Raw genomic sequence first — 54,628 nt, 5'->3', positions numbered from 1 at the left:
CCGTTATGCCCATGGAAAGTTTCGAGAATGTGCCTGTCGCTGGCGACAAGCCCGGCGATCGCCCGATCGCGTTCGTCATCCCTATGAGCGGGATCATAGGCCATCTTGGCCCGTTCGCCGAGATAAAGAGCCCTCCAGACGGGATCGCCGCTCTGCATCCACCTTTGCAGATAATGGGCCAGCGTCGCGTGTTCCTGTTCGGCCAATTCCTTTTCGGAGATATCGCCCGATTCAATCCGCTTGGCGAAACGCGGAACCAGGCGTGCCGTCGCGTTTAATGCAATCTGGAGATGTTCGGTCTCGGGATGTTTTCTCTTCATGGCGGTCAGTCGAGGAAGAAAGGAGAACGCATCCGTTCGAGCGATTCTGTTGCTGAGCATTTCTTGCTTCCGCTCTTATCGTGTCCACTTTGAGAGATAATTCGGACAAAGCCGAAAGACCATTAACCATTTATTTACGATCTTGACTGGCATGTGCTGTCTGTCGGGGCCCCGGTTCTGGCGGTCTGGTCGCAGGCGTGAGATCCTCGTCCGCGCGCCCTTTCCAGCGAGCGACGGGATCGCTATCTGTGTCGCATGAAGTGGACCCTGCCCAATATCCTGACGGTGCTGCGGCTCATCGCGGCACCCGGGGTCGCGATCATGTTCCTCTATTTCAACCGGCCATGGGCGGACTGGTTCGCGCTCCTGCTTTTCCTCGGTGCGGCGATCACGGACTGGTTCGACGGCTACCTCGCGCGGACTTGGAAGCAGGAAAGCCGGTTCGGCGCGATGCTCGACCCGATCGCCGACAAGGCCATGGTGATCGTGGCGCTTCTCGTGATCGTCGGGTATTCGTCGATGTCGCCCTGGCTCGTGCTTCCCGCGACCTTCATCGTGTTTCGTGAGGTCTTCGTCTCCGGTTTGCGGGAGTTCCTCGGCAGCGATGCCCGGCGTCTTGCGGTGACGAAGCTCGCCAAGTGGAAGACGACGGCGCAGATGATCGCCATCGCGGTCCTCTTTTCCCGTGATATCTTCCTCTATCACATCGTCGAGCGGAGCATCGAGACGGACACGGCGTCCTTCGAAAAGATGCTCGCCGCACGGATCCCCGAAGAAGGCGCACTGCCCTGGCTTGCCTGGCTCTACGATCTCGCGGGCGATCTGGGCCTGGTCCTGCTCTGGGTGGCCGCTGCGCTGACGCTCGCGACCGGTTGGGACTACCTGCGCAAGGCGCTTCCTTACCTGCGGGACCCTGCATGACCGTCGATCTGCTTTACTTCGCCTGGGTCCGGGAGCGGATCGGCCTGCCCCGGGAGAGGGTCGACACCGACGCCGCGACCGTCGGAGAACTCATCACCGAGCTCGCCGCGCGGGAGGAGCGTTACGCGCTGGCCTTTTCCGATCTCTCCGCGCTTCGCGTGGCCGTCGATCAGGAGCTGAGCAGCCTCGATGCGCCGCTGACCGGGGTCCGCGAAATCGCCGTCTTTCCGCCGATGACGGGGGGCTGAGTGGATATCCGCGTTCAGCCGGCGACCTTCGATCCGGGTGCGGAGGCGAATGCGTTCACCGCGGCGAGCCGCGGATCAGGGGCCGTGGTCACCTTCACCGGCATCGTGCGTGACACCGAGGCCGGAACGCTGCGTCATCTGGAGATCGAGCATTATCCCGGCATGACGGCCAGCTCGATCAAGGCGATCGCCGGGGAAGCCGTGGCGCGCTGGTCGCTCGACGCGGTGCTCGTCATCCATCGCCATGGCGCGCTCGCCCCGGGAGAGGCGATCATGATGGTCGCGACTGCAGCGCGCCATCGCGCCGGCGCGTTCGCCGCGGCGGATTTCCTGATGGACTATCTCAAATCCCGCGCCCCTTTCTGGAAGAAGGAGGTCCGCACCGACGGTGCGGATTGGGTGGACGCCAAGGCCGAGGACGAAGCGGCGCTCTCGCGCTGGTAGGGCTACGCGGCGCGATTGGCGCTGCGGTCCGTCAGGACGGCATGCAGCGTCACGGGATCGTCGTTGGCTCTGAGCTTGGTACAGATATCAGGATTGCGCAACGTGCGGGAGACGGCGGCCAGCGCCTTGAGATGCTCGACCCCCGCGCAGGACGGCGCGAAGAGCGCGAAGACGAGATCGACCGGCTGCCTGTCGACGGCCCCGAAATCGAGCGGACGTTCGACGCGCAGGAAGATCCCACGCACGCCGGACAGATTTTCGAGGCGGGCATGGGGCAGTGCAACCCCGTGCCCGACACCGGTGGGGCCCAGATTCTCCCGCTCGAGCAGCGCTTCGGCCACCCGGTCGGACTTGAGGTGATACACCTCCGTCGCGATGTCCCCGAGCGTGATGAAGAGCCGCTTCTTGCTCGTGACCGACGAAATGACACGAACCGCCTCGAGCGGGAGTAGTTCCGTTCCGATCATGAAGCCCTAGCTTTCGCGCGACCCCAAGTCGCGTCAGGTTGCCGTGTTCGGGTCGATCCAGCCGATATTTCCGTCGTCGCGACGGTAGACGACATTGACGCCCGTTGCCTGTTTTTCGTTCCGGAACACCAGAACCGGTGCCCCCGCGAGCTCCATCTGCATGACCGCCTCACCGACGGAGAGCGACGGAATCCGCGTCTGCATCTCCGCCACGATCATGGGCTGGAGCGTTTCCGGCTCTTCGAGCTCGGAATCGCCTGCGCCGGCGAGGATATACGAGGCCGCGTCGGAGAGTTCAACGGGTTGAGCGCGTTCGCGGTGATGGTCTTTCAGCCGCCGCTTGTAGCGCCGGAGCTGCTTCTCCATCTTCGCGTTGGCGGAGTCGAAGGCCGCGTAGATATCGGTTTCCTTCGCGCTCGCCTGCACCGTCAGGCCGGTCGAAAGATGGATGACGGTTTCACAGGCGAATTCGTGCGCTTCCTTCGAAAAGACGACCAGAACATCGGTCGGACGGCCGGGATACTTTCCGACCATTTCCTCGACCTCGCTCCTGACATGTGTCTGCAGCGCTTCACCGATGTCGATCTGCTTTCCACTGATCTGATAGCGCATGTCGTCTCCTCTGGCTGGCCCGGGCCCGGCCCCGTGCGACGCCTCTTCCTGTTCAGTCCGGGATGCGGGGCGTTCGGCCCCCTGGTTCCGGCGCCCGTTTGAGGCGCAGCCCCCGGCCCTGTCGCGCGGACGGGACCTGTCGGAGGCGGATGCGGAAGCCATGGACGCATTTGGCGCGAAGATTGGCGTTACTGTCAATGGGTTCCGGACAGAACCGCGGTAAGCTTCACGTCAGCCGGAACCCCTGGCCAAGGTAGACACGGCGCACGTTCTCGTCCTCCACGACCTCCGCGCTCGTTCCGCTCATCAGGACGGTTCCGTCATGCAGGATGTAGGCGCGATCGACGATCCCGAGCGTTTCGCGGACGTTATGATCGGTAATAAGAACGCCGATGCCGCGGGCCGTCAGGCCGGAGACGAGGGTCCGGATGTCGCCCACGGCGATCGGATCGACGCCCGCGAAGGGCTCGTCGAGAAGCAGGTATTTCGGGTCGGCCGCGAGGCATCGGGCGATCTCCAGACGCCGTCTCTCGCCGCCGGAAAGCGCTGGGGAGGGGGTCTTGCGCAGATGCGTGATAGAAAATTCGGCCAAGAGTTCATCGAGCCGCGCGTGCCGTTTCTTGCGACTCGGCAGCGACAATTCGAGGATTGCGAGGATATTCTCCTCAACGGTGAGGCCGCGGAATATCGAGACCTCCTGCGGCAGATACCCGATTCCCAGCCGGGCACGGCGATACATCGGCAGCGCGGTCACGTCCCGCCCGTCGATCGTCACGCGGCCGCCTTCGGGCACCACGAGGCCCGCAATGGCGTAGAAGCAGGTCGTCTTGCCCGACCCGTTGGGCCCGAGAAGGGCCACGACCTCGCCCCGGCGGAGCTCCATGCTGACGTCACGGATCACCGGGCGCTTGCGATAGCTCTTGCGCAGCTGTTCCACGCGCAGGCCGCTGCCGTCGCCGGAGGCGATCAGGCGGGGCGGTGCGGACGTCATCGTTCCCCTGTCTCGAAAATCGTCCGGACGCGTCCTTCGAGCGATCCCGTGCCATTGACGAGGTCGATCACCAGCCGTTCGGAGGACAAGGCGGTCGGCCCCTGCGTCAGGAGGACGTCGCCGGTCATCACGACAGAACCCTCATCGATGTCGTAGACGGCGGATTGCGCCTCCGCCGCATCCTCGCCCGCGACGAGGGTGACACCCTCCTCGGCGCGCAACTCCCGGATTCGGCCCGCGGAGGCCTCGCCCGCGTAGATCGCGGTGATCCGACCGGCCGAGAGGCGCATGGCGCCCTGGCTCACCACGACGTTGCCGCTGAACGTCGCGGTGCCGTCGGACTGGTTCACCTCGAGCGCATCGGAGGCGACCTCGACGGGCTGCGTGGTATCCTGACGGAGCCCGCCGAAATCGATCGCCGTCTCCTGCGCAGAAACCGGGGCGGCGATCATCGCCGCGACGAGGAGCGCGATCACGCGCGACATGGGGTGCGGCACATCAATCTCCCTTACCGGCATCGGGATAATAGAGGAGTTTGGTGCCCCCGGTGAAGCGCAGAACGAACCCGTCCGCGCCCCGGGTGAGCGTCATCGCGGCCGCATCTATGCGCCCGGGCGGTACGATGGCCGTGATCGCACCGTCCGAACTCACCGTCCCGGTCTCGGCGTCGAGCACCATGCCGTCGCTTTCGACGCGGTAACCGGCAGAGCTGCGCAGCCTGACATCGCCCGTGAGGTTCACGTCGGACCCGCTGCGAAAGCTGCCCGTCTCGGCGGAAAGCAGGATGCGCTCGCCCTTCGGCGTCTCGATCGTTCCGATCAGGTCGGAGGCGATCATCTCCTCGGGGGATTCGGGGTCGGGACGCACCGATCCGGAGGCGAGCGTGACGGCATCGCCTTCGGGGGTGACGCCAGAGTAGTTCGGGTTGGAAATCCGCTGCTCGGCCACGATCCGGTCAAGCTCGAGCTGGCTGTAGGGAATTCTGTCGCCGCTGCCGCGTCGGTCGGCCAGGAGGAAAAGGGTCGAGAGGATCGCGAGGGCGATGAGGGGAAGCGCGACCTTCAGAAGCGCGACCTGGCGACTGTGCCGGTTATCGAATGTGGCCATCTGGGTCGCCGGTCCGGGCTTTCGTCATCTCGTCTGCCCGGCGCGTCGCGCGCCGGTCGTCAGGTCAATGCGCAAAGATGTCGATCTCGGGCCAGCCCTCGAGGTCGAGCCGCGCGCGCGTGGGGAGGAAGTCGAAGCAGGCCTGCGCGAGATCCGTCCGCCCCTCCCGCTCGAGCCGCTGATCGAGGACGCGCTTCAGCCGGTGGAGATGGAGCACGTCGGACGCGGCATAGGCGATCTGCGCGTCGCTGAGCGTTGCCGCCCCCCAATCGCTCTGCTGCTGGTATTTCGAGACGTCCACGTCGACGAGTTCCTGCAGAAGCTGCTTCAGCCCGTGGCGATCGGTATAGGTCCGCACGAGCTTCGAGGCGATCTTCGTGCAATAGACGGGCGCAGCGAGCGCCCCGAAGGCGTTCAGCATCGCGGCGATGTCGAAGCGGCCGAAGTGAAAGAGCTTCAGGACGGTCGGATCGGTCAGGAGCCGCGCGAGGTTCGGCGCGGATTTCTGGCCGGGCGCGACCTGAACGAGATGCGCGTCGCCGTCTCCGCCCGAAAGCTGCACGACACAAAGGCGGTCGCGATGCGGATTGAGCCCCATCGTCTCGCAATCTATGGCGACCTCGGTCCCGAGATCCAGCCCGTCGGGGAGATCCCCGGAATGCAGGTGGTTGGCCATCGAATGCTCCGTTCCTCGAATGCTGCGGTCCTAGCGCGGAACGGGGCGCGCGCGCAATCGTCCGCGGGGTCAGGGGATCCGCGACCAGACAAGTTCGCGCATGGCACGCAGGGCCGGGTCGTCGCGGGACATGTACTGTCGGAACCACGGCGTGAAACGGTCGGGATGCTCCGCCATCTCCGTGTGCAGTGTCTCCCTGTCGATCCAGCGCGTCGCCGCTGCCTCCACCGGGTTGGGGGAGATCTCGGCGGCCTCCACGGGCACGCGGCCGGCGAAGATATGTGCGCGCTCGTGCTCGGTCAGCCCGCCACCCACGTCGGCGCGGTAGTCGATGACGCCCAGCGCTTCGAGCGGCGCCTCTATATGGAGCTCTTCCCGGCAGCGGCGCCGCGCGCAATCGGCGATGTCCTCGCCCCAATCGGGATGCGAGCAGACGGAATTCGCCCAGAGCCCGCCGCTGTGATACTTGTCCGCCGCGCGCTGCTGCAGCAAGACGCCGCGTTCCGAATAGAGGAAGACGGAAATCGCGAGATGCAGCGTGCCGCCATCCTGATGTGCGACAAGCTTGTCGATGGGAAAGCGCCTGCCGTTCTCGGCGATCGCGGTGATCGAGATGTCGCGGTCGTCGCGCACGAAACCTCCCAATGCCATCAGCCCGCGATCCGGAGCCGTGGAGAAAAGCTAGGGGCGAGTGGACCCCGAGGCAACCGCGCCCTCCCGCGTCAGGGCTCCGATGCGGTCTTCGAGCCCGGCCGAACGGCGGCGAGGAGCGGGGCGATCACGTACTGCGCAACGGGGATCATCGCGAGGCCGAGGATGATTCCCACTACGCCGTCGAGCGCGGCGGTCACCACCCATTCCACCGCCCCCTCGGCGGCCGGTACGGCGTGGGCGGCGGCGACCGCGACATGGTGGATCGTCTCGTAGGGCAGGTGCCAGCCCAGTTCGTGCAGCGAATGGACGATGATCGAGCCGCCCACCCAGATCATCGCGGCCGTCCCGACGACGACGAGGAGCGTCATGAAGGTCGGCATCGCCTTCACGATGAAACGCCCCGCAGCCCGCACCGCGTTCGACCGGCCGCTCGAGGCCAGGTGCAGGCCGAAATCGTCGGCCTTCACGATCAGGGCCACGGTGCCGTAGACCGCGATCGTGATGATGATCCCCGCGAGCGCGAGGCTCAGCGCCGTCATCCAGAATGGCCCATCGCCAGGCAGGGAATTCAGCACGATGGTCATGATCTCGGCCGACAGGATAAAGTCGGTCTTGACCGCGCCCGCGACCTTCTTCTGCTCGAGCTGCGCGCCGGAAAGCTTCTCCTGGACCAGGTCCTCGGAATGGGAATGGGACGGGTGGAGCTTGTGCCAGATCTTCTCCGCCCCCTCGAAGCACAGGTAGAGGCCGCCGAGCATGAGGAGCGGCGGGATCGCCCACGGTGCGAAGGCCGCAAGCAGGAGCGCCACGGGCAGCAGGATCACCAGCTTGTTAAAGAACGATCCGCGCGCGATTTTCCAGACGATCGGCAATTCGCGGTCGGCGGAAAAGCCGTGGACGTATTTCGGCGTCACCGCCGCGTCGTCGATCACCGCGCCCGCGGCCTTCGACGAGGCTTTCACGGCCTGCCCCATGACGTCGTCGACGGAGGCCGCGGCCACCTTGGCGATCGCCGCCACGTCGTCGAGAAGAGCGACGAGCCCGCTCATGTCATAACGTCCTTTCCTGCCTGCTCCGCGAACGTGGAGCCATCCGTGCAGAATAGGTTGGCGGGGAAAATTTGAAAGAACCTTCGGTCCGATGCCGCAACATTCGCCGCGAGAGACCCCGAACGATCGAATGACGTAACGACACCTGCAGCGCCGCGTTGCACGGCCGTCGTATTCGGCCTGTAACTCAACCGCGACCCGCAGAATGCGTCGAGTGAGGAAACCGAATGTCTCTCGTTATCACCGGAATCGTCGATGGCCCCCTGACCGGAGGCGTCCCGAAGGCGATCGAACTCTTTGCCCTGTCGGATGTAGCCGATCTTTCCATTTACGAGGTGGAATCGGCGAATAACGACAATGACGCCTCCGGCGGCGGCTACCAGCTCTCGGGCTCCATCCTTGCCGGGGAGTATCTCTATCTTTCCGCGGAGGCCGAGGGCTTTGCCTCCTATTTCGGCTTCGATCCGACCTATCCGAATGTGGGCGAGGCGTCGGTCAACGGCGACGACGCCATCGTGCTCTACGAGGCGGGGAGCATCGTCGACGTCTTCGGCACCGTCGGGCCGAATGAGGCCGACCCGGTCTGGTCCTATGCCGACGGCTGGGCGGTCCGGAACGACGGCACCGGGCCGAGCACGGTCTTCGATCCCGCCGACTGGACCTTCTCCGGTGACGATGCGCTCGATGGCGCGACGACGAACGCGACCGCGGCCGCGCCGATGCCCATCGGCGGCTACGTGCGCGGGGACGACGCGGGCGAGACACCGGGGGACGAGCCTGGCTCGTTCGTCATCAGCGAGATCGACGCGGACACGCCCGGTACCGATATGGCGGAATTCGTGGAGATCTTCGACGGTGGTGCGGGCGGCACGTCCCTCGACGGCCTCACGCTCGTTCTCTTCAACGGCAATGGCGACACGGCCTACGACGCGATCTCCCTCGACGGGCAGGTGACGAACGCGGGGGGGTACTTCGTCGTCGGATCGGAGGCGGTCGCGAATGTGGGTCTCGCGGCCTTCACCTCGGACGGTCTTCAGAACGGCGCGGATGCCGTGGCGCTCTATGCAGGGGCCGCGCCGGCGGTGGGCGAGGCGGCAACGCAGGAGAACCTCCTCGACGCCGTGGTCTACGACACGAACGACGCGGACGACGCGGAGATGCTCGCGGCGCTGGGGCAGAGCGTGCAGTGGAACGAGGACGCGAACGGGGAGAAGGACACGCAATCGCTCTCGCGGGTCGGGGACGGTTTCGTCGCCGGCACCCCGACCCCCGGCACCGGAGCGAGCGAGACGGGCGGCGACGTTCTGCCCGAGACCGTCACCCTCGTCTCCGAGGTGCAGGGATCGACCTTTGGCGGTGCGGACTACACGATCGGGGCCGACGACATCTCGCCGCTCGACGGGCAACTTGTGACGATCGAGGCGGTGATCACCGCCGATTACCAGTCGAACGGGCTCGGCTCGATGCGCGATCTCGGCGGGTTCTTCGTGCAGGAGGAGCGTGCGGACTGGGACGCGGACGCCACCACCTCCGAAGGCGTCTTCGTCTTCGAGGGGTTCGAGCCTGTAGAAGATTTCGCCGTGGGCGATCTCGTTCGGATTACCGGCACCGTGGGCGAGTTCCGGAGCCAGACCCAGATCGAGGCGCTGAGCGCGGAAGTTCTGGCGAGCGGGCAGGAGCTTCCCGACGCAATCGACGTCACGCTCGAGGCCGGCGACGCCGTGGCCGACGGATCGGGCGGCTACGTCGCCAATCTCGAGGCCTACGAGGGAATGCGGATCACGCTCGCGCAGAACGTGACGGTGAGCGAGCTTTTCAATCTCGACCGCTTCGGCGAATACACGGTGGCCGCGGGCGGACGTCCCGTGCAGTTCACCCAGGACAATCTGCCGGACGAGGCGGGCTACGAGGCGCATCTGCGCGATGTGGCCTCGCGCAGCGTCTTCATCGACGATGGACGGTCGGTGCAGAACCCCGACGAGCTGCGGATCATCGACGGCAATGACGGCGTGCTGCAATCCTCCGACGAGTTCCGGATGGGCGACACGCTCACCGGCGTGACGGGCGTCCTCGGCTACGGCTTCGACGAGTTCCGCATCCAGACCCCCGTGGGCGAATGGGAGAACACCAATCCGCGTCCCGAGACGGCGCCGGAGGTCGACGGCGCCTTCCGCGTGGCGAGCCTCAACGTCCTGAACTACTTCACCACGATCGACGCGCCGGGCGTCTCCACCGACAACGGCAGCGATCCGCGCGGCGCCGATACGCAAGCCGAGCTCGACCGCCAGACCGACAAGCTCGTGACCGCGATCCTCGGGATGGAGGCGGACGTCCTCGGCCTCATCGAGATCGAGAACGATTTCGCGGGCGACGCGTTCGCGGTGAAAACGCTCGTCGAGGAGCTCAACGCGCAAAGCGACGGGGAGGACTGGGCCTTCGTCGATCCGGGGCAGGAGTTCGTCGGTGGCGACGCGATCGCCAACGCCATCATCTACCGCGCCGACAAGGTGACACCCCTGGGCGACATGGCGATCCTGACGGAGTTCGAGGGCCGCGACTTCATCGATCCCCTCGATGCCGGTCGCCCGCTCAACCGTCCCGCCATCGCGCAGAGCTTCGAGGACATCGCGACGCAGAAGAGCTTCACCGTCTCCGTCAATCACCTGAAATCCAAGGGCTCGCTTTCCGGTCTCGACGCGGACGAGGCGCAGGGCGACGGGCAGGGCAACAACAACGCCACGCGGGAAGCCGCGGCGGAGATCCTGTCGGACTGGCTCGCCTCCGATCCCACAGGGCAGGGCGCATCGGGAACGATGATCCTCGGCGATCTCAATTCCTACGCGCAGGAGGATCCGATCCGGGCGCTGGAGGATGCAGGCTATACCGACGTCGCATCCGCGCTTCTGGGCGAGGACGCCTATTCCTATGTCTTCGACGGGCAGATCGGCACACTCGACTACGTCCTGGTGGATGACGGGCTCCTCGGCGAGGTCGCGGGCATCGCGGAATGGCACATCAATGCCGACGAGGCGGATGCGCTCGACTACAACCTCGATTTCGGGCGCGATCCGCAACTCTTCGACGGGACTTCACCGGCACGGCATTCCGATCACGATCCGGTTCTCGCCGGTTTCGACTTCGACATCGCGTACGACGTGATCGCGGGGACCGGGCGCCGCGACGTGCTGACCGGGACGGATCGGCTCGAACGTCTCGAGGGCGGGGCGGGCAACGATATCCTGTCGGGCCAGGGCGGTGCCGATCTGCTTCTCGGCGGCGCCGGCAACGACGCGATCTACGGCGGGGCGGGCGACGACATTCTCGTGGCGGGCCCCGGCCGTCTCGACACCCTCTTCGGCGGGAGCGGGGCCGACACCTTCGCCTTTTCCGAGGAGATCGCGACGGACGGGGCTCGGGACCGCTCGATCATCTGGGATTTCGACGCCGTGGAGGATCGCATCGACCTCGGCGGGGCCGAAATCGATGCCATCCGCGGTGCGGGCCCGATCAAGCAGATCGACCTCGAGGGCGGCGGGGACACGATCACCGTGATGGGCGTTTGGGATGCCGACGAGATCCAATTCGTGGAGCCCGACCTGTCGATGTGAAGATTACCGGGCAGGGCGGCGGATCCCGCCGCCCGCTCAGTGCCAGACCTGCGGCACCGCGCTGTAGGGGATATAGAGCGGATGGCGCGGATGGCCGTCCTTGGTGAGACCCAGATGATGGAGGGGCTTGCCCGCACCGCGCATCAGCCGCTCGACCTCGGGCCCACGATCAAGATGAGCGCCATGCGTGCCCCAGGCGCAGACGATCGTGTCGGCCCAGTCGCATCCCGCGAGGATCGCCGCGTCGTTCTCCGCCCCCACGGGGTCGGGTGCGGCGCGCATCTTCTTCGGATCGGTGTCGCGCCAGGCGAAGATGTTGCAGACCCGGAACGCGCCGAAGCCGAGCGTGCGTGCCCGCCGCTCGCAACGCTCCACCGACGGGTCGTTCTGCACCTCCGTCGCGGTCGAGGGGTTCAGCATGACGAAGAGCGCGCGCTTCCCGTCGGGCTGCCAGATCCGGGTCAGGTCGAAACGGTAGCGCAGGCAGTCGGAATAATGCGCCTCGCTCGCCGCGTCGCCCTTCTGATGCGCTTTCCGGATCATCGCGGCCGGTTCAGAACTCGCGTGGGATGCAGATGCCCCGCACGGTACGTCCCGATGGCAAGCGCACGCCCCTCATGCGCGGCCCAGGCGATGTCGCCGTATTCCGCGTCGGTACTCGTCACTTCCGCCGGATTGCCATGGGCGAGGCGTTCGGCCGCGAGCGCGGTGACCCGCGCGCAGGGCACCTCCACGAGCCCCGCCTCGACCGGCCTCAGAAGCGTGTCGATCTCCGGTGTCCGAGCCAGCGCCTCGACCTGTTCGAGCGTGACCGCGTCCTCCACGTCGAATGGCCCGGACCAGATCCGGCGCAGCGATACGACATGCGCGGGAGAACCCAGCGCCGCACCGAGATCGCGCGCGATGGCCCGGACATAGCCGCCCTTGCCGCATACCATGCGCAGCACGGCCTCGTCCGCGGAGGGCCGCGCGACGAGGTCGAGGCTCTCGACGTGAAGGGGACGGGCCTCGAGTTCCAGCGCCACCCCTTCCCGCGCGAGGTCGTAGGCGCGCTGGCCGTCGACCTTCACAGCGGAGACGTCGGGGGGCACCTGCATGATATCGCCGGTGAAGTCCGGCAGCGCCGCGCGGATCTCCGCATCTCCCGGCCGCGCGTCGCTCGTGGCGATCACGTCACCCGAGGCGTCGTCGGTCGTGGTGGAGGCCCCGAAACGCATCGTGAACTCGTAGGCCTTCAGCGCGTCGGTCAGAAGCGAGACCGTCTTCGTCGCCTCCCCGAGCGCCACGGCGAGGAGCCCCGTCGCATCCGGATCGAGCGTCCCGGCATGACCGGCCTTCTTCGCCTGGAACGCCCAGCGGACCTTGCCCACGACATCGGTGGAGCCGATGCCCGCAGGCTTGTCGATGATCACCCAACCGGTGACGTCGCGTCCCGATTTGCGCCGTCCCATCAATGCCGCTCCACGGTTCCGATGATGGGACCCATCGGCATGCCTGCATCGTGGCGACCGCTGTGCGAATCGTAGAGGCGGGAGACGTTGCCGTCGAGATAGAGCGCGTCGGGCGTGCCGAGCGCGTCGCGGAAAAAGCGGGCGAAGTGGTGGAACGTCACCCGGGCGTCGGAGATGACGAGCCAGAGCGTTCGGCCATCCGCGCTCACGCCCGCGCCGTTGCGGACATAGGTGGAGGTGCCGTCGGGCAGGAAGCGCGGATGCAGCGCGCCACCGATGACGAGCATCGGCCCCGATTGCGTGGCGTAGCGGCAGGCGGGCGGGTCGGCCGCGAAGGCCCGACTCTCGACGATCCGGGCGCGATCGCCTTGGAGGCAGAGAACGCCGTTCGGGAGCATCCCGAAATTACCGGGCCCTTCGGACGTGACGATCCCGGCCTCTTCCACCCCGTCCTCGGTATAGAGGCCGACGGGGGAGCGGTCGGCATGGTACATCCCGGCATTCATCGCGACACCGAGACGGGCACCCTCGCTATCGAGGGCCCGGTCGACGGACCGGAAGCTGCCATAGGGCGCGCCGGACGCATCGGCGCGCCAGAGCCGCAACTCCTCCGTCTCGAGATCGACGGGGCAGGCGGTGAAGCTCGCGCCGTCGAAGACCATCGACCGGCATTCCGCCGCCTGTGCCGCCGCGGGCGCCATGAGGAGCATCAGCAGGGCCTTCCACATGGTTCAGTCGTCGCGGTCGAGGTCGCGGCGCACGTCGTCCTGCGCGAGAAGGCGTCGCGTGGCGTCCATCCGGTCGAAGGTCTCGTCGATGAGAAACCGCAGGTCCGGCGTGAACTTGAGCGTCGTCTCCTTCGCCAGCGCCCGGCGCAGTTCGGACTTGTTCCGCGCCAGCGCGGCGATCGCCTCTTCCCGCTTCTCGCCGCCGAGCGGCATGACATAGGCGGTCGCGATCTTCAGATCGGGCGAGGTCCGGACTTCGGCCACGGTGATCGAGAGCCGGTTCAGCTCGGGGTCGTGGATCTCGGCCCGGTTCAGCACGTCGGAGAGCGTCCGGCGGATGAGCTCGCCCACGCGGAGCTGCCGCTGCGACGGGCCGGAGCCCTCGGAGAAACGGTTCTTGGCCATGCCGCAGCATCTAGGCCCTGGGCCGCGTCTCCGCAACAGCCCCGTTGCGCGCCGTGCCCCGCCGGGCTAGCCCCCTCGCGCGGGATCGGATGGGGATTGCTCATGAAACTTGTCATCGCAGGGGTGTCGGGCCGGATGGGCCGAATGCTCGTCGCCGCCGCCGACGCGGCCGAGGGGGTGGACGTCGCGGCAGCGCTCGTCCGCCCGGGGCATGACTGGGTCGGGCACGATCTGGGCCGGGCGCTCGGCGGGGCGGAGCGGGGCGTGATCGTCACCGGGGATGCCGGGGCGGCGCTCGGGTCCGCCGACGCCCTCATCGACTTCACCGCGCCCGATGCGACGCTGGCCTACGCGCAGGAGGCCGCGCGGCGTGGCGTGGCGCATGTGATCGGCACGACCGGGTTCGACGCGGACCAGATCGCGACGCTCGAGGCGGGAGAGGCGCGCAACGTCACCGTGCGGGCCGGCAACATGAGCCTCGGCGTGAACCTCCTCACGCAGCTCGTGCGTCAGGTCGCCGCAGCGCTCGGCGAGGAATTCGACATTGAGATCGTGGAGCGCCATCACCGCCACAAGGTCGATGCGCCGTCCGGCACCGCGCTGATGCTCGGGGAGGCGGCGGCGGAAGGGCGCGGGGTCGCAATCGGGGATGTCTCCGACCGGGGGCGGGACGGTATTACCGGTCCGCGCCGTGCGGGCGATATCGGGTTTGCCGCGATCCGCGGCGGCGACATCGTGGGAATGCACGACGTCGTCTTCGCGGGGCCGGGGGAGATCGTCACCCTGAGCCACATGGCGACCGATCGCTCGCTCTTCGCCCGTGGCGCGGTCCGGGCCGCGCTCTGGGCGCAGGACAGGCCCGCGGGGCGCTACGACATGCTCGACGTGCTCGGGATCGGCTGATCCCGCGTCAGAAGTCGATGGCGATGCCTTTCTTCTCCCAATCGCCGTAGCGGACGGGTTCCGGTCCGTCGCGCCCGCCGAGTTCCGGCGCGAGGTCGAGGGCTTTGGCTTTCCGTCGCCGCTCCTCTGCCTCCTCAAGGGCACGCAGAGCGGCAGGGGGCAGGTCGGATCTCTCGGGCATGGCGGGCTCGCGTGCTTGTCTGGGACGTCCATTCGATATACGCCGCGCTCGCATCGGCTCAAGGGCCGCGCATCGCCGAGAGGACGCTTCCCCATGTCGCAGACCGCCGATCCCGTGCGCGCCGCGGCGCTGCGCCTCCTCTGGGAGGTGCTGGAGGAGCGGCGGCTCCTGCCGGAGGTCACCGCCCGCATCGTGGCGCCCCTCGACCCACCCGACCGCGCGCGGGCGCAGCGGCTCGCCACGGGCACGCTGCGCTGGATGGACCGTGCCGACCGGGCGCTCGGCCCGTTCCTGCGGATGAAACCCTGGCCCGGCGTGCACAACGCGCTGCGCCTCGCGCTCTACGAGATTTACGTCGACGGCGCCGCGCCCCACGGCGCGGTGAGTGCCGCTGTCGATCTCGTGCGCACGATGGAGCGCGGACAGAGCCAGGCGGGGCTCGCGAACGGGGTGCTCAGGAACGTGATCCGCAAAGGCGACTGGGAGGCGCTACCGCTGCCGCGCTTGCCCAAATGGCTGCGCAAGCCGCTCGTCGCGGATTACGGCAAGGACACGGTCGCCGCGATGGAGGCGGCCTTCGCCCGCGGCGCGCCCATCGATCTTACCGTGAAATCGGATCCGGAGGGATGGGCGGAACGCCTCGGCGGGCAGGTGCTGCCCACGGGCAGCGTGCGTCTGCCGGGCGCGCCGCAGGTTACCGCGCTGCCGGGTTACGTGGACGGGCGATGGTGGGTGCAGGATGCCGCGGCCGCGCTTCCCGTTCGCCTCCTCGCCCCCGCGCCCGGAGAGCGGGTGCTCGACTTCTGCGCGGCGCCGGGCGGCAAGACGCTGCAACTCGCCGCGGCCGGAGCGGAGGTTACGGCGCTCGACATCTCGGAGGGGCGGATGGGCCGGGTCAGGGAGAACCTCGACCGCTGCAACCTCCGGGCGGAGCTTGTCGTCGCGGACGCGCTCGACTACCGGCCGGACCGGGCCTATGACGCGGTCCTGCTCGACGCGCCCTGTTCGGCGACCGGCACGATCCGGCGTCATCCGGATCTCCCTTACGCCAAGACGGGGGAAGAATTTCCGGCCCTCTTCGGCCTTCAGGAGCGCCTGATCGACCGCGCGCTCGCCTGTCTGCGGCCCGGCGGGCGGCTGGTCTTCTGCACCTGTTCGCTGCTCGTCGACGAGGGGGAGGAACAGGTCCGCGATGCCCTTGCCCGGCATCCGGGGCTGACCGTCGATCGCGCCGCGGCCGAGCTGCCGGGCCTCGCCCCGGATTCAATCGGCGCGGAAGGGGGGCTTCGCGTTCGCCCCGACGCCTGGCCCGACTTGGGCGGAATGGACGGGTTCTACATGGTGTCGCTGCGCGTGCCCGCGGAGGGTGGCACGGCGGGCACGCCGTGACCGATATGTTCGGCACCTTGTCCCGCCCCGTCCGTCCGCTCCGCCGCCATGTCTGGCTCGCGCGGTTCGGACGCCGCGGCGGTGCGCTCCACCTCGCGCAGGAGCCGCGCTGGACCGGACGCGCCGGTCAGGGCCGCCGGATGGTCGAGACGCTCGCGCCTCGCCGGGGCGATGGAATGACCAGAACACCCGGGACGATCTGGGACCTTCATCCCGACGATCGGGAGGCACGGGCCGATCTCCATGCCTTCGGCTGGCTTGACGATCTGGCCGCGCTTGGGGATCGGCGCGCCTGGACCTGTGCGCGGGACTGGACGCGGGATTGGCTGTGGCTCCCCGGCGCGAGGGGCGGGGGCGGCTGGGACGCGGCGATCACGGGCCGGCGGCTCCTCTCCTGGACGGAGCACGGTGCGATGATCCTCGACGGGGCGCCCGGCGATTTCGTCCGGGCGTTCCGCCGGTCGCTCGCGCACCAGACCCGCTATCTCGCGCGGTGCTGGCGCGATGCCGCGCCAGACAGAGGGCGGTTCGACGCGCTCGCGGGTCTTCTCCACGGTGCGATGGCGCTCGAGGGAATGGAGCGTCACGCGGCTCGGGCGGCGGGCTGGCTCGATGCCGAATGCGCCGCGCGGATCGGTCCCGCAGGCGAGATCGCGAGTCGCAATCCCGAGGAGATGATGGAGATCCTGCGGCTCCTCTCCGCCGCGCAGGGCCGCATCGAGGCAGCAGGCCAAGAGCCGCCGCGCACTCTTCGACGTGCGGTGGCGGTAATGGCGTCGGCCCTGCGCACCCTGCGCCACGCCGATGGCGGCCTGCCGCGTTTCCACGGCGGGGGCGCGGGTCACGCGGGACGGGCGGAGCAGGTCCTCGCGCTCTCTGGCACGCCCGCGGCGGCGCCGGGGGAGGGGGCGATGGGTTTCGCGCGGCTTGCCCATCGCCGCGTCACGATCCTTCTCGATGCGGCGGCGCCGCCCGTTGGACCGGGCGCGCGGCCCCACGCCTCCGCCCTCGCCTTCGAGCTCACCTCCGGGCGGCGTCCGCTCGTCGTGAGCGTCGGCCCGGGCCATGCCTTCGGTACGGATTGGGCCGAGGCCGCCCGGCGGACGCCGTCCCATTCGACGCTGGAGCTCGACGCGTCGGATGCGTCCGGTCCGCCGAAGGAGGTCCGGTCCGAATGGCGGCGCACCGAACGCTCCAGCGGGATCGTGATCGCCCATGACGGTTACGTCGCCACGCATGGGCTCACCCATATCCGACAGCTTCATCTCGACACCGACGGGCGGAGCCTGCGCGGGGAGGACGTGCTCGCCGTCGTGGAGCGCGAGGACCGGGCAACCTTCGATGCCATGCGCGCCGCGTCCGGTCCCGCGGGCGTGCAATTCCGCGTGCGCTTCCACCTCCATCCCGACGTGCTTGCCGCCCCCGACGAGGACGGCGCGATCTCGCTGATGCTGAGAAGCGGCGAACTCTGGCGTTTCCGGCAGGACGGGGCCGCGACGCTCGCCCTGGAGCCGTCCGTCTATCTCGATGCGGAGACGCCCGCGCCGCAGGAAGCCCGGCAGATCGTGCTCTCGGGGCAGGCGGACGAATACGCCACTCGGGTGAGCTGGACCCTTGCAAAAGCCCGGCAAACGCCCGATGCGATACGCGATCTCGTCCACGACGACGCGCCGATCCTGGCCTGACCCGACCCAAGGAGCCCGAATTGCCCGATCTCGTCCCGCTCTCCCGCGCCCTGATCTCCGTTTCCGACAAGACCGGCCTCACCGAACTCGGCCGGGCGCTCGCGGATCGCGGCGTGGAGCTTCTCTCGACCGGGGGGTCGGCCAAGGCGTTGCGGGAGGCGGGGCTCGCGGTGACGGACGTGGCGGAAGCGACGGGCTTTCCGGAGATGATGGACGGCCGCGTGAAGACCCTGCACCCGGTGATCCATGGCGGCCTCCTCGCGCTTCGCGACGATCCCGCGCATCTGGCCGCGATGGAGGCGCACGGGATCGCGGGCATCGACCTTCTCGTGGTCAACCTCTACCCGTTCGAGGCCACGGTCGCGCGCGGCGCGGAATGGGACGAGGTGATCGAGAACATCGACATCGGCGGCCCCGCGATGATCCGCGCGGCGGCCAAGAACCACGGTTTCGTCACCACGGTCGTCGACGTGGAGGATTACGCGGCGCTCCTCGTCGAGCTCGACACCCACGAGGGACGGACGTCGGAAGCATTCCGCCGCACGATGGCGCAGCGGGCCTACGGGCGAACGGCCGCCTACGACGCTGCGGTCTCGACCTGGATGGCGGGCGCGATCGGGGAGCCGGCGCCGCGCCGTCGGGCGGTCGCGGGGACGCTCGCCCAGACCATGCGCTACGGCGAGAACCCGCACCAGGGTGCGGCATTCTATACTGACGGATCGAACCGCCCCGGCGTGGCCACCGCCCAGCAGCACCAGGGCAAGGCGCTGAGCTACAACAACATCAACGACACCGACGCGGCCTTCGAACTCGTGAGCGAATTCGCCGACGCCCCGCCCACCTGCGTCATCGTCAAGCACGCGAATCCCTGCGGCGTGGCGCAGGGCGAGAGCCTGGCCGAGGCCTATGGACGCGCCTTCGACTGCGACCGCGTCTCCGCCTTCGGGGGGATCGTGGCGCTCAACCGTCCGCTCGACCGCGCGACGGCGGAGGCGATCACCGGCATCTTCACCGAAGTCGTGATCGCGCCCGGCGCCGACGACGCGGCGCGCGAGATCTTCGCGGGCAAGAAGAACCTGCGGCTCCTGACGACCGCGGGGCTCGGCGATGCGGAGGCTCCGGGCCTCGTCTGGCGGCAGGTCTCGGGGGGCTATCTCGTGCAGGACCGCGATGCCGGCCGCCTCGATCCCGCGAGCCTGCAGATCGTGACCAAGCGTCGACCGAGCGAGGCGGAGATGGCCGACCTCCTCTTCGCCTGGACCGTGGGCAAGCACGTGAAGTCGAATGCCATCGTCTACGTCAAGGACGGCGCCACCGTGGGCATCGGCGCGGGCCAGATGAGCCGCGTTGACAGCACGCGGATCGCCGCGCGGAAAGCCCTCGACATGGCGGCGGCCATCGGGCTCGACGCGGCCCCCACCGAAGGCTCGGTCGTGGCCTCCGACGCCTTCTTCCCCTTCCCCGACGGGCTCATCGCGGCGGCGGAGGCCGGGGCGCGGGCGGTGATCCAGCCCGGCGGCGCGATGCGCGATGCCGACGTGATCGCGGCCGCCGACGATGCCGGTCTCGCCATGGTCTTCACCGGCCGGCGCCATTTCCGCCACTGATGCGGACGCTCTGGATCACGGCGCTCGCGGTCTTCGCGCTCGACCAGATCACCAAGGTGCTGGTGGTCCAGGTCGCAGGCCTCGCCTACCGTGGCTCCATCGACGTGCTGCCGCCCTGGCTCAATTTCCGCATGGCCTGGAACCAGGGGGTCAATTTCGGCCTCCTCGCGGGCGACGGCGATCTCACGCGGTGGATTCTCATCGCGGTGGCCCTGGCGATCTCCGCCTGGGTGTTGATCTGGCTCCGGCGGGATCGCGCGGGGCGGTGGGCGCTGGTCTCGGGCGGGCTCCTCGTGGGCGGCGCGATCGGCAACGTTGTCGACCGCCTGATCTACGGGGCGGTCGCCGATTTCCTCAACATGTCGTGCTGCGGGATCGACAACCCTTACGCCTTCAACGTGGCCGACATCTCGATCTTCGCGGGCGCCGTCGGGCTCATCCTCTTCACCGGACGGGAAAAAGCCCGATGACGGCGCGCCGCGAGTGCGCTAGGAAGGCGCCAGGAACGGAGGCGGCGATGACGGGCCCGATGGCGAAATTCGGCATGGCGGCGATCCTCGTCGCGGGGCTTTCCGCGTGCGGCGGCGGAACGCCCGATCTCGTGACGCTCAGATCGACGCAGCCCGGGCCCGACGAGTTCGCGGTCCTGCCGAACCGGCCGCTCGAGACGCCGCCCGATCTCTCCGCATTGCCGGTGCCGACGCCCGGCGGCGCGAACCGCAGCGACCAGACCCCCGTCGCCGACGCCGTCGCGGCCCTCGGCGGCAATCCGGCAGCGGTTCCGGGCGGGGGCGTGCGCGGCCCCGACCTCGTTACCTATGCCCGCCGCTACGGGGTCGAGCCCGGCATCCGCGGCACGCTTGCAGCGGCCGATCTCGAATACCGGAGGGAACGTCCGGGCCTGCTTCTCGAGCGTGTCTTCGGCACGGACACCTATACGCAGGCCTACGGCCCCCTCGCGCTCGATCCCTATGCGGAACTCGAGCGGATGCGTGCGAGGGGCGTGCGCACGCCCGCCGCCCCGCCGCCCGAACGGTGACGCTCACATCCCCGTAGGGATCGTTGCAGCTTTCATACGCATCACTACATTGCCGCGCAGCCGCACAAACGGAAGGTTCTTCCATGCCGCGCCTGCCCCTCGTCCTCCTCGCCCTCGGATTGTTCGGCGCATTGCCGCTCCGCGCGTCGGAGGTATCCTCCTTCACCCTCGATAACGGCCTCGACGTCGTCGTGATCGAGGATCACCGCGCGCCCGCCGTCGTGCAGATGGTCTGGTACAAGGTCGGCGCGGCGGACGAGCCGGCGGGCAAGTCCGGCATCGCGCATTACCTCGAGCACCTGATGTTCAAGGGCACCGACGATCTGGCGCCGGGCGAATTCAGCCGCGTGGTGGCGGAGAACGGCGGCACCGACAACGCCTTCACGAGCCAGGATTACACCGCCTACTTCCAGCGCGTGGCCGCCGACCGTCTCGGCCTGATGATGGAGATGGAGGCCGACCGGATGCGCGACCTCCGTCTCGACGACCGCGACATCGCGACGGAGCTGCGCGTCGTGCAGGAGGAGCGCAACCAGCGCACCGAGAACGATCCCGGCGCGCTCTTCTCCGAGCAGCGCGATGCGGCGCAATATCTCAACCATCCCTACGGCATCCCCGTGATCGGCTGGATGCACGAGGTCGAGGCGCTGGAACTCGACGATGCGGTGGATTTCTACCGGACGTATTACGCGCCCAACAATGCCGTCCTCGTCGTCGCGGGCGATGTCGAGCCGGAAGACGTGCGCGCACTCGCCGAAGAGCATTACGGCGGGCTCGAGCCGAGCGACGATCTGCCCGAGCGCCTGCGCCCGCAGGAGCCGCCGCAACTCGCTGAGCGACGCCTGACCTTCGAGGATCCGCGCGTGGCGCAGCCCTACGTGGTACGCACCTATCTCGCCCCCGAGCGCGATCCGGGAGACCAGCGCAAGGCCGCGGCGCTCACGCTGCTCGCCGACGTGCTGGGGCAGGGGCAGACCTCGGAACTGGCGCGTCGCCTGCAATTCGGCACGCGGGAGGCGCTCTACACCTCCGCCTTCTACAGCGGCACCTCGGTCGACGACACGACCTTCGGCCTCGTCATCGTGCCCGCGCCCGGTACCTCGCTCGAGGATGCGGAGGCGGCACTCGACCGGGAAGTGGCGGCGTTCCTCGAGGACGGGGTCGATCCCGAACAGCTGGAACGGATCAAGATGCAGATGCGCGCGGGCGAGATCTACGAGGACGACAGCGTCCAGTCGAAGGCGCGCCGTTATGGCGCCGGTCTCGCGACCGGGCTCACGATCGAGGATATCGAGGCGTGGCCGGACCTTCTGCAATCGATCACCGGCGAGGAGATCGTCGCCGCCGCGCGCGAGGTGCTCGACCGCGACCGCGCCGTGACGGGCTATCTCACGGCGCCCGAGGGCGCGCAGCCGGAGGCGACGCCGACGCCCACATCCCTTCCCGCGGCCGAGGAGGTCAGCCAATGATCCGCGTCGTTCTCGCCTGCGCCGCAGCCCTGGCCCTCGCGAGCCCCGCCCGCGCGGCGGTCGATATCGAGGAGGTCACCTCTCCGGGCGGCATCACCGCTTGGCTCGTGGAGGAGCATTCGCTGCCCTTCACGGCGCTTGAGATACGTTTCCGCGGCGGCACCTCGCTCGACCGGGAGGGCAAGCGGGGCGCCGTGAACCTGATGACTGGCCTCATCGAGGAAGGCGCGGGCGATCTCGACGCGCAGGGCTTTGCGCTCGCGCGCGACGAGCTCGCGGCCTCCTTCGGGTTCGACGCCTACGATGACGCGGTCTCCGTCTCCGCCCGGTTCCTCACGGAGAACCGCGATGAGGCGGTGGACCTTTTGCGAGAGGCCCTGGTGGAGCCGCGCTTCGACGAGGATGCCGTGGCGCGCGTGCGCAACCAGGTCCTGTCGATCATTGCGGGCGACGCCACCGATCCGGGCGCGATCGCAAGCCGTGCCTTCGACGCGCGCGCCTTCCCCGACCACCCCTACGGCACGTCCGGCGACGGGACGACGGAGTCGGTCGAGGCGCTGACCCGCGACGACGTGGTCGCGGCGCATGAGGACGCGGTCGCGCGCGACCGCGTCTATGTCGCGGCCGTGGGAGACATCACGCCCGAGGCGCTCGGAACCCTGCTCGACGATCTGCTGGGCGACCTGCCCGAAACGGGGGCGCCGTTGCCCGAGGAGGCAGATTACGCCCTCGAGCCCGGGGTGGAGATCATCGAGTATCCGGTCCCGCAATCCGTCATCCTCTTCGGCCAAGAGGGGCTGGCGCGCGACGATCCGGACTTCTTCGCGGCCTACGTGGCCAACGAGATCTTCGGCGGCGGCGGGTTCGAATCGCGCCTCATGGAAGAGGTGCGGGTGCAGCGGGGCCTCACCTACGGCATCGGCTCCTATCTCGTCCCCAAGGATCACGCGGCTCTCCTGATGGGGCAGGCCTCGACCGCGAACGCCTCTGCGGCGGAGACCGTCGAGGTCGTGAAGGACGAATGGGCGCGCATCGCCGACGGCGTGACGCAGGAGGAACTGGACGCGGCCAAGACCTACCTCACGGGGGCCTATCCGCTGCGGTTCGATGGCAATTCCACCATCGCGGATATCCTCGTCGGCATGCAGATGGACGACCTGCCCATCGACTACGTCGCGACCCGCAACGACGAGATCGAGGCGATCACGCTCGACGACATCGCGCGCGTAGCTGATCGCCTTTATCGCGAAGAGGATCTGGGCTTCGTGGTCGTTGGCCAGCCGGACGGCCTGTCGACGACGAACTGAGTCGACGAGCCATTTCGCGGTGGCGAAAGGGCTGGCGGACATGCTATCCCTAGGGGTATGTCCGCGCTCGACGCCTATATCCGGGTAGAACGCCCTACAATTCGTCGTCTCGACGAATCCGCCGTCAATCGCATCGCGGCGGGCGAGGTCGTCGAACGTCCCGCCTCCGCCGTGAAGGAACTCGTGGAGAACGCCGTCGATGCCGGGGCCACCCGCATTGAGGTGGCCTTCGCCGACGGCGGCAAGACGCTCATCCGCGTCGCGGACGACGGCTGCGGGATGGGGCCCGACGACCTGCCCCTCGCGCTCACGCGGCACGCGACCTCCAAGATCGACGGCACCGATCTCGTCAACATCCGCTCGTTCGGTTTCCGGGGAGAGGCGCTGCCGTCGCTCGCCGCGGTCGGGCGGCTGTCGCTGACCTCGCGGCTGCATGACGGGGACGGGCATTGCCTCCACGTCTCGGGTGGCCGGGCGGAGCCGGTGCGGCCCGCCGCGATCCGCAAGGGCACGATCGTTGAGTTGCGCGACCTCTTCTACGCCACGCCCGCGCGGCTGAAGTTCCTGCGCTCGGACCGGGCGGAGGCGCAGGCGATCGGCGATGTCGTGAAGCGCCTCGCCATGGCGGAGCCGCAGGTGGCCTTCACCCTCCGCGACGTCTCCGGCGGGGGTGAGGGCCGCGTGGTGTTCGAGGCGCAGGCGGGGACGGGCGATCTCTTCGACGCGCTTCTCGGGCGGCTCGGCCGTGTGCTCGGGACGGAGTTCACCGCGAACGCCCTCAGGATCGGGGCGGAGCGCGACGGGATCGGCCTCTCGGGCCTCGCGGCACTGCCGACCTATTCGCGCGGCTCCGCGGTGACGCAGTACCTCTTCGTCAACGGCCGGCCCGTGCGCGACAAGCTCCTCTATGGGGCGCTTCGCGCAGCCTACGCCGATTTCCTCTCCCGCGACCGCCATCCCGTGGCCGCGCTCTACGTGGAATGCGACCCCTCGGCGGTGGATCAGAACGTCCATCCCGCCAAGACGGAGGTGAGGTTCCGCGATCCCGGAACGGTGCGCGGGCTGATCGTGTCGTCGCTGCGGCATGCACTGGCGGAGGCGGGCCATCGGGCGTCGTCGACGATCGGGCACGCCACGCTCGGCGCGATGCGAGCGGAGCCGCAGGGCGCGCGCGTCTACCAGATGGACCGCCCCTCCCCACGCGCCCTCCGCGCGTCGGCAGAGGCCCAGGCGCCGGGCTTCGCGGAGACGGACCAACCGTCCGCCCGTACCGAACCCGCGGGTCCCGAACCCGATGCCCGCCCGCAGGAACATTGCCCCCTCGGCGCGGCCCGCGGTCAGGTCCACGAGAACTACATCATCGCGCAGACCGCGGACGGAATGGTGATCGTGGATCAACACGCCGCGCACGAACGGCTCGTCTACGAAACGCTGAAGCGGCAGATGGACGAGGCGGGCGTGCCCGCGCAGGCGCTCCTCATCCCCGAGATCGTGGAGCTGCCCGAGGCCGACGCGGCGCGGCTGCTCGAGCTTGCCCCGGAACTCGAACGGCTCGGCCTCGGGATCGAGGCCTTCGGCGGCGGCGCGGTCGCGATCCGCGAGACACCGGCGATCCTCGGTCCGATCGATGGCGCGGCCATGCTGCGCGACATCCTCGACGAGATCGACGATCTGGGCGAGAGCCTCTCGGTTCGCGCGCGGATCGAGGCGGTGCTGAGCCGGATGGCCTGCCACGGCTCCGTCCGGTCGGGCCGGCGGATGTCCGGCGAGGAGATGAACGCGCTTCTGCGCCGGATGGAGGCGACGCCCCATTCGGGACAGTGCAACCACGGCCGCCCGACCTACGTGGAACTGAAGCTCACCGACATCGAACGGCTCTTTGGCCGCACGTGATGGAGGGGGCTGCGCAGATTGCGTGGGGCGATCCGGTCGTCCTCGCGGCCCTGGCCGCCTTCGCGGCGCTCCTGCTCATCCTGATCCTCTGCCTCGTCGCGGTCGGCCGCGCCGGACGGTCCGCCCGGATGACGGAACGGCTCGCGCAGCAGCTCGCGCGGATGGGCGGCGACGTGGAGGCGCTGGCGGGCGGGCAACAGCGCCTCGCGGGCAACTTGCAGACGGTGAGCGATACCCAGGCCCGTGCGCAAGTGAGCGTCGTGCAGACCGTGGAGGCGCGGCTCGGCGCGGTGCAGCAGCACATGAACGACCGCCTTGCTGACAACGCCGCACGCTCGCAGCGCGCGATGACGGAGATGCAGGAGCGGATGAAGGAGGTCCTGCACGGCCAGACCACGCGCACGACCACCTCCCTCACGCAGCTTCAGGAACGGCTCGCGACGATCGACCGCGCGCAGGACAACATCACCAAGCTCTCGGGTGACGTGCTGAGCCTGCAGGACATCCTGTCGAACAAGCAGCGTCGCGGCATGTTCGGGGAGATCCAGCTCACCGACATCGTGTCGAAGGCGTTGCCCGCCGATGGCTTCACGCTCCAGCACACGCTCTCGAACGGCAAGCGCGCCGATTGCCTCGTCCACCTGCCGAACCCGCCGGGACCCATCGTGATCGACGCCAAATTCCCCTTCGAGGCGTTCGAGTCGCTCGCCGCAGCGGAAACGAAGGAGGAGCAGACCCGTGCGCTGCGGGCGCTGGGTCAGGCCACACGGGTCCATATCAAGGCGATCTCGGAGAAGTACATCATCGAGGGGGAGACGGCGGACGGCGCGATCCTGTTCCTGCCGTCGGAGGCGATCTATGCGGAGCTCCACGCGCGGCTGCCCGAGGTGGTGCGCGAGGGGTTCGCGGCGCGGGTCTGGATCGTGTCGCCCACGACCTGCATGGCGACGCTCAACACGATGCGCGCGATTTTGAAGGACGCGCGGATGCGCGAGCAGGCGGGCGAGATCCGCAAGGCCATCCGGCAACTCCACCGCGACGTGGAGATCATCGGCGAGCGCGCGGGCAAGCTCGAGACACATTTCCGCCAGGCGGGCGAGGACGTGAACGGCCTTCTCACCGCCACCGCGCGGGCGGGCAAACGGGCCCACCGCCTCGACAATTTCGACTTCGAGGATCTGCAGTCGAGCGAGACGCCGTCGCTTCCGGGGACATCCTGAGGCCCCGCGCCCCGACGATGTCGCATGGTATTCCGCGCGCCCCGTAGCTACCTGTCCTGCGAGAGAACGGAGGGACAGGCGTGGAGCGGATCGAGCTGGGCGAACGGCCCGACTGGCGGGAAGAGGCGGAACGGGTGGGCTTCACCTTCGCCGACATGCATGGCGAGCCCTACTGGGACGAGACCTCCGCCTATCGTTTCACCCTGAAGCAAGTCGAGCAGGACATCGAGGATCCGGCGACGGAGTTGCACGCCATGTGCCGGGAGGCCGCCGCCGCGATCATCGCGGACGAGGCGCTGATGGAGCGGCTCGGCATCCCGGAGGCGCATCGCGATCTCGTCGCCGACAGCTGGCGCAGGGGCGAGCCCGAGATCTACGGCCGCTTCGATTTCGCCTATGACGGTTCGGGCCCCGCGAAGCTGCTCGAATACAACGCCGACACGCCCACCTCCCTCTACGAGAGCGCGTCGTTCCAGTGGTCGTGGTTCGAGACGCAGCGCGAGCGCGGCGTGCTCGGCCCCGAGAGCGATCAGTTCAACGGCATCCACGAAGCGATGGTGGAGCGTTTCCGGGCGCTCTTTCCGGATGGCGAGGAGATGCATTTCACCGCCGCCGGGGGCAACCCGGAGGATTACAGCACCGTCGAATGCATGGGCTGGGCCGCGCGGGAGGCGGGGCTCGGCGCCCATTACGTCGATCTGGAGAAGATCGCGCTGAGCAAGGACGGGCAGTTCCTCGACGACGAGGACCGGGTGATCGGCACGCTCTTCAAGCTCTATCCGTGGGAGGATCTCTTCCGCGACGAATATGGCGCCAAGGTCGCCGGGTCGGGCTGCCTGATGCTGGAGCCCGCGTGGAAGTCGGTCCTGTCGAACAAGGGACTCCTGCCGGTGCTCTGGCAGATGTTCGAGGGGCATCCGAACCTGCTCCCCGCCTTCTTCGAAGCCGACGTCGCGGATGCCCTCGCCGGTCTCGGTGCGCCCGCGGCGGAGGTGGCCGACGCCTTCGAACGGGCCCGCGACACGCTTGCCGTGGGTCATGTCACCAAGCCGATCTTCTCGCGCGAGGGCGCGGCGGTGCGGATCGTGGAGGGGGGCGAGACGACCGAGAGCGCGCCCGACGACGCCTACGGCGCCCATCCGCGGGTCGTGCAGGGCTACGCGCCCCTGCCGGTCATGGGCGAGTTCCAACCGGTGATCGGCGCCTGGATCGTCGGCGAGAGCTGTGCCGGGATGGGGCTGAGGGAAGATCGCGGGCGGATTACCCGTGATTTGTCCCGCTTCAAGCCGCACTATATCGAAGATTGAGCCAAGGGAGCCCTACATGAGAAAACGATCACGCCGGGTCGCGCTCTGCATCGTCGGCGCCGCCGCCTTCTCCCTCGCCGGGTGCCGGGAGGAGCAGGTGGAGGCGCAGGCCTATCCCGACCTGCAGAGCTGTGAGGACGCGGCCGCCCGCGACGGCCTTCTCTCCTCCGACGAATGCGCGGAGGCCTTCGCGGAGGCGCGGGACCTGCATGTCGAGGCCGCCCCGCGCTACGACAGCATCGCCGTCTGCGAGGAGCAGCACGGGGAGGGCAATTGCGGAAGCGAGGAGCAGGTGGCGGGCACCGGCGGGTCCGGCATCTTCATGCCGCTCCTCGCGGGCTATCTCATCGGCAACATGCTGGGCGGACGCGGCATGGCCCGCGCGCAACCGCTCTACCGCACGCCCGACGGCCGGTTCACCGATGCCGGGCGCTCGAGCGTCTTCTCGTCGAACACCGGCAAGGCGCGGATGAGTTCCGCGCAATTCGCCCGTCCGGCCACCACGATGGGGCAGGCGCCGATGAGCCGGGCCGCCGCCGCGTCGCGCGGGGGCTTCGGCAGCACGGGCGGGGCGCGCGGCTTCGGGGGCTGAGCCTGCCTTGACCTCGGCTCTCCTGCGGTCGATGACGATGCGTCACTGACCGAAAGGAAGAGCCCATGGGCGGCCTAGATCCCCAGACCCTCCTGACCCTCGCGGGCGTCGCCGCCGCCGCCGGCATCGTGGGGGGCATCCTCGCGGGCCTTCTGGGCGTCGGCGGCGGCATCGTCATCGTCCCCGCCCTCTATCTCTCGCTCTCGCTCACCGGCATGAACACCGCGCTCATCATGCAGGTGGCGGTGGGCACGTCGCTCGCCACCATCGTCTTCACGGCGCTCAGTTCCGGCTACGGCCATTACAAGAAGGGCGCGATCGACACCGACCTCCTGAAGCTCTGGGCGCCCTCGATCCTCGTCGGCGTGGTGATCGGCGCGGTGCTGGGCGGGGTCGTCTCGGGACTGGCGCTCGTCGGTGTCTTCGCGACCGTGGCGATCTTCGTCGCCGCCGACATGATCCTGAGGAAGGGCGCGGACAGCGACAGCCCGCGCAGCTTCTCGAAGCCCGTCTGGGCGTTCTTCGGCGTGATCGCGGGCGGCATCTCGGCGATGATGGGGATCGGCGGGGGCACGGTCTGCGTGCCGCTCCTCAATTTCCTGGGCTACGACATCCGCCGCGCGGTCGGCACCTCGGCGGCGATCGGGTTCATCATCGGCGTGCCGGGCGCGGTGATCTACGCGCTGACGGGCCTCGGCCAGGAGGGGCTGCCGCCGTTCTCGCTCGGCTACGTCAACCTGCTCCTCGCGGTGGTCATCATCCCGCTCTCGGCGAGCTTCGCGCGGGTGGGCGTGCGGCTCGCACACGCCATCCCGCGCCGCGCGCTCCGGCTCTCGTTCGGGATCTTCCTGATGATCACGGCGCTCCGGATGTACTGGGATCTCTACAACGCGCTCGGCGCGCCGCCCGCCACCTGACCTAGCGCTTGCGGTCGCGACGCGAGGACATGGGCTGGAACGCCACGCCCACATGCGCCTCGCAATAGGGCTTGCCCGATTGCACGGGCAGGCCGCAGAACCAGAACTGCTCCGTCGCGGGATCTCCGATCGGCCATTTGCAGGTCCGCTCGGTGAGTTCCATGAGCCCGATCCGCTTCGCCGATTTCTCGACCTCGCGCACGGAGGCGAGCGCCTCGGGGCTGATCTCGTTGGCCGAAGGCTGCGGCGGCAGCGGCTGTCCGGCCGGGATGATCGCGCGCCGGTTCGAGGCGGGCGGCGCCGCGGATTGCGTCGACGGCTCCTCGATCTCGGGCTCCGGCGCGGGGGGGACCTCCACGGGCTCGGGTGCGGGCGCGGGCGCCTGTGCCTCCGGCTCGTCCTCTTCCCCGGCGACGGGCGCGAGGCCCGCGCGGTTGCTCAGGCCAAGGCGATGGACCTTGCCGATCACCGCGTTGCGGGTGACGTTGCCGAGTTCCTTCGCGATCTGGCTCGCCGACTGTCCGTCGTTCCACATCTTCTTGAGAAGCTCGACACGTTCGTCGGTCCAGGACATGTTCTTCCTCGTCAGGTTGGGCGGGCGTCAGGGATTGCGCGCAGCCGGGCGCCGCGCCGCTTGAGTTTTTCGCCAAGGCCCTATTCTAATCAGCCGCGCCGCCGATACAAGGCGGCAGGCAGAAGTGGATGGGTCATGGATCGCGCGAAAGACATGGGAGTGCGCCGCTTCGGGCGCTGGAACACGCTCGGGCTCGCCACGCTGGCGGAGCGCGAGTGCCGCCGGTTCATGTCGATCTGGTCGCAGACGGTGATGGGTCCGCTCATCAACGCGGGTCTGCTCCTCGCGGTCTTCGCCATCGCCATCGGCCCCACTCGCGGCGACGTGATGGGCGTGTCCTACGTGGAGTTCATCGCCCCGGGCCTCCTGATGATGACGGTGATCCAGAACGCCTTCGCCAACACCTCCTCCTCGCTCCTCGCGGCCAAGGTGCAGGGCAACATCATCGACACGCTCATGCCGCCGCTCTCGCCGGTCGAGATGCTCCTGGGCTATCTCGCGGGTGCCCTCGCGCGCGGGCTCCTCGTCGCGGTGGTGATCGCGGCGGTGATGATCGTGGTCATCGGCACCGGCATGGCGCATCCGCTCTGGTTCCTCGCCTTCGTGGTCATGGGGGCGCTCTTCATGGGCGCGCTCGGCATCCTCGCGGGGATCTACGCGTCGAAGTTCGACCAGATGTCGGCGATCACGAACTTCATCATCACGCCGCTCTCGTTTCTCTCGGGCACCTTCTACTCGATCGAGGCGCTGCCCGAACCGCTGCAGGCCGTGGCCCACATCGATCCGTTCTTCTACCTCATCGACGGCGCGCGGTACGGCACGCTCGGCGTCTCCGACACGTCCCCGGTGCTGGGCCTCGCGGTCTGCTCCGCCGCGACGCTCGCGCTCTGCGCGCTCGCCTGGCGCTGGTTCCGCGCGGGCTACCGGATGAAGTCCTGACCCGCCCCCTCCAATCCGAGCGCGCGAATCAATCCGGATCGTGCTAGGCTCGGGCAGACCGCGCCCATGCGGCGCGGCCCTGTGCGAGGGGAGAACGCGCTCATGACCAAGACGATCGGCAATCCCGGCAGCGTGGCGATCGGCACGATCGGCGCCATTTTCGGCGTGGTACCGCGCATCCTTCGACGAATGAGCGGATCGCACGGCGCCGTGCCCGAACTCCACCGCATCACGTTCGAGGATATCCGCGACGCGCTCGCGGACGGGGTGGGGGATTTCTCCGCGTTCCGCAGCGACGTTCTCTTCGCCTGCCTGCTCTACCCGATCGTGGGCATCGTCCTCGCCTGGGTCGCCTTCGACCGCAATCTCCTGCCTCTTCTCTTCCCGCTCCTCGCGGGCTTCGCGCTGCTGGGACCGCTCGCGGCGATCGGGCTCTACGAGATGTCGAGGCGCCGCGCGCGGGGCCAGGAGACGGGCTGGCAGGCGGGCTTCTCCGTGCTCGGTTCGCCCTCCATCGGCCCGATCCTGGCGCTGGGCGTGATCCTGCTCGCCACGTTTCTCGCGTGGATCGGCGCGGCGGCGCTGATCTACGACGCGACGCTCGGACCGGAACCGCCCGTGGGGCTGGGCGATCTTCTCACCCGGACGTTCGGCACCGGGGCGGGCTGGGCGATGATCGTCGTGGGCTTCGCGGTGGGCTTCGTCTTCGCGGCCTTCGTGCTTGCGATCAGCGTCGTCTCCTTCCCGCTTCTCATCGACCGCGACGTGGGCCTCGTCACCGCGATCGTGACCTCGATCCGCGTCGCCGCGGCCAATCCCGGTCCGATCGGGCTCTGGGGCGCCATCGTCGCCATCTCGCTCGCCGTCGGGTCCATCCCGTTGCTCCTGGGGCTCGTCGTCGTGATGCCGATCCTCGGACACGCGACCTGGCATCTCTACCGCCGGGCCGTGGCCGTGCGCTGAGATCGGGACTGGACAGGGCCGGTCGGCATCGGGTAACGCTGCCGTCATGGACCGGACGATCGCCCTCCTCGGAACGCTTCGACGCCGACGCTGATGCGCGTCCCGGCGGCGCGTCCCGCGCGCCGCACCGATCCCTTTTCACCCCTCCACATTCCGCCGACAGACCTTTCCGGGTCATGCGCCCCATCTGAGGACACCTCGACATGATTCCCTCGATCCTTCCGACCTATAACCGGACACCCATGGCCTTCACCGAAGGCACCGGGAGCTGGCTTCTGGCGGAGGACGGGACGCGATACCTCGATTTCGGGGCCGGGATCGCGGTCAATGCGCTGGGCCACGCCCATCCCGCGCTGGTCGAGGCGCTGACCGCGCAGGCGGGCAAGCTCTGGCACGTCTCGAACCTCTACCGCATCCCCGCGCAGGAGCGGCTCGCCGATCTCCTCGTCGAGCATACCTTCGCCGACACGGTCTTCTTCACCAATTCCGGGACCGAGGCCTGCGAGCTCGCGGTGAAGATGGCGCGCAAGCACTTCGCGGCGAAGGACGAGGACCGGACCCGGATCGTGACCTTCGAGGGCAATTTCCACGGCCGCTCCTCGGCCGCCATCGCCGCGTCGGGCTCGGAGAAGATGACCAAGGGCTTCGGCCCGCTCCTGCCGGGCTTCACCATCCTGCGCTGGGGCGACCACGACGCGCTCGAGGCGACGCTCGACGACACCGTCGCCGCGGTGATCGTGGAGCCGGTGCAGGGCGAAGGCGGCATCCGCCCGATGCCCGACGCCTGCCTCAAGGGCCTGCGGGAGCTCTGCGACCGGCACGGGATCCTCCTGATCCTCGACGAGGTGCAATGCGGCATGGGCCGGACGGGGCGTCTCTTCGCGCATGAATGGGCCGGGATCGCGCCCGACGTAATGATGGTCGCGAAGGGAATCGGCGGCGGCTTCCCGCTCGGCGCCGTGCTCGCCACCGAGAAGGCCGGCGCCGCGATGGTCGCGGGCACCCACGGCTCCACCTACGGCGGCAACCCGCTCGCCTGCGCGGTCGGCGCGAAGGTCGTGGAGATCATGACGGAGTCCGACTTCCTGCCCGAGGTCGGCCGCAAGGCCGGGATGCTGCGCCAGTCGCTCGAGGGGCTCGTGGACAGCCACCCGCAGGTCTTCGACCATGTCCGCGGCGCGGGCCTGATGCTGGGCATCAAGTGCCGCGTCCCGGCGCCCGACCTGGTCGCGGCGGGCTACGCGGAGGCGCTCCTGACCGTGCCCGCGGCCGACAACGTGGTGCGCCTGCTGCCGCCGCTCACCGTGAGCGAGGCGGAGATCGCGGAGGCGGTCTCCCGCCTCGATCGTGCCGCCACGGCCCTCGTGCGCGACGCCGCCTGACCCCATCCGCCTTGCCGATTGACCCGACCGGACCGGGGCCATGCCCCGCGATCCGTCAGAGAGGATCCCGTCCGATGCCGCACTTCCTTGACATCCACAAGACCGACCCCGACGCGCTCAGGGGGATCGTGGCCTCCGCCCGCGCGATGAAGGAGGCGCGGGACGGGGTGCCCAAGGGCACGCCCGATGCGGAGCAGCCGCTCGCGGGCCGCATGGTCGCGCTGATCTTCGAGAAGCCCTCGACGCGGACCCGCGTCTCCTTCGACGTGGGCGTGCGGCAGATGGGGGGCGAGACGATGGTGCTCTCGGGCGCCGACATGCAGCTCGGCCATGGCGAGACGATCGCCGACACCGCCCGCGTCATGTCGCGCTACGTCGATCTCATCATGATCCGGACCTTCGAGGAGGCGACGCTGCTCGAGATGGCGGAGCATGCGACGGTGCCGGTGATCAACGGGCTCACCAACCGCTCCCATCCCTGCCAGATCATGGCCGACGTGATGACCTACGAGGAACATCGCGGGCCCATCACTGGCAGGAAGGTCGTCTGGTCCGGCGACGGCAACAACGTCTTCGCCTCCTTCGCCCATGCGGCGGGGCAGCTCGATTTCGACCTCACCTTCACCGGGCCGGAGCCGCTTGATCCCGAACGCGCGCTCGACGGGCTCTACCGGACCGAACGCGACCCCGCCAAGGCGGTGGAGAGCGCGGATCTCGTCGTCACCGATACCTGGGTCTCCATGCACGATCCGCAATCGGCGCGCGAGCGGCGGCACAACCAGCTTCGCGGCTACCAGGTCAACGCGGAGCTGATGGCGCGCGCCAAGCCCGACGCGCTCTTCATGCATTGCCTGCCCGCCCATCGCGAGGACGAGGTGACGTCGGAGGTCATGGACGGCCCGGCCTCGGTCATCTTCGACGAGGCGGAGAACCGTCTCCACGCGCAGAAGGCGATCCTCCGCCACTGTCTCGGCGTCTGACGCCGGGGCATCGCGCAGCCGCGTTGACGGAGCCCCGAAGCTGGTCCAATCACCGGCCGAGACCAGAGCCGGACCCCTGAGACCATGACCTTCCGAGACCGTATCGGCGCGACCGTCGAGACCCGCAGCTTCCGCAACGCGATCACCACGGTGATCGTGATCAACGCGATCATCCTCGGCATGGAGACGTCGCAGACGCTGATGGAGGAGGCGGGACCGCTCATCGTCGCGCTCGACTGGGTCTGCCTCGCGATCTTCGTGGCGGAGATCGCGCTCAAGCTCGTGGCCCAGGGCCCGCGTTTCTTCCGCGACGGCTGGAACGTCTTCGACTTCGTCGTGGTGGGCATCGCGCTCGTTCCCGCCGCGCATGGCCTTTCGGTCCTCCGCGCGCTGCGGGTGATCCGGATCCTCCGCGTCGTGACCGTGATCCCGTCGCTCCGCCGCGTGGTGGAGGGGTTCCTCTACGCGCTGCCGGGCATGGGATCGGTGTTCCTCCTGATGGCGCTCATCTTCTACATCGCCTCGGTGATGGCGACGAAGCTCTTCGGCGCGTCCTTCCCGGACTGGTTCGGCGATCTCGCCCTCTCGGCCTATTCGCTCTTCCAGATCATGACGCTCGAAAGCTGGTCGATGGGCATCGTGCGCCCGGTCATGGAGATCTATCCCTATGCTTGGGCCTTCTTCGTGCCGTTCATCATGATCACCACCTTCGCGGTGGTGAACCTGATCGTGGGCCTCGTCGTCAATTCGATGCAGACCGCCCATGAAGAGGAAAGCGTCGCCGCGACCGACGCCTATCGCGACGAGGTGCTCGCCCGGCTCGAGGCGATCGAGAAGCGGCTCGCGGAGCGCGGCTGACCTCCCGTCCTTCGCCGCCCCGGGCTCGACCCGGGGCCTCGTGACATCCGCGCCTGTCGCCCGCCCCCGCGAGGTCCCGGGTCAAGCCCGGGACACCCTGTTCTAGACGCGGTGGAGCCTCACTCCGCCGGCGACGGCTCGCCGCGCGGAGAGGGTGCGGCTGGTCCGTCGGCGCGGTCGCCTTCGCCGGCGGGCGCGGGCGGCATGTTGTGTTCCGCCTCGGAGTCGCTGCGGTAGCGGACGCGGTGGCGGTGGACCATGAGCGCGTCCCATCTGAGCGAGCGCCAGAGGCCGAAGGCGATCAGCAGGACGACGATGGCGAAGGGAAAGCCCGCCACGACCGCCGCGGCCTGCAGCGCGTTGAGCCCGCCCATGAGCAGCAGCACGGCCGCCACGGCGCCTTCGGCCACGGCCCAGAAGACCCGCTGCACCTTCGGCGGATCGGGATCGCCGCCCGCCGTCAGCATGTCGATGACGAAGGAGCCCGAATCCGACGACGTGACGAACCACATGACGATCAGCACGGTCGCGAAGATCGAGGTGAGCGCCGTGAACGGGAAGTATTCGAGCAACGCGAACATCGTGTTGCCGTAGGCTTCCTTCGTCGCCTCGATCAGCGCCGGATCGCCCCCGAGCGAGATCTGGATCGCCGTGCCGCCGAAGGCCGTGAACCAGAAGAACATGATCGAGCAGGGGATCAGCATCACGCCCGCGAGGAATTCGCGGATCGTCCGGCCGCGGCTGATCCGGGCGATGAAGATGCCGACGAAGGGCGCCCAGCTCACCCACCAGGCCCAGTAGAAGATCGTCCAGCTGTTCTGCCACGATCCGTCCGACCAGCCTTCGGTCCAGAGGCCGAGGGAGACGAACTCCGACAGGTAGTTGCCGTAATTCTCGACATAGGTGTCGAAGATGAAGAGCGTGGGCCCGACCGCGACCATGAAGACGAGGAAGACGAGGCTGAGGACGATGTTGATGGTCGAGAGCCGCTTGATCCCCCCGTCGAGCCCCGCCACGACCGAGAGCGTCGCCGCCGCCGTGATCGCCGCGATGACGAGGATCTGCACGAGGCTCGATTCGGGGACGCCGAAGACGTAGTTCAGCCCCGAATTCACCTGCATGGCGCCGAGGCCCAGCGAGGTGACGATGCCGAACATCGTCCCGAAGACGGCGAGGATGTCCACGAGATCGCCCCAGCGTCCGTAGATGCGGTCGCCCAGGATCGGATAGAGCGCCGAGCGGATCGTGAGCGGCAGGCCCTTGCGGAAGTGGAAATACGCGAGCGCCAGCGCCACCACGGCATAGACCGCCCAGGCATGGAAACCCCAGTGCATGAAGCTCAGCACCATGGCCTGCTTCGCCGCGGCCTCGGTCTCGGCCTCCGCGATGGGCGGCGAGAAAAAGTGGTACATCGGCTCCGCGACGCCCCAGTAGATGAGGCCGATCCCGATCCCCGCGGAGAACAGCATCGCCACCCAGCTGAAGAGGTCGTATTCGGGATCCTCGTCCATCCGCCCGAGGCGGATATCGCCGAAGGGCCCGAGCGCCACGAAGGCCACGAAGATGACCAGCAGGTTCACCTCCACGATCAGTACCCAGCCGAAATAGGTGGTCAGGAACGATTGCAGCCCGTTGAACACAGTGCCCGCGGTCTCGGTGAAGAGCACGCCGAAGGCGATGAAGCCGAGGATCAGGAGGGCCGACCAGAGAAAGACCGTCCGGTTGACCTTCGGAAAGATCAGGAGGGAAGATTGCTCGATGTGGTTACGCATCTCGCGCCTCCGGTTCGTTTCTATTTTGCTGATCCAAGCGAAGGTAACGAAATCGGGAGGTGATGCAACGCCGCAATCGCTTTTGCGTCATTTCCGCGATTTGCGGCGGAGCGTCGGATCGGCCTCGCGCGGATCCTCGGGCCAGGGATGCTTTGGGTAGCGCGCGCGCATGTCGCGGCGCACATCGGCGTAGGAGCCGGCCCAGAAGCCCGGCAGATCGTCGGTCACCTGCACCGGCCGCCCGGCCGGCGACAGGAGCGTGACCTTGAGCGGTCGGCCCGCCACGGCGGGATGGCGCGTGACCCCGAACATCTCCTGCACCCGGACCGAGATCTCGGGCTGCTCGCTCGCGTAGTCGATGGGTATCTTGCGCCCCAGCGGCGTGAGGAAGGCCCCCGGCGCCTCCGTGTCGAGCCGCTGCGCCTCGGAATAGTCGAGCCGCGCGCGCAGCGCGGGCAGGAGGTCGAAGCGCCGCCATTCCTCCGCCGAGCGGATCCCGCCCAGAAACGGCAGCAGCCACGTCTCCGCGCTGTCCAGAAGCGCCGCCTCGTCGGTGTCGAAAAGCCCCAGAAGCCGCACGCGGGCGAGGAACCGCGCCGCCTCCGCGGAGGGACGCAGGCCCAGCTCCCGCACGCCGTCGAGCATGGCCCGCGCCACCGGCCCTTCCGGCGCATCGGCCCAGATCCGGTCGTCGAGGACGATCGCGCCGAACCGTTCCTGTCGGCGCAGGCGCACGCGCCCCTCCCGCCGCGACCAGGCGCAGAGATCGACCCAGCCGATCCAGTTTCCATGGATCGCGCGCAGCTCCGCCTCCGAGATCGCGATCGCCTGACGGATCGTCGCCTCGCGCGGATGCCCGTCGGTATCGGTGACGACGAGGAGCCGTTCTCCGGCCAGCGCGTCGGCCTCGTCCATCTTCGCGCCCTTGCCGCCCGAGAGAAGCCAGCGCGGCGCGTCGCCCGTCCTCCGCAATCCGACCCGGTCGGGATAGGCGAGCGCCGCGTGCTGCGCCGGGGTGAGGCGCAGGTCGTCGCCCGCGATCCGCCGCAGCCGTCGGGCCTCCTGGCTCACCCGCGCCACCGCGCCGCGCCCGAGCCCAAAGGCCGCCGGATCGGCCAGCGCCCGCACCCTGAGGGTCAGATCCGCGCCGCGCCCGCGCAGGATGTCGCGATCGGCGAGGAGCGCCGCGAGCGTCGCGGCCTCCCGTCCCGCGACCGCGAGCATGTGCGCGAGCCGCGGATGCAGCGGCATCGCGGCGAGCCGTCGCCCGTGGCCCGTGATCCCCCCGTCCTCGAGCGCGCCCAAGCCGTGCAGCAGGTCGCGCGCCTCCTCGAGCGCGCCCGCGGGCGGCGGCGTCAGGAAGGGCAGGGCCTGCCCCTCTGGATCGCCCCAGAGCGCCAGTTCGAGGGCGAGGCCCGTCAGGTCGGCGGCCTCGATCTCGGCGGGCGGATGGGCGGGCAGCGCGCCGTCGGCGCCCTTCGTCCAGAGCTTCCAGGCCACGCCCGGCGCGACGCGGCCGGCCCGGCCCGCGCGCTGCGCCGCCTCCGCCCGGCTCGCCCGCTCGGTCACGAGCCGCGTCATGCCGGAGCCGGGATCGAACCGCGCCCGCCGCGCGAGGCCCCCGTCGACGACCACGCGCACGTCCTCGATGGTGAGCGAGGTCTCCGCGATGGAGGTGGCGAGCACCACCTTGCGGCCCGGCGAGGGCGCGATCGCCGCCCGCTGCTCGGCGAAGGGCAGGGCGCCGTAGAGCGGGCGGATCTCGCAATGGGGCAGGTCGAGCATCCCCGCCACGCGCCGGATCTCCGCCTCTCCCGGCAGGAAGGCCAGCACGCCTCCCGCGCTCTCCTTCACGGCGCGGGCCACGAGGTCCGCCATCGCCGCCTCGAAGCGCTGCCCCTTCGGCACCGGCACGTCGAGCCAGCGGCTCTCCACGGGATGCGCGCGCCCCGCGCTCGTGACGACCGGGGCGTCCCCCATCAGCGCCGCGACCGGCCCTGCATCGAGCGTCGCCGACATGACGAGGAGCGCCAGATCGGGCCGGAGTGCCTCCCGGACCTCGAGCGTCAGCGCGAGGCCGAGATCGGCCGTCAGGGATCGTTCGTGGAACTCGTCGAAGATCACGCAGCCGATCCCGGTCAGCTCCGGATCGGTCTGCAGCCGGCGGGTGAGGATGCCTTCGGTGACCACCTCGATCCGCGTCGCGTCCGTGACCTTCGCCTCCCCGCGGATGCGGTAGCCCACGGTCCGCCCCACCGGCTCGCCCAGGGTCTCGGCCATCCGTTCCGCCGCCGCGCGAGCGGCGAGGCGGCGCGGTTCCAGCATCACGATTCGTCCCGTCACGTGCGGCAGGAGCGCGAGCGGCACGCGCGTCGTCTTGCCCGCGCCGGGCGGGGCCTGCAGCACCGCGCGGCCGTCTTGCAGGATCGCGCCGGTCAGCGCGTCGAGCACGTCTTCGATGGGCAGGCTCATGCGCCTTGGCCTAGCCCCGCGGCGCGGTCTTGCCCAGCCTCAAGCGACCGGGTCGCCGCCCACGCGGAACCGCGCCCTGCGCAAATTTCCCGTCGCGCCACGCCAGAGCTCCGTCCGCGCGATGCGGCCCATTCACACCGCGAACCGAATATGAAACCCTGAGGCCCGTACCCTGCCGAGAGGTCCGCATCCCCATGCCCCAGCTTTTCACCATCACCGGCCGCGTCCAGGGCGTGGGGTTTCGTGCCTTCACGAAGGACGTCGCCGAGGAGATCGGGATCCGCGGCTGGGTGCGCAACCGCGCGGACGGAAGCGTGGAGGCGCTGGCGGACGGCGATCTCGACGCGTTCGAGGCGCGGCTCAGGAAGGGGCCGCCCGCCTCCCGCGTCGAGGGTGTGACCCGCACGCCATCGGACGAGCCTGTCGGAGACGGTTTCGCCATTCGCCGATGATGGGGAATTGGCATCGCCCGCCCGCCTCTGGTACCATCGCGCGCATGGCAGAGGACGGTCGGATCGGGGATCAACCCCGGCGAAACGGCCGCGAAACGAGAGGCAGTATCCCCATGAAGAAATTCCTGACGATGGCCGTTCTGGCCGGGGTCGCGGCCGGGTGCGGACAGGCGGGCGTGATCGAACGTGCCTGCCTTTCCTCGGAACGCGCGAACACCAACCGGCAGGTCTGCGACTGCATCCAGCACGTGGCCGACATGACGCTCGACCGCCGCGACCAGAAGCTCGCCGCGACCTTCTTCGAGGACCCGCATCGCGCGCAGGAGATCCGCACCTCCGACAGCACCCGCGACGAGACGTTCTGGCGCAAGTATTCGAGCTTCGGCAGCAACGCCGAGAGCTATTGCAACTGAGGACGCGATGATCTTCGTGCTGACCGGCGCGGGCCTCTCGGCCGAAAGCGGGCTCGGCACGTTTCGCGACGCGGGCGGCCTCTGGTCGCGCTACGATCTCGAGGAGGTGGCGACGCCCCGGGGTTTCGCCGCCAACCCGCACCTCGTCCACGATTTCTACAACGCGCGGCGGGCCAATGCGGCCGGGGCCGCCCCCAACGCCGCCCACCATGCGCTCGCCCGGCTCCAGGCCGCGCGGGAGGTGATGCTCGTCACGCAGAACGTCGACGACCTTCTCGAGCGGGCGGGCGCGCGGGACGTGCTCCACATGCACGGGCGGCTCGGCGGCGCACTCTGCGCGGATTGCGGGGCCCGGTGGGAGGCGCCGCTCGTCATGTCCCCCGACGATCCCTGCCCCGAATGCGGGGCGGCGGCGACACGGCCCGACGTGGTCTGGTTCGGGGAGATGCCCACGGGGCTCGACGAGATCGACGCGGGGCTCGCGCGGGCCACGCTCTTCGTCGCGCTCGGCACGTCCGGCACCGTCTATCCGGCGGCGGGCTTCGTTGAGATGGCGCGGGCCGCGGGCACGCCGACGCTGGAGCTGAACCTCGAGCCCTCTGGCGGGCGCTTCGACGACGGGCGCTACGGGCCCGCGAGCGAGATCGTGCCGGGCTGGGTGGACGGGCTGCTTGCCTGAAACGACGACGACCCCGCCCCGCGCGATCGGCGGGGCGGGGTCGGGTCCGGGCGGCGCGCGGCCGGATCAGGCGGAGGCGCGCGCCTTCGCGATGTCACGCTTGATGCGCTGCGCGGAGGAGGAAAGCTCCGCCGTCTTCGCCTTGTCGAGGAACGCGTCGAGCCCGCCACGATGATCGACCGTCCGGAGGGCGGCGGCGGAAATGCGCAGCTTGAACGTGCGGCCGAGCGTCTCCGACATCAGCGACACGTCGTTGAGGTTCGGCAGGAAGCGGCGGCGGGTCTTGTTGTGGGCGTGGCTGACGTTGTTGCCGGTCATCGGCCCTTTTCCGGTCAGTTCGCATACGCGCGACATGGCATCGATCCTTCGTCTGAATGGCCCGCGCGCGGTGGCGGACGGAAATAGCGGGTGCCGCGCCCAAAGCGGTCCCCGGGCGCGTGTCGGGGCGATCTAGGCAAAGCGCGCCCGACAGTCAAGCCGTGATCGCGCCCCGCCTCATCCCGGCGCGCGGCTGTAATTGCGCGACAGCGCCTCCGGATCGGCAAGGCGCGCGAGCCCGGCGGGATCGTAGCCGAGCCGCTCCGCGAGGTCGCGGACCGCACGGTCCAAAGGCGCGGAGCGAAGCCGGAGCCCCCGTTCGAGCGGCTGGCGGTGACGGTCGACATGGAGCGGCGGCGCGGCCCGCGCGGCGGGGCCGCCGAGGCTCTCGAGGAGGGCGGGAAGCGCCGGGACCTCCCCCTCGTAGAGCGTCTCGTAGCGAAAGAGCCCCGCGAAGCCCGGCAGCGCGTGGCACTCCAGCGCGAAGGCGTTGAGCTCCAGCCAGTGAAAGAGGTTGTGCTCATAGGGGGTGAATCGCTCTGCCTCCGCGGCGAGCTCGGGATGGGCGAGCGCCGGATCGCCCGCATGGATCGCGGCCTTGAGCTGGAAGCCCCGCGGCACGTCGTAGGCGAAGAACCCGTGGGTGAGGAAGGAGGCCGCGACGGAATAGGGATTGCGCACCAGGTGGGCGAATCGGAAGGCGGGGCCGAGCCGCTTCGCGAGATAGGGCAGCCAGGCATAGACCGGCCAGCCCGTGTCGATGTAGCTGCGCCCGGCGGCGAGATGGGCCTCGATTTCGGCGAACTTCGCCTCGATCGCGGGCGTCCGATCGAGGCGGGCCGCGAACCGCTCGGGGCGGCGGAAGACGTCGCGCGAATGATGCTCCGCGTGGAGCGGCTCGTGCTCGACCACCGCGTCGGGGCGCGCCGCGGCGAGCATCGCGGCGAGGCTCTGCGTGGAGGTGCGTCCGGTGGAGAGGAGGAAGGTCGCGGTGGCGCCGCTCATCGCGCCTCCTCCCCCGGCGACAGGAGGTCCCGGAGAAGCCGCTCGGCCGCCGCGGCGGGCGCCTCCGTCCCCTCCGCCACGGCATCTCCCAGCGCCTCCATCCGCGCGGCGGTCGCGGGGTCGGAGGTCAGGTGCGCCATCAGGCCGTGGCGCACGGCCTCCTCGAACCAGTGACGGTTCTGGCCCGCGCGGATGCGGTCCCGCGCCCCGCTTGTCCGCCGGTGACGGTCGAGCGCCGCGATCTCCTCCCACGCCTCCGCGATGCCGGTCTCGGCGAGGGCGGAGACGGTGAGCGCCTTGGGGAAGCCCGGCGCGTCGCCCTCGCGCCCGCGCATCAGGCGCAGCGCGCCCGCGTAATCCGTCCGCGTCGCCTCCGCCTGCTCCTTCATCGCGCCGTCGGCCTTGTTGACGAGGATCAGGTCCGCGATCTCCATGATGCCGCGCTTGACGCCCTGCAGGCTGTCGCCGCCGCCGGGCGCGAGGAGCAGCGCGAAGATGTCGGTCATCCGGGAGACGAGCGTCTCCGACTGCCCGACGCCGACCGTTTCCACGATCACCGTACGAAACCCCGCGGCCTCGACCAGTGCGATCGCCTCCCGCGTCCGCCGCGCCACGCCGCCGAGTTCCGTCTGCGAAGGCGAGGGGCGGATGAAGGCCGCGGGATCGCGGGCGAGCCGCTCCATCCGCGTCTTGTCGCCGAGGATCGAGCCGCCCGAACGGGTGGAGGAGGGATCGACGGCGAGCACCGCGACACGGTGTCCCGCCCCCGTGAGCGCGAGGCCCAGGCGTTCGATGAAGGTGGACTTGCCGACGCCGGGCGTCCCCGACAGCCCGATGCGGATCGTGTCCCGCCGGGGATCGGCGAGACGGCCGAGAAGCTCCGCCGCGGCCTTTCGGTGATCGGCGCGGCTGCTCTCGACGAGCGTGATCGCGCGGGAAAGCGCCCGTCGATCGCCGTCCTGGAGGCGCCGGGCGAGGTCGTGAATGTCCATGCCGCGATATGGCGGCGCGCACCGGGCGTTGTCCAGAGACGGGGCGGCGGCAGGCCGTTCGGAGAGGACCGGGTCACACCGGCTCATCGTCGCACGGGGCGGGGAACACCGGCATCGCTCCACCCTTCCGCCGGCTTCCGCGAGCGGATAGGCGAAGGGAATACCCTGCGGACAGGAGGCCGTCGTGCTGCCTTGGATACATCTCGCGACCGCCGCCGCGCCGGGCGGGGACAGGCTCAGGCTCCTGCGCCGGGGCGACGAGTTCTCCATCCGCCTGGAGCGCGGGAACGAGCTGATGAACAGCCGGCTGAGCGGGTCGGAGGAGGCGCTCGCCACGCTCGCCCTGGATCGCCTGTCGGGTCGTCCCGCGCCACGCGTGCTGATCGGCGGCCTCGGCATGGGCTTCACCCTGCGCGCGGCGCAGAAGGCCGCGCCGCCCGATGCCCGCCTGATCGTGTCCGAGATCGTGCCGGACCTCGTCGATTGGGCCGGTCTCCACATGGCGGCGGTCTTCGGCGATTGCCTCGCCGATCCCCGCGTGGAGGTGAGGCCGGGCGACGTCCTCTCCGAGATACGTGGCGCCGAGGGCGCGTTCGACGCCATCCTGCTCGACGTGGATAACGGCCCCGACGGGCTCACCCGGGCCGACAACGATGCGCTCTACATGGAGGAGGGGCTGCGCTCGGCGCATCGGGCGCTCTCGCCGCGCGGCATCCTCGCGATCTGGTCCGCCGCCCCGGACGCGGCCTTCACGAAGCGGCTCACCCAGGCCGGGTTCGAGGTCCGCGCGCATGCCGTCCGCGCCGGCCGCACGAAACGCGGCGCGCGCCACACCGTCTGGATCGCCGCGCGACAGGGCGGCTGAGGACAGCCTCTCGTCCCTTCCTCCCCGGTCGCGGCGCGACCCACTCCCGACTGAAATCTTCCGCCTCGCGAACCCGGCCCGACATCCCCTCGCGTCACGCCCCGCGTGGTTCGTCCCGTCTCCTCGCCGTCGCCGGTCGGGGGCGCGATGGCCGCATGCATCGTCTCTCGACAAGTCCCCGGTTCGGCGGCATATCCTGACCCCATGACCGAGCTTTCCCGCATCCGCAACTTCTCCATCGTGGCCCATATCGACCACGGCAAGTCGACCCTCGCCGACCGGCTGATCCAGCTCACCGGGACGGTGGCGGAGCGCGACATGAAGGAGCAGCTCCTCGACGCGATGGATATCGAGCGCGAGCGCGGCATCACCATCAAGGCCAACACCGTCCGCATCGAGTATCCCGCGAAGGACGGCCATACCTATGTCCTGAACCTCATCGACACGCCCGGCCACGTGGACTTCGCCTACGAGGTCTCCCGCTCCATGCAGGCCGTGGAGGGCTCGCTCCTCGTCGTGGACGCGAGCCAAGGGGTTGAGGCGCAGACGCTCGCCAACGTCTATACCGCGATCGAGGCCGACCACGAGATCGTGCCGGTCCTCAACAAGGTCGACCTGCCCGCCGCAGAGCCCGACCGCGTGAAGACCCAGATCGAGGACGTGATCGGGATCGAGGCGCACGACGCGGTGGAGATCTCCGCCAAGACCGGCCTCGGGATCCCCGACGTGCTGGAGGCCATCGTCACCCGCCTGCCGCCGCCCCACGAGGGCGACCGCGACGCGCCGCTGAAGGCCATGCTCGTCGACTCGAAATACGACCAGTATCTCGGCGTCATCGTCATCGTCCGCATCATCGACGGCGTGCTGCGCAAGGGCGACCGCATCCGCATGATGAAGACCGGCGGCACATACGACGTGGACGACGTGGGCGTCTACCGCCCCGCCATGACCTCCACCGGAGAGCTCGGGCCCGGAGAGATCGGCTATCTCAACGCCTCGATCAAGCAGGTCCGCGACACCCGCGTCGGCGACACGATCACGACGGAGAAGCACCCCACGCAAAACGCCCTGCCGGGCTTCAAGCCGTCGGTGCCGGTCGTCTTCTGCGGCCTCTTCCCCGTCGATACCAACGATTTCGAGGACATGCGCGACGCGATCGAGAAGCTCGCGCTGAACGACGCCTCCTTCACCTTCGAGATGGAGACCTCCGCCGCGCTGGGCTTCGGCTTCCGCTGCGGCTTCCTCGGGCTTCTGCACCTCGAGGTGATCCGCGACCGGCTGGAGCGCGAGTACGACATCGACCTCATCACCACCGCGCCCTCGGTGATCTACCGCATCCACCTGCGCGACGGCGAGATGATGGAGCTGCACAACCCCGCCGACATGCCCGATCCCGCCAATATCGACCATATCGAGGAGCCGCGGATCAAGGCCACGATCCTCGTGCCGGACGAGTACTTGGGCGACGTGCTGAAGCTCTGCCAGGACCGCCGGGGCATCCAGATGGACCTGACCTATGCGGGCACCCGCGCGATGGTCGTCTACGACCTGCCGCTGAACGAGGTCGTCTTCGACTTCTACGACCGGCTCAAATCGGTGACGAAGGGCTACGCCAGCTTCGATTATCAGATGATCGGCTACCGGCAGGACCACCTCGTCAAGATGCAGATCCTCGTCAACGACGAGCCGGTGGACGCGCTCTCGATGATGGTCCACCGCGACCGGGCGGAGGGGCGGGGCCGCGCCATGTGCGAGAAGCTCAAGGACCTGATCCCCCGCCACATGTTCAAGATCCCGATCCAGGCCGCCATCGGCGGCCGCGTCATCGCGCGGGAGACGCTCTCGGCCATGCGCAAGGACGTGACCGCCAAGTGCTACGGCGGCGACGCCACGCGGAAGAAGAAGCTTCTGGAGAAGCAGAAGGCCGGCAAGAAGAAGATGCGCCAGTTCGGGAAGGTCGAGATTCCGCAGGAGGCGTTTATCAACGCCCTTAAGATGGACAGCTAACTGTCCATCTTAAGGGCGAGTGGGCGAAAGCGATTGGCGCAGACAATTGCGTGCAGCACCCGGTTGGGCGAGTTAATGTGATGATGTAGAGTGGATGGGCAGCGCGCGGGATGAATGACGTTTGCAACGGATGCTTTGGTAAACCGATCGAAGCACCGAAAGTCTAAGACCGCGCAGACGGAGGTGGCGTTTTTTAGGCGACTGAAAAAATTAAGATTGCGGCATTCCGTTATGCGACGAGTTGAGATGATTTTAGGGCGCCATTTGTTACACTCTGAAGCAATCACATGATTCGCAAATACTGTAGAGTAGAGCACTTAATTGATCGCGCCCAATCCCTTCGAATAGGTACATTGCATTGGTACAGAAGGAAAGAGCACGGTGAAATGCAGGATGTATACGAGGGAAAATTCGATTATATAATTAGCTTCGAGGATCTGGTGGAGGTATCGGAGGATTGGGTAAATAACACTTTGTTTTTGACTAACCCGCCCTCTCACGTATTGGGAAGTGTGAACCTCTTTATGCAGGGTAGTTCGAATCGAACCGATATGGATCGTTCTGGGATTGGAGGGTATGTTGTCTTTAATGCATACCATTTCAGCCAAAGGCATATCCAGCGTGGCCGTCTTTTGCTTAGCGGAGATGCAATTCAGCATTTTTATGCTGACAATACTTTTATTTTTTGTATGACTACCAAAGAGTTCGTTTCCGGCTATGATGCCTGCTGGGAAATCAATGACCAGAATGTCTATAAGCTTCTCAATATCCTCGAAGAGGAGATATGCAATATCTCAAAGACATTACGGCTCAGGCATCGTCTGTTTGGGTTATTGAGGTGGAATGACGAGGGGGCATATTTTGAAGAATATCCAGATAAGAAGCTTTCAAATCCAGAGATATTTTGTGAAAAACGTTACGATAAAATAGAGTATAGGGAAAAGTTATATAACGTATCTAAGGAATCTGATCTCGAGCATGCGACCCTCCTAAACGACTTCAGAGATTGCTCCTTCATCAAGCCGCCAGATCATTCGCATCAATTTGAATACCGTCTCGAATTAGTTGTAAAGCTACGACATAGTAAGGGAGAAATACTGTTATCGGTAGATCACGAATATGTGGATATTCCGATGTATCTGCCGCTCCGCAGCAAAATTCTCAAACTCGTCAGCAACAAATCACATTAAAATCACGTGATATACGCCTATGTTAGGCAATTCATAATACGTCATAAATCTGCTAAACCCGCAGGGGCGCGCCTCCACGCACCCCCACCAACCGTCCCGCTCAATACCGCTGCGCCTCGTAGCTCTCCCGCTCGAGCACCCGACCCGCGCTCTGGATGTCGCGCCCGGCGCCTCCGACGGTCTCGCAGGCGGTGAGGGCCAGGAGGCCCAGGATCAGGACGGAACGGACGAACATCGGCAGGTCTCCTTGGACGGTTCGCGGAGGAAACTATCCCCTCCGCGCACCCTGCTCAAGCCCGCGCTGTATGCGTGCGCTCGCGTCCGAACGCATAGACCGCGACCGCCGCGATCGCGTAGATCCCGTTGAAGATCAGGACGAGGCTCCAGGGCGCGCCCGCCCCGAAGACGAGCTTCGCCGACAGCGACGCGATCGCGTCGAGCACGACGATGCCGGTGATCCAGGCCGCGGCCCCCTGCATCCGCGCGAAGATCGGGATCAGGAGCATCGCGAAGAGGATGGAGAAGAATTCCCGCCCCGGGCTCAGGATGAGCGGCATAAGTGGCGCGCCGAGCGCGGCGGTGATGGCGATGGAATTGGCGATGCAGCCGACGATGCCCGCGATCGCGGCGAGGACGACGTTTCGTGTGGTGATCATTCTGATCCCTCCATGTGCGCGAACCACATAGCGCGGGTCCCGCGGAAGTTAACAGCGCGAAGCGGGGCCTCACCCCTCCGCGGCCTTGACGATCTTGCCCACCAGCTCCGTATCCGCCTCGATCCCCTCGACGCGCAGGACCTCGCGCACCCGGCGGCAGCGGGCGAGGAACCCCTGCACCCCGCCATCGGGCGCCGCCTGCGCCGGGGCAGGGGCGGGGGCGGGCGGCGGTGCCGGGGCCTCCGCCATGCCGCCCTGCCGGCTCAGCACGAAGGCGCGCAGCACCGCGTTCGCGCGGGACTGCCAGCCCATCCCCATGGCGCGAAAGAACGCCACCACGTCCTGATCCACGCGGATCGTGATCCGCGACTTGCCCGGCTGGTGAAAGGTCGGGATCGCGTCCCAGGCATGGGGCAGGCTCGCCCGCACCTCGGTCTGGGACTTTCCCAGAAGGGCGGCGAGCTCACGGTCTTTGTCGGTGGGACGGCTCATCGGGGTTCTCCGGGTTGCGGTTCCCCCTTGTGGCGCGCGCGGCTTCAACCGTGGTTAATCGTGCGTACGCCGCCTGTGTACGTCCGGTGCACGTCGTCGGTACGTGCCGTGTACGCAAGCCGTACCCGTGCCGCACGGGCGCTGCACGCGGGAGGTACGTCCCGTGTACGTAAGCCCGACGCCCGGTGTACGGCCGGTGTACGTCAGCGGCGGCGGTTGGACTGGCTCATCCAGGGGAACATCATCCCCATCCACATCTCCGTCCAGGCGCGCATCATTTCCGTCTGCTGCCGGCTCATCTCCGCCCCGACCTGCCCGCGCGCGGCGGACGTCATCTGGTTCGCCGCCGAAAGATAGGCGCTCATCCAAGGGTTTTTCATCTGTTTCTCCGGGGGATACGGGATCCGCGTCTTCGCGGTTCCAACAGCGGGCCAACGCCGCCTCGGCGCCCGATGTTCCCCGATCTGCGCCCGAATGCCGCATCAGGAACGATCGGCCTCACGTCCCGTTGATCCGTCATCGTTGGAAGGACATCGCGATGGCACAACAAACCTACAGTTCAGCCCAGCGCGGCGCGCACTGGCTGGTCCTATTTCTCGTCATATTTCAGTATTTTACCGGCAGCGGCATGGAACATGCCTTCGACGCGGTCGCCGAGTCCGGCGGGTCCTGGACCGGCACCGCCTACGTCCACGGGATGATCGGCACGACCATCCTGCTCACCATGCTCTTCCGTCTCTACCTGCGCTCCACCCGCGGCGCCCCGCCCCCGCCCGACACCGAACCGTCGGCCATCCAGTGGATCTCGCGGGCCAATCACTTCCTCTTCTACGCCGTCCTGATCGCGATGCCGCTCGCCGGCCTCTACGCCGCCCTGACGCTGTCGGAGACCGCCGCGTGGCTCCACGGCAATGCCTGGACCGTTCTGCTCGTCCTCATCGCGGCCCACGTCGCAGGCGCCCTCTGGCACGTCTCCAAGGGCGACGGTGTCCTCCGCCGCATGGCCGGAAGAGCGCCCTCCACCTGACGTGAAAAGCGAAGGGGCGGTTCCGCCCCTCCGCATCCGTGCTCAGTACTGGACCTCGTTGCTTTCCCGCTCGATGGCTTGCCCGGCCGTCTGGATGTCCTGGCCGGCGCCTCCAACGGTTTCGCATGCTCCAAGGACGAAAAGGCCGAGGATGGCGAGGATGCGGGTCGTGAGGGTCATACCGGGTTCTCCTTTGGTCATGAACGGACACCAACCGCGGCCACCGAAAAGATGTTCCTCCGCTTCCCCACTCAAACTCGGTGGTCGGACGGCATACGCGTGATGTCGCCGAAAAAGCCGCGGACCGTCGTCTCGACGTCGCGGGGCTTCTCTGCATGGAGCCAGTGGCCCGCATCCTTGATCTCGGCAAAACGCGCGTTCGGAAAGAGTGCGCGGGCCCGCTCGCGATACTCCGGTAGGACGTAGTCGCTCTTCGCGCCGGAAAGAAAGAGGGTCGGTCCGTCGAATTGTGCGTCGATCTCCGGCCAGCCGATTATCTTCGGCATCTCGCGCTCGAGCACGTCGAGGTTCAGCTTCCAGCGTTTGCCGGGCACGTCGAGGGACTGGAGGAGGAACGCGCGCACGCCCGGCTCGTCGATCTGCGCGGAGAGTTGGGCATCCGCCTCGCGGCGGCTTTCGATCGCGGACAGGTCGAGCGTTCGCATCGCGTCGATCAGATGCGTCTGCGTATGCTCGTACGTGACCGGCGCGATATCCGCGACGATCAGCCCGGCGACGAGGTCGGGGTGACGCAGCGCGAGCGCCATCGCGGCCTTGCCGCCCATCGAGTGACCGAGAACGAAGCTCGGCGCATCGAGGAGCGCGGCCAGATCGTCGGCCATGCTGGGATAGTCGTGCGCGTCTTCCCAGGGCGAGTCGCCATGGTTGCGCATGTCGGCCGCCGTGACGCGGTACGTGTCGGACAGCCGCTTCTGGACCGCGCCCCAGTTCCGGGCCGACCCGAAGAGGCCATGGGCGATGAGGAGAGGGGGCGCGCCCTCATCGCCGCTGACGAGCGTGTTCAGCATCGCGTCGATCGGTCCCGGACAGTCAGAGGCCGGGATAGATGGGGAAACGGGCGCAAAGCTCCGTCACTTCGTTCCGGACACGCGTCTCGATCTCCGAATTGCCGTCGGCACCATTGGCCGCGAGACCGTCCACCACCGCGACGATCCAGTCGGCGATCTGGCGGAATTCGGGCTCGCCGAAGCCGCGCGTCGTCCCGGCCGGCGACCCGAGGCGGATGCCCGACGTCACCGTAGGTTTCTCGTCGTCGAAGGGGATGCCGTTCTTGTTGCAGGTGATATGGGCACGGCCGAGCGCGGTCTCGGTGGCATTGCCCTTCACGCCCTTGGGGCGCAGGTCGACGAGGAGAAGGTGGCTGTCGGTCCCGCCCGTGACGATGTCGAGCCCGCCCTTCACGAGCTGGTCGGCGAGCGCCTGGGCGTTGCGGATCACCTGCTGCTGGTAGGACTTGAAACCGGGCTCGAGCGCCTCGCCGAAGGCCACGGCCTTGCCCGCGATCACGTGCATGAGCGGACCGCCCTGAATGCCCGGGAAGATCGCGGAGTTGAACTTCTTCGCCAGCGCCTCGTCGTCGGTCAGGATCATGCCGCCGCGCGGTCCGCGCAGCGTCTTGTGGGTGGTCGTCGTCGCGACATGGGCATGGGGGAACGGCGAGGGGTACTCGCCCGCCGCCACGAGGCCCGCGAAATGAGCCATGTCGACGAGGAGATAGGCGCCGACCGCATCCGCGATCTCGCGCATCCGGGCGAAATCGATCACCCGCGGGATGGCGGAGCCGCCTGCGATGATCATCTTCGGTTGGTGTTCCTGCGCCAGCGCCTCGATCTGCTCATAATCGGGCAGGAGCGTATCGCGGGTCACGCCGTACTGGACGGCGTTGAACCACTTGCCCGACTGATTGGGCTTCGCCCCGTGGGTCAGGTGCCCGCCCGCGTCGAGGCTCATACCGAGGATCGTGTCGCCGGGCTGCAGAAGCGCGGTGAAGACGCCCTGGTTCGCCTGGGAGCCGGAATTGGGCTGTACGTTGGCATAGCCGCAGCCGAAGAGCTTCGTCGCGCGGGAGATCGCCAGATCCTCGACCACGTCGACATGCTGGCAGCCGCCGTAGTAGCGCCGACCGGGATAGCCCTCGGCGTACTTGTTCGTCAGCACGCTGCCCTGCGCCTGCAGGACCGCGAGGGAGGTAATGTTCTCCGACGCGATGAGCTCGATCTCGTCGCGCTGCCGGGTAAGTTCGTCGCCCATCGCGGCGGCGAGATCGGGATCGATTTCGGCAAGGCTCTTGGTGAAAAAGCCGTCGTCGCGGTGCGGGGCATTCATGGGCGAGCTCCTTCGGGCGGATGGTGCGCCGCGCGTACACCAAATCGGCCTAGTGCAAAAGAGATTTCCGTAAGGGGAACGGGGAGGCGAGCCTTGTCATCCGTGCCGCGGGCCGTCACCGTGCCGCGGCGGAGGACGCGGGAACACCACATGCCGAAAACCATCGCCATCCTGGCCAGCGACGCCGATGCGGCGCAGGACGCGCTCGCCCGGCTCGAGACGCGCTACGGCACCGTCCCGCTCCCGGAAGCGGAGGTCATCGTCGCGCTCGGCGGCGACGGACACATGCTGCGGACGCTGCACGACACGCGGACGCTCGACGCGCCTGTCTACGGGATGAATTGCGGCACCATCGGCTTCCTGATGAACGAGTTCCACGAGGAAGACTTGATGGAGCGGCTCGATGCGGCACAGCTCGAGACGATCAACCCGCTCTCCATGCGGGCCACGCGGGTGGACGGGACGGTGCGCGAGGCGCTCGCGATCAATGAGGTCTCGCTTCTGCGCGCGGGTCCGCAGGCGGCCAAGCTCCGGATCAGCGTCGATGGCCGTGTCCGCCTCGACGAACTCGTCTGCGACGGGGCGCTCGTCTCGACGCCGGCAGGGTCCACCGCCTACAATTACTCCGCGCACGGGCCGATCCTGCCCATCGGCGCGGATGTGCTCGCGCTTACCGCGATGGCCGCCTTTCGCCCGCGGCGCTGGCGCGGTGCGCTTCTGCCGAAGAACGCCGTCGTCCGGTTCGACGCGCTCGAGGGGGAGAAGCGTCCGGTCATGGCCGATGCGGACGGACGGTCGGTCCGCGACGTGGTCTCCGTCGAGGTCCGGAGCGAGCCCAGCATCGTGCATTCGATCCTCTTCGATCCCGGTCACGGGCTCGAGGAGCGCTTGATCCGGGAGCAGTTCAGCTAGGCGGCAGGCGCGGTGCGGGGCCGAGCGGCACGGGACCGAAGGTCATCTGTCCATCGCGAAAGGTCAGCGGCAGCGCCATGGTCTCCCCGCCGCCTCCGAACCCGGAAAGAAGCCCCGCGGCCTGCCGGATCCCGGCCACGTCGTCCTGCTCGACGAGACCCAGCGCCGCCGCGCGGTCGAGTGCCGCCTCCCAGTTTTCCAGTTCGACATCGATGACGCCCTCGGGTCGTCCATCCGCGCCGATCTCGACCGAACCCTCGGCGGTGAGCCGCACCTCGCCCCAGTCGATCCGGAACGTGGTAAGTTCCATGCCCGTGATCCGGGGCGGTTCCGAGAATGCGTGCCGGTCGAGGGGCGCATCGAGCGAGATATCGGCATTGAGGGTCGCGTAGTCGATCCGCGCGGGCCCCGGTGTCTCTTCCAACCCGCCGGAGAGATCGAGATTTCGGATCGTGAGGCCGACATTCTGCACGCTGCCGTCGTCGGAGCCCACGGGCAGTCGGGTCGCGAAAAGCAGCTCCTCCATCGTGTACCGCCCTTCCGGCCCCGCGAGGTCGAGCTCCTCGATGACGAACTCGCTATGATCGAGGGTGAGGGCGGTATTGGGCCGGAAAAGGACCGATCCGCGCGCGCGATCCGTCGCGACATCGACCGTGCCAAAATCACCCTCGATCCTCTGGGTGTCGGGCAGGATGGCGATGATCCTGTTCGGTCGGTAGCTCAGCGCAAGGATCTGGAAGAACGGCGCTTCCCAAGTGACGTTTCGATCCGGATCGGTCGCGCGGATGGTGTCGAACGTCGTGTCGAAGCGGTTGGGAAAGCCCCGGACCGACAGATCGTCGAGCGCGATCTCCCAGCCCGCCGCCCGCATTTCCTCGATCCCCGACCGCAACTGGCGTTCCAGCGCGGTCGATCCGACGAACCACCAGACGGACCATGCGATCGCCGCTGCAAGGACGATCCAGACGATCCGGATCATGGCGTAGCAGCCCGCTGTGGGCCTTCCATCATATCCATGTCTGGTGTCTACAGGCGCCGGCATGAAAGGACCAGCGATGGCAGCGGACGGAATGTGGGTCTTCGGATACGGATCGCTTGTCTGGAATCCGGGATTTCCGGTGGCCGAGCGGCGGATCGCCACCTTGCCGGACTATGCGCGAAGCTTCTGCATGCGCTCGATCCATCATCGCGGATCGGTCGCGGAGCCGGGTCTTGTCCTCGCGCTCGATGCCGATCCGGGCACCGCTTGCAAGGGCGTGGCGATCCGTGTCGCGGAGGGCGCGGAGGAGGCGACCCTCGCGGCTCTGCGCGAACGAGAGCTGATCTCCTCGGCTTATCTGGAGCGGCACGTGAGCCTGATGGATGAGAACGGGCAGAGCATCCGCGCGCTCGCCTATGTCATCGATCCGGACCATGCGCAGTATTGCAGCGGTCTTGCGCTCGAGGAACAGGCGCAGATCATTGCAACCGCGACCGGGGATCGCGGTCCGAACGACGAGTACCTCTACAACACGACCGCGCATCTGGCCGAACTCGGCATCGCCGATCCCGATCTCGAATGGCTGACCGCGCGTGTCCGGGAACTGAAAACCACAATGGAGTGAAAGTCTTGGCGTATACCGCCGCTTCCGTTACTAACGAGGCTTGACGCACGACAACAGGTGAGGCGCATGGCGGCCCCGAGGGAGCGCAGGGCAGGACGGATCTTCACGCAACCGACGCGACAGATCCTGCTCATGCTCGGGGTCCTCGTCCTCGTCGGGATCGGCGGCTGGCTGGCCTATCCAAGCGTCGCGCCGGTCTTCCTCGCCAATCCTCTCCTGAACGGGTTCATCGCGCTCGTCTTCGTCATCGGGATCCTCTCCTGCTTCTGGCAGGAATTCCAAATCATCCAGTCGGTCCGCTGGCTCGAGGATTACGCCTCCGACCGGCCCGATCCGCAATTCTCCAGCGCGCCGCGGCTTCTCGCGCCGCTGGCCACGCTCTTGCGGTCGCGCGGGCGGCGGCGGGAGATCGGGGCGACCGCGTCGCGTTCCATCCTCGACAGCGTCGCGACGCGGATCGACGAGGCGCGGGACATCACCCGCTACATCGTCAACCTGCTCATCTTCCTCGGTCTTCTCGGCACGTTCTACGGCTTGGCC

The 54,628-nt window shown here is 68.1% G+C and carries 60 protein-coding genes (2 of these 60 cut by a window edge); 32 read left to right on the top strand and 28 right to left on the bottom strand.

Translation table 11 applies throughout. The annotated features are described in order from the left end of the window. Positions 1-320, bottom strand: the 5' portion of a protein-coding gene (locus LX81_RS12165) for an HAD-IIIC family phosphatase (protein ID WP_170133926.1). The gene continues 1,738 nt to the left of window position 1, outside the view; the window shows 320 of its 2,058 coding nt (coding positions 1-320); it begins with the start codon at positions 318-320; the stop codon falls past the left edge of the window. A 255-nt stretch (positions 321-575) separates the two neighbouring features. Between LX81_RS12165 and pgsA the strand changes: the two genes are divergently transcribed. Genes pgsA through LX81_RS12150 form a run of 3 tightly spaced genes read left to right on the top strand, consistent with a single transcriptional unit; the run spans position 576 to position 1,933 of the window. After that, entirely contained in the window at positions 576-1,241 is a 666-nt protein-coding gene (gene pgsA, locus LX81_RS12160; RefSeq protein ID WP_111537593.1) for a CDP-diacylglycerol--glycerol-3-phosphate 3-phosphatidyltransferase, read from the top strand. Continuing rightward, positions 1,238-1,489, top strand: coding sequence for a molybdopterin converting factor subunit 1 (moaD, locus tag LX81_RS12155; RefSeq protein WP_111537592.1), 252 nt, complete (start codon positions 1,238-1,240; stop codon positions 1,487-1,489). Before pgsA ends, moaD begins: the two co-directional genes overlap by 4 nt. Beyond that, the gene (locus tag LX81_RS12150; RefSeq protein ID WP_111537591.1) at positions 1,490-1,933 is read left to right on the top strand and encodes a molybdenum cofactor biosynthesis protein MoaE; all 444 of its coding nucleotides are present in this window, start codon (positions 1,490-1,492) and stop codon (positions 1,931-1,933) included. 2 nt (positions 1,934-1,935) lie between these two features. Here the strand turns inward: LX81_RS12150 and LX81_RS12145 are convergent, their stop codons facing one another. From LX81_RS12145 to LX81_RS12110, 8 genes are all read right to left on the bottom strand, one after another. Further along, entirely contained in the window at positions 1,936-2,400 is a 465-nt protein-coding gene (locus LX81_RS12145) for a PTS sugar transporter subunit IIA (protein WP_111537590.1), read from the bottom strand. Positions 2,401-2,433: 33 nt separating this feature from the next. Next, positions 2,434-3,012 (bottom strand): ribosome hibernation-promoting factor, HPF/YfiA family, encoded by a 579-nt coding sequence (gene hpf, locus LX81_RS12140; RefSeq protein ID WP_111537589.1) that lies wholly within the window; start codon positions 3,010-3,012, stop codon positions 2,434-2,436. A gap of 226 nt (positions 3,013-3,238) precedes the next feature. Beyond that, positions 3,239-4,003 carry an LPS export ABC transporter ATP-binding protein gene (gene lptB, locus LX81_RS12135; RefSeq protein ID WP_111537588.1) on the bottom strand — a complete coding sequence of 255 codons (765 nt, stop codon included), beginning with the start codon at positions 4,001-4,003 and terminating at the stop codon, positions 3,239-3,241. Continuing rightward, positions 4,000-4,488, bottom strand: coding sequence for an LptA/OstA family protein (locus tag LX81_RS12130; RefSeq protein ID WP_111537587.1), 489 nt, complete (start codon positions 4,486-4,488; stop codon positions 4,000-4,002). The genes lptB and LX81_RS12130 overlap by 4 nt, the downstream gene beginning before the upstream one ends. A 13-nt stretch (positions 4,489-4,501) precedes the next feature. Beyond that, positions 4,502-5,110, bottom strand: a complete 609-nt coding sequence (gene lptC / locus LX81_RS12125) for an LPS export ABC transporter periplasmic protein LptC (protein ID WP_111537586.1) — start codon at positions 5,108-5,110, stop codon at positions 4,502-4,504. A gap of 64 nt (positions 5,111-5,174) precedes the next feature. Continuing rightward, a complete protein-coding gene (locus tag LX81_RS12120) occupies positions 5,175-5,786 on the bottom strand; it encodes a ribonuclease D (protein WP_111537585.1) in 612 nt (203 codons plus the stop codon). Positions 5,787-5,855: 69 nt separating this feature from the next. Further along, positions 5,856-6,437 (bottom strand): isopentenyl-diphosphate Delta-isomerase, encoded by a 582-nt coding sequence (gene idi / locus LX81_RS12115; protein ID WP_111537584.1) that lies wholly within the window; start codon positions 6,435-6,437, stop codon positions 5,856-5,858. A gap of 71 nt (positions 6,438-6,508) precedes the next feature. Then, positions 6,509-7,489: a DUF808 domain-containing protein gene (locus LX81_RS12110; RefSeq protein ID WP_111537583.1), complete on the bottom strand. Its 981-nt coding sequence runs from the start codon at positions 7,487-7,489 to the stop codon at positions 6,509-6,511. Between the two features lie 227 nt (positions 7,490-7,716). On the opposite strand from LX81_RS12110, the gene LX81_RS12105 reads away from it, so the two are divergent. Next, complete coding sequence (locus LX81_RS12105; protein WP_111537582.1) at positions 7,717-11,097, top strand: ExeM/NucH family extracellular endonuclease; 3,381 nt, start codon at positions 7,717-7,719, stop codon at positions 11,095-11,097. Positions 11,098-11,133: 36 nt separating this feature from the next. Here the strand turns inward: LX81_RS12105 and LX81_RS12100 are convergent, their stop codons facing one another. Genes LX81_RS12100 through rbfA form a run of 4 tightly spaced genes read right to left on the bottom strand, consistent with a single transcriptional unit; the run spans position 11,134 to position 13,681 of the window. After that, entirely contained in the window at positions 11,134-11,640 is a 507-nt protein-coding gene (locus tag LX81_RS12100) for a DUF1643 domain-containing protein (protein ID WP_111537581.1), read from the bottom strand. Further along, complete coding sequence (gene truB / locus LX81_RS12095) at positions 11,637-12,548, bottom strand: tRNA pseudouridine(55) synthase TruB (protein ID WP_111537580.1); 912 nt, start codon at positions 12,546-12,548, stop codon at positions 11,637-11,639. Before truB ends, LX81_RS12100 begins: the two co-directional genes overlap by 4 nt. Beyond that, positions 12,548-13,276 (bottom strand): phosphodiester glycosidase family protein, encoded by a 729-nt coding sequence (locus tag LX81_RS12090; RefSeq protein WP_111537579.1) that lies wholly within the window; start codon positions 13,274-13,276, stop codon positions 12,548-12,550. The genes truB and LX81_RS12090 overlap by 1 nt, the downstream gene beginning before the upstream one ends. Positions 13,277-13,279: 3 nt before the next feature. Then, positions 13,280-13,681, bottom strand: a complete 402-nt coding sequence (gene rbfA, locus LX81_RS12085; protein ID WP_111537578.1) for a 30S ribosome-binding factor RbfA — start codon at positions 13,679-13,681, stop codon at positions 13,280-13,282. Positions 13,682-13,783: 102 nt separating this feature from the next. On the opposite strand from rbfA, the gene dapB reads away from it, so the two are divergent. Beyond that, positions 13,784-14,584, top strand: a complete 801-nt coding sequence (dapB, locus tag LX81_RS12080) for a 4-hydroxy-tetrahydrodipicolinate reductase (protein WP_111537577.1) — start codon at positions 13,784-13,786, stop codon at positions 14,582-14,584. A 7-nt stretch (positions 14,585-14,591) separates the two neighbouring features. Here the strand turns inward: dapB and LX81_RS12075 are convergent, their stop codons facing one another. Then, entirely contained in the window at positions 14,592-14,765 is a 174-nt protein-coding gene (locus LX81_RS12075) for a DUF1674 domain-containing protein (RefSeq protein WP_111537576.1), read from the bottom strand. 93 nt (positions 14,766-14,858) lie between these two features. Between LX81_RS12075 and LX81_RS12070 the strand changes: the two genes are divergently transcribed. From LX81_RS12070 to LX81_RS12015, 12 genes are all read left to right on the top strand, one after another. Then, complete coding sequence (locus tag LX81_RS12070) at positions 14,859-16,154, top strand: RsmB/NOP family class I SAM-dependent RNA methyltransferase (RefSeq protein WP_111537575.1); 1,296 nt, start codon at positions 14,859-14,861, stop codon at positions 16,152-16,154. Between the two features lie 5 nt (positions 16,155-16,159). Next, positions 16,160-17,839 carry a heparinase II/III family protein gene (locus tag LX81_RS12065; RefSeq protein WP_111537574.1) on the top strand — a complete coding sequence of 560 codons (1,680 nt, stop codon included), beginning with the start codon at positions 16,160-16,162 and terminating at the stop codon, positions 17,837-17,839. Between the two features lie 20 nt (positions 17,840-17,859). Next, positions 17,860-19,446, top strand: a complete 1,587-nt coding sequence (purH, locus tag LX81_RS12060; RefSeq protein ID WP_111537573.1) for a bifunctional phosphoribosylaminoimidazolecarboxamide formyltransferase/IMP cyclohydrolase — start codon at positions 17,860-17,862, stop codon at positions 19,444-19,446. Next, on the top strand, positions 19,446-19,916 hold the full coding sequence (lspA, locus tag LX81_RS12055; RefSeq protein ID WP_111537572.1) for a signal peptidase II: 471 nt from the start codon (positions 19,446-19,448) through the stop codon (positions 19,914-19,916). Before purH ends, lspA begins: the two co-directional genes overlap by 1 nt. Positions 19,917-19,963: 47 nt before the next feature. After that, positions 19,964-20,485, top strand: coding sequence for a DUF3035 domain-containing protein (locus LX81_RS12050; protein ID WP_111537571.1), 522 nt, complete (start codon positions 19,964-19,966; stop codon positions 20,483-20,485). Between the two features lie 83 nt (positions 20,486-20,568). Next, positions 20,569-21,954, top strand: a complete 1,386-nt coding sequence (locus LX81_RS12045; RefSeq protein ID WP_111537570.1) for a M16 family metallopeptidase — start codon at positions 20,569-20,571, stop codon at positions 21,952-21,954. Then, positions 21,951-23,261, top strand: coding sequence for a M16 family metallopeptidase (locus tag LX81_RS12040; protein ID WP_111537569.1), 1,311 nt, complete (start codon positions 21,951-21,953; stop codon positions 23,259-23,261). The genes LX81_RS12045 and LX81_RS12040 overlap by 4 nt, the downstream gene beginning before the upstream one ends. 57 nt (positions 23,262-23,318) lie before the next feature. Continuing rightward, a complete protein-coding gene (mutL, locus tag LX81_RS12035; protein ID WP_111537568.1) occupies positions 23,319-25,154 on the top strand; it encodes a DNA mismatch repair endonuclease MutL in 1,836 nt (611 codons plus the stop codon). After that, on the top strand, positions 25,154-26,374 hold the full coding sequence (locus LX81_RS12030; RefSeq protein WP_211322754.1) for a DNA recombination protein RmuC: 1,221 nt from the start codon (positions 25,154-25,156) through the stop codon (positions 26,372-26,374). Before mutL ends, LX81_RS12030 begins: the two co-directional genes overlap by 1 nt. Positions 26,375-26,454: 80 nt before the next feature. Continuing rightward, positions 26,455-27,681: a glutathionylspermidine synthase family protein gene (locus LX81_RS12025; RefSeq protein WP_111537566.1), complete on the top strand. Its 1,227-nt coding sequence runs from the start codon at positions 26,455-26,457 to the stop codon at positions 27,679-27,681. Positions 27,682-27,697: 16 nt separating this feature from the next. After that, complete coding sequence (locus tag LX81_RS12020; RefSeq protein ID WP_111537565.1) at positions 27,698-28,273, top strand: DUF1190 domain-containing protein; 576 nt, start codon at positions 27,698-27,700, stop codon at positions 28,271-28,273. Between the two features lie 65 nt (positions 28,274-28,338). Beyond that, a complete protein-coding gene (locus LX81_RS12015; protein ID WP_111537564.1) occupies positions 28,339-29,190 on the top strand; it encodes a sulfite exporter TauE/SafE family protein in 852 nt (283 codons plus the stop codon). Between the two features lies 1 nt (position 29,191). On the opposite strand, the gene LX81_RS12010 is transcribed toward LX81_RS12015, so the two are convergent. Next, positions 29,192-29,764 carry a GcrA family cell cycle regulator gene (locus tag LX81_RS12010; protein ID WP_111537563.1) on the bottom strand — a complete coding sequence of 191 codons (573 nt, stop codon included), beginning with the start codon at positions 29,762-29,764 and terminating at the stop codon, positions 29,192-29,194. A 135-nt stretch (positions 29,765-29,899) separates the two neighbouring features. Here LX81_RS12010 and LX81_RS12005 point away from each other — a divergent pair, with 135 nt between their 5' ends. From LX81_RS12005 to LX81_RS11985, 5 genes are all read left to right on the top strand, one after another. Beyond that, on the top strand, positions 29,900-30,703 hold the full coding sequence (locus LX81_RS12005) for an ABC transporter permease (RefSeq protein ID WP_234822591.1): 804 nt from the start codon (positions 29,900-29,902) through the stop codon (positions 30,701-30,703). Between the two features lie 102 nt (positions 30,704-30,805). Further along, complete coding sequence (locus LX81_RS12000) at positions 30,806-31,666, top strand: DUF2189 domain-containing protein (RefSeq protein WP_111537562.1); 861 nt, start codon at positions 30,806-30,808, stop codon at positions 31,664-31,666. Between the two features lie 203 nt (positions 31,667-31,869). Continuing rightward, entirely contained in the window at positions 31,870-33,048 is a 1,179-nt protein-coding gene (locus LX81_RS11995) for an aspartate aminotransferase family protein (RefSeq protein ID WP_111537561.1), read from the top strand. A gap of 74 nt (positions 33,049-33,122) precedes the next feature. Next, complete coding sequence (gene argF / locus LX81_RS11990) at positions 33,123-34,028, top strand: ornithine carbamoyltransferase (protein ID WP_111537560.1); 906 nt, start codon at positions 33,123-33,125, stop codon at positions 34,026-34,028. An 84-nt stretch (positions 34,029-34,112) separates the two neighbouring features. Next, entirely contained in the window at positions 34,113-34,886 is a 774-nt protein-coding gene (locus tag LX81_RS11985; protein WP_111537559.1) for an ion transporter, read from the top strand. 119 nt (positions 34,887-35,005) lie between these two features. Here the strand turns inward: LX81_RS11985 and LX81_RS11980 are convergent, their stop codons facing one another. Both LX81_RS11980 and hrpB read right to left on the bottom strand, forming a co-directional pair. Further along, positions 35,006-36,658: a BCCT family transporter gene (locus LX81_RS11980; RefSeq protein ID WP_111537558.1), complete on the bottom strand. Its 1,653-nt coding sequence runs from the start codon at positions 36,656-36,658 to the stop codon at positions 35,006-35,008. An 87-nt stretch (positions 36,659-36,745) separates the two neighbouring features. Further along, entirely contained in the window at positions 36,746-39,130 is a 2,385-nt protein-coding gene (gene hrpB, locus LX81_RS11975) for an ATP-dependent helicase HrpB (RefSeq protein ID WP_111537557.1), read from the bottom strand. 194 nt (positions 39,131-39,324) lie between these two features. Here hrpB and LX81_RS11970 point away from each other — a divergent pair, with 194 nt between their 5' ends. The 3 genes from LX81_RS11970 (at position 39,325) to LX81_RS11960 (ending at position 40,674) form a co-directional block, all read left to right on the top strand. Next, positions 39,325-39,582 (top strand): acylphosphatase, encoded by a 258-nt coding sequence (locus LX81_RS11970; protein WP_111537556.1) that lies wholly within the window; start codon positions 39,325-39,327, stop codon positions 39,580-39,582. Between the two features lie 113 nt (positions 39,583-39,695). Continuing rightward, positions 39,696-39,995 (top strand): hypothetical protein, encoded by a 300-nt coding sequence (locus LX81_RS11965; protein ID WP_111537555.1) that lies wholly within the window; start codon positions 39,696-39,698, stop codon positions 39,993-39,995. Between the two features lie 7 nt (positions 39,996-40,002). After that, the gene (locus LX81_RS11960; RefSeq protein WP_111537554.1) at positions 40,003-40,674 is read left to right on the top strand and encodes a Sir2 family NAD-dependent protein deacetylase; all 672 of its coding nucleotides are present in this window, start codon (positions 40,003-40,005) and stop codon (positions 40,672-40,674) included. 66 nt (positions 40,675-40,740) lie between these two features. Here the strand turns inward: LX81_RS11960 and rpmB are convergent, their stop codons facing one another. The 3 genes from rpmB to meaB form a co-directional block, all read right to left on the bottom strand. After that, positions 40,741-41,028, bottom strand: a complete 288-nt coding sequence (rpmB, locus tag LX81_RS11955) for a 50S ribosomal protein L28 (RefSeq protein WP_111537553.1) — start codon at positions 41,026-41,028, stop codon at positions 40,741-40,743. A 141-nt stretch (positions 41,029-41,169) separates the two neighbouring features. Further along, complete coding sequence (locus tag LX81_RS11950; RefSeq protein WP_111537552.1) at positions 41,170-41,997, bottom strand: hypothetical protein; 828 nt, start codon at positions 41,995-41,997, stop codon at positions 41,170-41,172. Further along, a complete protein-coding gene (gene meaB, locus LX81_RS11945) occupies positions 41,994-42,989 on the bottom strand; it encodes a methylmalonyl Co-A mutase-associated GTPase MeaB (RefSeq protein ID WP_111537551.1) in 996 nt (331 codons plus the stop codon). The genes LX81_RS11950 and meaB overlap by 4 nt, the downstream gene beginning before the upstream one ends. A gap of 184 nt (positions 42,990-43,173) precedes the next feature. Here meaB and LX81_RS11940 point away from each other — a divergent pair, with 184 nt between their 5' ends. The 3 genes from LX81_RS11940 to LX81_RS21890 all read left to right on the top strand — a co-directional run bounded on the left by LX81_RS11940 (position 43,174) and on the right by LX81_RS21890 (position 47,051). Beyond that, a complete protein-coding gene (locus tag LX81_RS11940; RefSeq protein WP_111537550.1) occupies positions 43,174-43,854 on the top strand; it encodes a spermidine synthase in 681 nt (226 codons plus the stop codon). Between the two features lie 204 nt (positions 43,855-44,058). After that, positions 44,059-45,861, top strand: a complete 1,803-nt coding sequence (gene lepA, locus LX81_RS11935; protein ID WP_111537549.1) for a translation elongation factor 4 — start codon at positions 44,059-44,061, stop codon at positions 45,859-45,861. 386 nt (positions 45,862-46,247) lie between these two features. Continuing rightward, entirely contained in the window at positions 46,248-47,051 is an 804-nt protein-coding gene (locus LX81_RS21890) for a hypothetical protein (protein WP_146259420.1), read from the top strand. Between the two features lie 100 nt (positions 47,052-47,151). Here the strand turns inward: LX81_RS21890 and LX81_RS11930 are convergent, their stop codons facing one another. The 4 genes from LX81_RS11930 to LX81_RS22205 form a co-directional block, all read right to left on the bottom strand. After that, complete coding sequence (locus tag LX81_RS11930; protein WP_111537548.1) at positions 47,152-47,286, bottom strand: entericidin A/B family lipoprotein; 135 nt, start codon at positions 47,284-47,286, stop codon at positions 47,152-47,154. Between the two features lie 55 nt (positions 47,287-47,341). Then, positions 47,342-47,707 carry a hypothetical protein gene (locus LX81_RS11925; RefSeq protein ID WP_111537547.1) on the bottom strand — a complete coding sequence of 122 codons (366 nt, stop codon included), beginning with the start codon at positions 47,705-47,707 and terminating at the stop codon, positions 47,342-47,344. A 69-nt stretch (positions 47,708-47,776) separates the two neighbouring features. Beyond that, a complete protein-coding gene (locus LX81_RS11920) occupies positions 47,777-48,199 on the bottom strand; it encodes a BrnA antitoxin family protein (protein WP_111537546.1) in 423 nt (140 codons plus the stop codon). 203 nt (positions 48,200-48,402) lie between these two features. Beyond that, on the bottom strand, positions 48,403-48,579 hold the full coding sequence (locus LX81_RS22205) for a hypothetical protein (RefSeq protein ID WP_170133925.1): 177 nt from the start codon (positions 48,577-48,579) through the stop codon (positions 48,403-48,405). A gap of 158 nt (positions 48,580-48,737) precedes the next feature. Here LX81_RS22205 and LX81_RS11915 point away from each other — a divergent pair, with 158 nt between their 5' ends. Further along, on the top strand, positions 48,738-49,226 hold the full coding sequence (locus tag LX81_RS11915) for a cytochrome b (protein WP_146259419.1): 489 nt from the start codon (positions 48,738-48,740) through the stop codon (positions 49,224-49,226). 42 nt (positions 49,227-49,268) lie between these two features. On the opposite strand, the gene LX81_RS11910 is transcribed toward LX81_RS11915, so the two are convergent. The 3 genes from LX81_RS11910 to glyA all read right to left on the bottom strand — a co-directional run bounded on the left by LX81_RS11910 (position 49,269) and on the right by glyA (position 51,572). Continuing rightward, complete coding sequence (locus LX81_RS11910) at positions 49,269-49,406, bottom strand: entericidin A/B family lipoprotein (protein WP_111537544.1); 138 nt, start codon at positions 49,404-49,406, stop codon at positions 49,269-49,271. Positions 49,407-49,477: 71 nt separating this feature from the next. Then, a complete protein-coding gene (locus LX81_RS11905; protein WP_111537543.1) occupies positions 49,478-50,254 on the bottom strand; it encodes an alpha/beta fold hydrolase in 777 nt (258 codons plus the stop codon). Positions 50,255-50,276: 22 nt separating this feature from the next. Beyond that, positions 50,277-51,572: a serine hydroxymethyltransferase gene (glyA, locus tag LX81_RS11900; RefSeq protein ID WP_111537542.1), complete on the bottom strand. Its 1,296-nt coding sequence runs from the start codon at positions 51,570-51,572 to the stop codon at positions 50,277-50,279. A 150-nt stretch (positions 51,573-51,722) separates the two neighbouring features. Between glyA and LX81_RS11895 the strand changes: the two genes are divergently transcribed. Beyond that, positions 51,723-52,484 carry an NAD kinase gene (locus LX81_RS11895; protein ID WP_111537541.1) on the top strand — a complete coding sequence of 254 codons (762 nt, stop codon included), beginning with the start codon at positions 51,723-51,725 and terminating at the stop codon, positions 52,482-52,484. Here LX81_RS11895 and LX81_RS11890 read toward each other — a convergent pair. Next, positions 52,477-53,463, bottom strand: a complete 987-nt coding sequence (locus LX81_RS11890) for a DUF2125 domain-containing protein (protein WP_170133924.1) — start codon at positions 53,461-53,463, stop codon at positions 52,477-52,479. The genes LX81_RS11895 and LX81_RS11890 overlap by 8 nt on opposite strands. Positions 53,464-53,539: 76 nt before the next feature. On the opposite strand from LX81_RS11890, the gene LX81_RS11885 reads away from it, so the two are divergent. Beyond that, positions 53,540-54,088: a gamma-glutamylcyclotransferase gene (locus tag LX81_RS11885; RefSeq protein WP_234822590.1), complete on the top strand. Its 549-nt coding sequence runs from the start codon at positions 53,540-53,542 to the stop codon at positions 54,086-54,088. A 66-nt stretch (positions 54,089-54,154) separates the two neighbouring features. Then, positions 54,155-54,628, top strand: the 5' portion of a protein-coding gene (locus LX81_RS11880) for a biopolymer transporter ExbB (RefSeq protein ID WP_111537539.1). It continues 711 nt past the right edge of the window; 474 of the gene's 1,185 nt are visible here — the first part of the coding sequence; it begins with the start codon at positions 54,155-54,157; the stop codon falls past the right edge of the window.

Origin of the sequence: Palleronia aestuarii (assembly GCF_003253995.1) — a bacterium.
Classification (GTDB): Bacteria; Pseudomonadota; Alphaproteobacteria; order Rhodobacterales; family Rhodobacteraceae; genus Palleronia; species Palleronia aestuarii.
Note: the sequence above shows the minus strand (reverse complement) of the source record. Positions and strands in the feature narration are given on the sequence as shown.

Excerpts from the sequence above, each read along its gene's own strand:
- LX81_RS12120 (WP_111537585.1), bottom strand. The coding sequence starts at position 5,786 with ATGGCCAACCACCTGCATTCCGGGGATCTCCCCGACGGGCTGGATCTC.
- LX81_RS12070 (WP_111537575.1), top strand. The coding sequence starts at position 14,859 with ATGTCGCAGACCGCCGATCCCGTGCGCGCCGCGGCGCTGCGCCTCCTC.
- LX81_RS11910 (WP_111537544.1), bottom strand. The coding sequence starts at position 49,406 with ATGACCCTCACGACCCGCATCCTCGCCATCCTCGGCCTTTTCGTCCTT.
- LX81_RS11930 (WP_111537548.1), bottom strand. The coding sequence starts at position 47,286 with ATGTTCGTCCGTTCCGTCCTGATCCTGGGCCTCCTGGCCCTCACCGCC.
- LX81_RS12000 (WP_111537562.1), top strand. The coding sequence starts at position 30,806 with ATGACCAAGACGATCGGCAATCCCGGCAGCGTGGCGATCGGCACGATC.
- argF (WP_111537560.1), top strand. The coding sequence starts at position 33,123 with ATGCCGCACTTCCTTGACATCCACAAGACCGACCCCGACGCGCTCAGG.
- lptB (WP_111537588.1), bottom strand. The coding sequence starts at position 4,003 with ATGACGTCCGCACCGCCCCGCCTGATCGCCTCCGGCGACGGCAGCGGC.
- LX81_RS11895 (WP_111537541.1), top strand. The coding sequence starts at position 51,723 with ATGCCGAAAACCATCGCCATCCTGGCCAGCGACGCCGATGCGGCGCAG.
- LX81_RS11885 (WP_234822590.1), top strand. The coding sequence starts at position 53,540 with ATGGCAGCGGACGGAATGTGGGTCTTCGGATACGGATCGCTTGTCTGG.
- LX81_RS12110 (WP_111537583.1), bottom strand. The coding sequence starts at position 7,489 with ATGAGCGGGCTCGTCGCTCTTCTCGACGACGTGGCGGCGATCGCCAAG.
- LX81_RS12105 (WP_111537582.1), top strand. The coding sequence starts at position 7,717 with ATGTCTCTCGTTATCACCGGAATCGTCGATGGCCCCCTGACCGGAGGC.
- idi (WP_111537584.1), bottom strand. The coding sequence starts at position 6,437 with ATGGCATTGGGAGGTTTCGTGCGCGACGACCGCGACATCTCGATCACC.
- LX81_RS12030 (WP_211322754.1), top strand. The coding sequence starts at position 25,154 with ATGGAGGGGGCTGCGCAGATTGCGTGGGGCGATCCGGTCGTCCTCGCG.
- lspA (WP_111537572.1), top strand. The coding sequence starts at position 19,446 with ATGCGGACGCTCTGGATCACGGCGCTCGCGGTCTTCGCGCTCGACCAG.
- rpmB (WP_111537553.1), bottom strand. The coding sequence starts at position 41,028 with ATGTCGCGCGTATGCGAACTGACCGGAAAAGGGCCGATGACCGGCAAC.
- lepA (WP_111537549.1), top strand. The coding sequence starts at position 44,059 with ATGACCGAGCTTTCCCGCATCCGCAACTTCTCCATCGTGGCCCATATC.
- LX81_RS11950 (WP_111537552.1), bottom strand. The coding sequence starts at position 41,997 with ATGAGCGGCGCCACCGCGACCTTCCTCCTCTCCACCGGACGCACCTCC.
- pgsA (WP_111537593.1), top strand. The coding sequence starts at position 576 with ATGAAGTGGACCCTGCCCAATATCCTGACGGTGCTGCGGCTCATCGCG.
- meaB (WP_111537551.1), bottom strand. The coding sequence starts at position 42,989 with ATGGACATTCACGACCTCGCCCGGCGCCTCCAGGACGGCGATCGACGG.
- LX81_RS12090 (WP_111537579.1), bottom strand. The coding sequence starts at position 13,276 with ATGTGGAAGGCCCTGCTGATGCTCCTCATGGCGCCCGCGGCGGCACAG.
- LX81_RS12130 (WP_111537587.1), bottom strand. The coding sequence starts at position 4,488 with ATGTCGCGCGTGATCGCGCTCCTCGTCGCGGCGATGATCGCCGCCCCG.
- LX81_RS11980 (WP_111537558.1), bottom strand. The coding sequence starts at position 36,658 with ATGCGTAACCACATCGAGCAATCTTCCCTCCTGATCTTTCCGAAGGTC.
- mutL (WP_111537568.1), top strand. The coding sequence starts at position 23,319 with ATGTCCGCGCTCGACGCCTATATCCGGGTAGAACGCCCTACAATTCGT.
- LX81_RS11915 (WP_146259419.1), top strand. The coding sequence starts at position 48,738 with ATGGCACAACAAACCTACAGTTCAGCCCAGCGCGGCGCGCACTGGCTG.
- hpf (WP_111537589.1), bottom strand. The coding sequence starts at position 3,012 with ATGCGCTATCAGATCAGTGGAAAGCAGATCGACATCGGTGAAGCGCTG.
- LX81_RS12065 (WP_111537574.1), top strand. The coding sequence starts at position 16,160 with ATGTTCGGCACCTTGTCCCGCCCCGTCCGTCCGCTCCGCCGCCATGTC.
- LX81_RS12050 (WP_111537571.1), top strand. The coding sequence starts at position 19,964 with ATGACGGGCCCGATGGCGAAATTCGGCATGGCGGCGATCCTCGTCGCG.
- LX81_RS21890 (WP_146259420.1), top strand. The coding sequence starts at position 46,248 with ATGCAGGATGTATACGAGGGAAAATTCGATTATATAATTAGCTTCGAG.
- LX81_RS12040 (WP_111537569.1), top strand. The coding sequence starts at position 21,951 with ATGATCCGCGTCGTTCTCGCCTGCGCCGCAGCCCTGGCCCTCGCGAGC.
- LX81_RS11970 (WP_111537556.1), top strand. The coding sequence starts at position 39,325 with ATGCCCCAGCTTTTCACCATCACCGGCCGCGTCCAGGGCGTGGGGTTT.
- LX81_RS11985 (WP_111537559.1), top strand. The coding sequence starts at position 34,113 with ATGACCTTCCGAGACCGTATCGGCGCGACCGTCGAGACCCGCAGCTTC.
- dapB (WP_111537577.1), top strand. The coding sequence starts at position 13,784 with ATGAAACTTGTCATCGCAGGGGTGTCGGGCCGGATGGGCCGAATGCTC.
- hrpB (WP_111537557.1), bottom strand. The coding sequence starts at position 39,130 with ATGAGCCTGCCCATCGAAGACGTGCTCGACGCGCTGACCGGCGCGATC.
- LX81_RS12075 (WP_111537576.1), bottom strand. The coding sequence starts at position 14,765 with ATGCCCGAGAGATCCGACCTGCCCCCTGCCGCTCTGCGTGCCCTTGAG.
- LX81_RS11960 (WP_111537554.1), top strand. The coding sequence starts at position 40,003 with ATGATCTTCGTGCTGACCGGCGCGGGCCTCTCGGCCGAAAGCGGGCTC.
- LX81_RS12005 (WP_234822591.1), top strand. The coding sequence starts at position 29,900 with ATGGATCGCGCGAAAGACATGGGAGTGCGCCGCTTCGGGCGCTGGAAC.
- LX81_RS12045 (WP_111537570.1), top strand. The coding sequence starts at position 20,569 with ATGCCGCGCCTGCCCCTCGTCCTCCTCGCCCTCGGATTGTTCGGCGCA.
- LX81_RS12100 (WP_111537581.1), bottom strand. The coding sequence starts at position 11,640 with ATGATCCGGAAAGCGCATCAGAAGGGCGACGCGGCGAGCGAGGCGCAT.
- rbfA (WP_111537578.1), bottom strand. The coding sequence starts at position 13,681 with ATGGCCAAGAACCGTTTCTCCGAGGGCTCCGGCCCGTCGCAGCGGCAG.
- moaD (WP_111537592.1), top strand. The coding sequence starts at position 1,238 with ATGACCGTCGATCTGCTTTACTTCGCCTGGGTCCGGGAGCGGATCGGC.
- LX81_RS12015 (WP_111537564.1), top strand. The coding sequence starts at position 28,339 with ATGGGCGGCCTAGATCCCCAGACCCTCCTGACCCTCGCGGGCGTCGCC.
- LX81_RS12145 (WP_111537590.1), bottom strand. The coding sequence starts at position 2,400 with ATGATCGGAACGGAACTACTCCCGCTCGAGGCGGTTCGTGTCATTTCG.
- glyA (WP_111537542.1), bottom strand. The coding sequence starts at position 51,572 with ATGAATGCCCCGCACCGCGACGACGGCTTTTTCACCAAGAGCCTTGCC.
- LX81_RS22205 (WP_170133925.1), bottom strand. The coding sequence starts at position 48,579 with ATGAAAAACCCTTGGATGAGCGCCTATCTTTCGGCGGCGAACCAGATG.
- LX81_RS11905 (WP_111537543.1), bottom strand. The coding sequence starts at position 50,254 with ATGCTGAACACGCTCGTCAGCGGCGATGAGGGCGCGCCCCCTCTCCTC.
- LX81_RS11965 (WP_111537555.1), top strand. The coding sequence starts at position 39,696 with ATGAAGAAATTCCTGACGATGGCCGTTCTGGCCGGGGTCGCGGCCGGG.
- LX81_RS12010 (WP_111537563.1), bottom strand. The coding sequence starts at position 29,764 with ATGTCCTGGACCGACGAACGTGTCGAGCTTCTCAAGAAGATGTGGAAC.
- lptC (WP_111537586.1), bottom strand. The coding sequence starts at position 5,110 with ATGGCCACATTCGATAACCGGCACAGTCGCCAGGTCGCGCTTCTGAAG.
- LX81_RS11920 (WP_111537546.1), bottom strand. The coding sequence starts at position 48,199 with ATGAGCCGTCCCACCGACAAAGACCGTGAGCTCGCCGCCCTTCTGGGA.
- truB (WP_111537580.1), bottom strand. The coding sequence starts at position 12,548 with ATGGGACGGCGCAAATCGGGACGCGACGTCACCGGTTGGGTGATCATC.
- LX81_RS11995 (WP_111537561.1), top strand. The coding sequence starts at position 31,870 with ATGATTCCCTCGATCCTTCCGACCTATAACCGGACACCCATGGCCTTC.
- LX81_RS11925 (WP_111537547.1), bottom strand. The coding sequence starts at position 47,707 with ATGATCACCACACGAAACGTCGTCCTCGCCGCGATCGCGGGCATCGTC.
- LX81_RS11890 (WP_170133924.1), bottom strand. The coding sequence starts at position 53,463 with ATGATCCGGATCGTCTGGATCGTCCTTGCAGCGGCGATCGCATGGTCC.
- LX81_RS12020 (WP_111537565.1), top strand. The coding sequence starts at position 27,698 with ATGAGAAAACGATCACGCCGGGTCGCGCTCTGCATCGTCGGCGCCGCC.